Raw genomic sequence first — 55,711 nt, forward strand, 5'->3', positions numbered from 1 at the left:
TTGTTTTTTCCGATATGGATGGAACACTGTTGACGAGTGACAAGCAGATGAGCGACGCCACCTGGACGATGCTCGACGAGCTCGCACGTCGCGGCATTGAGTTTGTACCGTGCACGGGGCGTCCGCTGTCGGGCGTCTTTGAGGCCATCCTCGCCCATCCTGCCGTGCACTACGCAGTCTGCGCCAATGGCGCTAGCGTCTGGCAGCTCGACGAGGATGTGCCCACCGATGCCTCACGCGCCACGCGCATATTGAGCCGACCGCTCGACCGCGCCATCGCCCACCGCGTCCATAGCATTGCCGCCGGCCACGATGTGACCTTCGATATCTTCGCGGACGGGCGGTGCTTCCTCCCCCGCTCGCTCTACACGCGCCTGGACGAATTCTGCGGCGGAGATCCTCACATCGCGGCTTCGCTCAAGCGCACGCGAACGCCGATCGACATGGATATCGACAGCAAAATCGACGAGGTCGAGGTGCTCGAACGCATCGCCATGTACTGGCACGACTCAGCCGACCGCGATGCTATCGTGGCGGCGCTCGACACACTCGAAGGCATTGAGGTCACGCGTTCGTACGCCATGAATATCGAGGTCATGGGCGGGGGCGCCACCAAGGGAACGGCATTGGCTTGGCTATGTGGACATCTGGGCGAGCCTCTCGCCGACGCCTGGGCGTTCGGCGACAACATCAACGACATCCCCATGCTGCAGGCAGCGGGCCACGGTACGGCGATGATCAATGCCGAGCCCGAGGACCGCGAAGCCGCCGGCGCCATCACCGAATACGACAACGACCACGACGGCGTCGCCCGCGCCGTCATGGCCGCCCTCGCCTAGCAGCAGCAACCCGGCAGGGTAGCTAATTTGGGACGGGGCTTTTTTAGCTACCCTGGTCACAGTAGTCGTTGGGGGCACTCTTCGCGGGGCGCTGCAAGGACTGTCCCCATCTGCCGAATTAGGCGAGACTCTCCAGCACGCGACGGAGCTCCTGCTGGACGGCGTGGTCGCGGTTGCACCCCACCACGCGATCGGCGACTGCCTTGAGCGCGGGGCGCGCGTTTTCCATCGCGCAGCCCGTGCCGACAAAGCGAATGATCTCGTAGTCGTTCATCGAGTCGCCAAATGCCATGATCTCATCGCGCCCAATGCCGTAATGCTCCGCGAGCTGCGCGATGCCAGAGGCCTTCGACACGCCGGGCTGCATGGCATCGATCCACGCGTTGCCCGAAGGCGCAAAGGTAAAGAACTGGCCGAGCTCGCGCTGCAGTACGTAAGCGCTGTCCATAACGGCACCATCATCGCAAAAGATACTCGCCTTGATGATATTTACGCTGGGATCGGGCAGCTCCCAAATGCGCTCGGCATTGGGAAGGTCCTTATCCACCTCGCGCACGAACTTACTCTCGTCATCGAGCAAGAAGGACTTGGTTCGGTCAAAGAGTGCAAGATGCAGATTGGGAAACGTCGCGACGGCCTGGGCTAGCTTTCGAATCGCCAGGTGCGAATACACCTCACGGCCTACCATTTTGCCGTCGGCGTAGACCTGGGCACCGTTAGCTGCGACAAAGTCCATTTTGTCGCGAACGGGCGCAAAGAACTCGCACAGGCGATCGTAGCGGCGGCCTGACGACGCGGCAAAATGCACGCCATGCTCGCGTAGTGCCAGGATCAGTTCGTAGGTCTCGGGAGGCACCTGGCCATTTTCGTCAAGCAGTGTGCCGTCCATATCGGATGCAATCAGCTTAAACATAGAAAAGCTCCCTTCGGGCTTGCTGGAATCGAACGTGTATCCGATTCCAACGTACCCAAAGGGAGCTCAAATAAGACCCCGCAGTCATAAACGTTACATAGACCTGGCAAATAGCTCACGCGCACCAGAGAGCCCACGGTCGCGGCGTCAGGCGACACGCCAAAGAGTGTCCCCAGCGACTAGTCGTTTAAGAACGTCCCGATGATTAGTCGGCGTAGGTGAAGGTCGTGACGTCGAACATGCCCTCGGGGCGGATGCGGAGCGTCGGGATGACCGGCAGGGGCAGGAAGATGATGCCCATGATGGGGTCGAGCGGCGGCTCAATACCCATGGCGCGCGCCTTGACCATAAAGTCGTCGTGCTGCGCTGCGACATCCTCGGCCGTGCCCTCGCTCATCAGGCCACCGAGCGCCAGCGGAATGCGCGCCACGACCTCGCCGTTGCGCACCAGCACGTGACCGCCCTGGCCCACGGCCTCAACAGCAGCCATCATATCGGCGGCGTTGTCGCCCACCACGCACACGTTGTGCGAGTCGTGGCCGATCGTGGAGGCAATGGCACCACCGGTGATGGTGAAACCGCGCACCCAGCCGCGACCGATATGCTTGCCGACCAGGCCCAGGCCAGCGGGGCCGTCGCCGTCGACGCCCTCGGCTTGCAGCGACACGCCGCGGCCATGGCGCTCAATCAGCATAATGCGGCGCAGGCCCTCGGCGCTCTCGGGGCGAGCCATACCCGTGGTGGCCTTACCCGGCACCACGTCAATCACAGCCTCGCCCGGCTTAAAGGCATAGTCGAACACGTCGAGCGAAAGCTTCGGCAGCTTAACAGAGGCGCGCAGCTCGTCGGCAAGGGCTGCAACCTCAGCCATCTCGGGTGCGATCTCGCCCACAAAGGTGCCATCCTGCGCCACCAGAGCACCGGCGGCATATACGCGATGCGGGGCCGTGGCAAACGTCAGATCGTTGAGCACCAGCAGGTCGGCACGCTTGCCCGGAGCGATGGCGCCGCGGAGCTCATGCGGATCGCGGCAACCGTGGTCCAGGCCAAAGGCCTCGGCCGTGGAAAGGGACGCCATGGAGATGGCGACCACCGGGTCGATGCCGGCCTCGATGGCCACGCGGCAGGCGTTGTCGATCATGCCGGTCGAAAGCGCGTCGGAGGGAGCGCGGTCGTCGGTCGCAAAGCAGCAGCGGCGAGCACGGGCGGGGTTTTCCAGCAGCATAGGCGACAGGTTGGCAAGGTCATGGCTGCAGGTGCCCTCGCGCAGCATGACATACATGCCGCGGGATAGCTTGTCGAGCGCTTCCTCGGGAATCGTCGACTCGTGGTCGGCGATAATACCCGCCGCGGCATAGGCGTTGAGATCCTTGCCGGCAACAAGCGGAGCATGACCGTCAACCTGCTTGGACGGCGTCTGGTTGGCAGCATCGATGCGAGCGCAGGTCTCGGGGTCGGCCATAAAGACACCCGGCAGGTTCATCATTTCGCCCAAACCAAAGACGTCGCCCGGATGCTCGGCAAAAAACGCCTGCATATCGGCAGCAGTGATGACGGCACCGGCCTGTTCGTCGGGCAGTGCGGGCACGCACGAAGGCATCATGTACTTGATGGAGATGGGCGCGCGACAACCGTCCTCAATCATAAAGCGCAGGCCGTCTAGGCCGGAAACGTTAGCGATCTCGTGGCTGTCGGCAATAGCGGTGGTGGTGCCACGCGTCGCCGCCATGCGCGCATACTCGGCAGGGCGGATGTTCGAAGACTCGATATGCAAGTGTCCGTCAATAAAACCGGGTGCGAGATAGCGACCCTGACAGTCGATGACCTCAGCTGCCTCGTACGTACCAGCAGCGTCATCTCGACCATCGTAGAGAACACCGACGATCACGCCGTCCTTGACGGCGACGCTACCGGGCGCCACGCGCTGACCGTACACATCGACGATCTGTGCGTTGGCAAACAGCGTGTCGACGGGCACGCGGCCCTCGGCGGCATCGATCACAGACCTCATGACCTCAACGGACATACATACTCCTTTAACCGTAGAAAAAAAGCTGCGGAGCGGACAGACCTTCACCGCAGCAAGCCAATAGCCATTGTATGCCCAAACGATGGGCCAGCAATACGCCCCTCTGCTTAACGGCACACACCACTTGGCGCAATGGGGACAGGCTGCTTTGCACCAAAAAGAAACGTCCCTAAGTGCCGACCGGGACAACGCCGTAGGTGGAGGACGGACAGCGAGCGGACTCCAGAGCGAACAAATTGACATGAAAAGAGGACGGCATAGACCTTCTGGTCATGCCGTCCTCTTTGAATGACAAGTTGTCGCTCTGGTGCCCGCGCAGCGTCGACCGGTCCGCCGTTCGTTAGAACGGCGGAACTGAGGGCAGCGTCGAGCTGTTACGCGGTTTGGTAAAACCGCGTAACTAAATCAACTTAAAGCCCTTGCGCTTGCCCACGGAGAGGGTGTCGCCCAGCTTGAGGGCACTGGGGTCGATGTTGTAGCTCTTGGGAGCCACGGCCTTACCGTTGATCTTGACACCGCCGCCATCGATGTCGCGACGAGCCTGGCCGGCGCTGGCCGAAAGACCCAGGTCCTTGAGCAGGCCGGCAAGGTAAATCTGGCCCTCGTCGTTTACAGTCAGTTCAACATGCTTCTCGGGGAAGTCGGCGAGCTGGCCCTCCTTGAACACGCGGTCGAACTCGGCCTGAGCCTCGTCGCCGGCACCGGCGCCGTGGTAGGTGTCGCACAGGTCGCGGCCCAGAGCGCGCTTGAGCTCATAGGGATCGGCAGAGCCATCGGCCAGGGCAGCGTCGATCTTGTCGACCTCGGCCGGGGTGAGCGAGCTCGCCAGGCGGTAGTACTTGCCGATCATCTCGTCGGGGATGGACATGGTCTTGCCGAACATATCCTTGGGCGCGTCGGTCAGACCGATGTAGTTGCCATAGGACTTGGACATCTTACGGACGCCATCGGTGCCCTCGAGCAGCGGCATGGTGAGCGCGATCTGCGGCTCCATGCCCATCTTCTCCATGAGCTCACGGCCGGCGAGCAGGTTGAAAAGCTGGTCGGTGCCGCCCATCTCCACGTCAGCCTTGATCATGACCGAATCGTATGCCTGCATCACGGGATACAGGAACTCGTGCAGGGCGATCGGCGTCTGGGACTGATAGCGCTTGGTAAAGTCATCGCGCTCAAGAATGCGGGCGACGGTGAACTTGGAGCACACCTGCAGCAGACCGGCCAGGTCCATCGACAAGATCCAGTCGCCGTTGTGCACGATGGTGGTCTTCTCGGGGTCCAAGATCTTCATGGCCTGGCTCACGTAAGTCTCGGCGTTGGCCTCGATCTGCTCCTGAGAAAGCTGCGGGCGGGTGGAGTTCTTGCCCGAAGGATCGCCGATCAGCGCGGTACCGTTGCCGATGATCAGGGTGACGTTATGGCCCAGGTCCTGGAACTGGCGCATCTTGCGCAGGGGCACGGCGTGGCCCAGGTGCAGGTCGGGGCTGGTGGGATCGACGCCGAGCTTGATGTTGAGGGGCTCACCCTTCTCAAGCTTCTTACGAAGGTCGGCCTCGGGGACGATCTTCGCGGCGCCCGAGGTGATGATACGCATTTGCTCGTCAACAGACAGCATTGGGTATCCTCCTTTTGCTATAGCACCCTCGCCGAAAACGGCGGTGCTGGAAGTCCATAAACTCTCATATGATAACAAACTGACGCGACGCGGCACCTACGACAGGAAAATCCTCGTCCTGCCGCATGCGTCGATGGCAACTGGCAGACGTGTACCGTCACGATCGACCAGATAGCGCGTCTGCCGGCGACGCAAGCAGTCGCGGCAACAGGCCTGTCCCGTCGCATCGGTGGCACAGATGCCCTCGGCGGTCAGCAGGCAGTGCTCGCACACCATGAGCTCGGGACGATCGGTATCGACGGGGCCCAGGACGCCAGGACAGGCGGCAAGCTCGGCAACGCGTTTCGCATCGTGAGCGACAAGTTCGGCAGGCAAAAACACGCGCTGCGCCCCAAGCCCCCGCAACCAGGCGAGCGTTGCCCGGTTCGCACAGAACACCGGCGCTGCCACGTCAAAGACGACGCGCAGTTCGCGAGCTATCGCCACTTGTCCCAGATTACGACAGACGATGCGGCCGGCGCGCTGCATGAGCGACCGAGTACGCTCGATATCGCCCACACGGCAGACCTCGTCGAGCACAACAGTCGCATCGGACAAGTCGAGCTCTTCGTTCGGGTCCTGGTCCATCAGCTGCCAGGCAAAGACCAAGCGAGCGGCGACAGACTCTGCAGGTTCTTCCGGCTGCGTTCCGCTATCCATCAGAACGCCCGCAAACGGCAGCGTCTCGACAGCGCGTTTCGCAAGCACGACCGCATCGGCCTCGGCCCGCATGCGCTCCAGTGCCGCCGCCGTTTGCTCAAGCACACCAGCGCTGCGAATCAGATACACTTCGCAGCCTGCGTCGACCTTGCGCTTGCAATGGACAACGATGCGCTCCCCCGCCTCGGCATCCACCGGGCAGGGAACTTGCGGCCAGCGTTTAGGTACATCGGGACGCGCGTCGGCGCCCGGGTAAAACCTGATCTCGAGCGTATCGCCCGCCGCCACGGCGGCATCGAGCTCGACGGTCACTTCCTCGTGTCCCACGGCAACCAAACGGCCCACACGCACGCCCTGGTTGATCGCGCGTTCAAAACTCATAAGCTCCGCGCCCGAGCGGCCTCGCAGATACGCGTCGGTAAACCCGCGGTTAAACGACCTTCCCAGCTCACGTTCGAGCGCCCGCACGGCATCGGGATCCCACGCGCCATCACGCAGCATATCGAGCGCCCGGCGCCACGCCCGCACCACGTTGTAGACGTAGTCGGGGTTCTTCATACGCCCCTCGATCTTGAGCGACGCCACCCCGGCAGCAACAAGCTCGGGTAAATGAGCAATGCCCAGATAGTCACGCGGGCAGAGCAGACGATCGCCTTCGACGGCAACGACGCTCTCCCCAGCCTCATCCACCAAATCGTATGCCAGGCGGCACGGCTGCGTGCAGTCGCCACGCATCGCCGACCGTCCGCGCCGCAGGGCCGAAAACTCGCACGCGCCCGAATAGCCAATGCATATGGCGCCATGGCAGAACACCTCGATGGGCACACCGGTAGCGCAGAGCGTCGCAATCTCTGCCACGGTCAGCTCGCGCGCCGTCGTCACGCGCTCGACCCCCAGCTCGTCAGCCGCCAAACGCACGGCCCCCTTGCTATGGACGCCCGCTTGGGTGGACAGATGAATCTCGACCCCCGGAATTGCCGCATGCAGCGCGCGGGCTAGGCCCGCATCTGCCACGATCAGTGCATCGGCGCCCAGCGCATGCGCATGTGCCCCCAGTGCCACGGCTTCGGACAGCTCGTCGTCGAACACGAATACGTTGAGCGTCACGTACACGCGCACACCATGGGCGTGCGCCACGGCACACCCGCGCGCAAATTCGTCATCACTAAACCCGTGCGCACTCACGCGGGCGTTAAATCCGCTCAACCCGGCATAAATGGCATCGGCACCTGCCGCGATCGCGGCGAGCATCTGATTGAGCCCGCCAGCCGGAGCCAACAGCTCGGGCAGTGCCAGACCCGATGTTGGCGTCCCATTCCCGCATTGTCTGCTAGGCTCAGTCGCCCAAATCGCCATCGGCAAACTCCTTACCAAGGTATGCAATCGCTCTGTTAATTGCCGTCAACCAGCATACACGAGGCTTCGCGCGGCTCGATTGGTTTATCGTGTAATAACTTATGTCCATCCTGCCCGACGCACACCCGCCGCCTGGCACGACATACTTGGAGGTCAACATATGGGTCCTCGCCAACGACAGGGACACGGTCGCTCTAAGACGCACGCTCTGCCCGTCATCCTGCTTTCGCTTTTGGGCTTTTTGCTCATCGCGGGCATAGCATTTGGCATCGGTATGATCGGCAACGTCAACCGCTGGCTGTCCGACCTGCCCGACTACACCGACGCCAACGCCTATCTGGTCAGCGAGCCCACCGAGATTGTTGACTGCAACGGCAACAAGATCGCCAGCTTCTATACCCAAAACCGCAAGTCCATCACCAAGGACCAGGTCTCTCCGTACGTCCTGCAGGGCACGATCGACGTCGAGGACGAGCGTTTCTACGAGCACGGCGGCATCGACCTCTTGGGCATCGCGCGTGCCTCGGTGGCAACCCTTGCCGGCGGCCACGAAGGAGCCTCGACCATCACCCAGCAGCTGGTGCGCAACACCATCCTGCAGGAGGAGCAGTTCGACTCGACCATCGAGCGTAAGGTGCGCGAGGCCTATATCGCCATCAAGATGGAGGACATGTACTCCAAAGACGAGATCCTCATGATGTACCTCAACACCATTTACTATGGCCACGGCGCCTATGGCATCGAGGCCGCCGCCGAGACCTACCTCTCCAAGAGTGCTTCCGACCTCACCCTGAGCGAGGCCGCGCTGCTCATCGGTCTGCCCAACTCGCCCTCACAGTACGACCCCACGGTCAATCCCGACCTGGCGCTTTCCCGCCGCAATAAGGTGCTCGACAACATGCTGCGCCTGGGCCACATCACGCAGGAAGAGCACGATGCCGCGCAGGCTGAGCCCATCACCCTCAACGTGACCGAGATCTCGGGCAGCGGTGTCGACGTATACTCACAGCCCTACTTTGTCTCCTACGTTAAGCAGCTGCTCGAGCAGGAGTTCTCCACCGACGTGCTCTTTAAGGGTGGCCTGACTGTTAAGACCACCATCGACCCCACCATGCAGCAGGTGGCCGAGGAGGCTGTGCGCGCCCAGCTCGACACGCTTTCGCTCGATGGCCTGGACATGGGCATGGTTGTCGTTGACCCCAAGACCGGCTACATCAAGTGCATGGTGGGCGGCTACGACTACAACGCCGACGAGAATCACGTGAACCACGCTACGGCAAAGCGCCCCGTGGGCTCCACGTTTAAGGCCTTTACGCTGGCAACTGCCATCCAAAACGGCATGAACCCCAACGTCATTCTCAACTGCAACTCGCCACTCAAGGCCAAGGGCACCACGACCGAGGTGCAAAACTATGGCAACCAGAGCTATGGCAACATCACGCTTAAGCAGGCAACGGCATACTCATCCAACACCGGCTATATTCAGGTGGCCGAAGCCATCGGCAATGACAAGATCATGTCGCTCGTCAAAAAGCTCGGCATCGATCCCGCCAAGGACAATATCGAGGACGTTCCCGTCATGACGCTCGGCACCGGGTCCATCTCACCGCTCGAGATGGCATCGGCCTACGCCGCTTTTGCCAACGGCGGCTATTATCGCCAGCCGATCGCCATCACCGAGATCGACTCGCGTACCGGCTCGGTTCTGTACCAGCACACCGACAATCCCACGCGGGTGCTCACCGAAGGTGAGGCTGCCGCGGTTACCGACGTTCTATCCGGCGTCATGCAGGGCAGCGGCACGGGTGCCGCCGGCGCGCTGAGCGTCAACCAGCCCTATGCCGGCAAGACGGGCACCACTGACAACACCACCAACCTGTGGTTCTGCGGCTACACGCCGCAACTGGCATGCGCCCTGTGGACCGGTTATTCCGCAGGCGAGATTCCCATCCAAAAGTACGGTTCGGACCTGCTGGGCGACAGCACCAACCTGCCCGTCTTTAAGAAGTTCATGAACACCGTTCTTGCGGGCGCCGAGCGCGAGGAGTTCCCGACCGGAACGGCTCCCACGTACAAGAACAATAACGTCTGGAAGTTCTACGGCACAAACAACAAGAAGAAGGAAGAGGACGAGGATAAGGACGAAGACGAGGAAGAAGAGACGGAGACCACCGGCGGGAGCGGCAACGAGGGCGGCAACACCGGCGGCGAAGGCGATGGCGGCAGTACCACCCCTACTCCCGACCCCAGCCCCAGCCCCGATCCCAGCCCCAGCCCCGACCCTGGCCCGACCCCCGATCCCAGCCCTAGCCCGACCCCCGATCCCTCCACAGGTCAGTAGATAGCAAAGCGCCCGAGCAGCTCAAATGCTCGGGCGCTTTTTGCTGGGACATACATGGCATATCGCGCGCAATCGAGATGCCACGATAGCACCGTCACAAATAGGGCGTCGGCTCAAAACCGACGCCCCTGTATTTCCACCGTCTTAGCTGGCGTTGTATACGCGCGTAAAGCTATTTACGCGCGGCGCTGAGCTTGTTAATCAGCGCTTCGAGGCGTTCGCCATCCTCGGCAGTCTGAGCGATAACCAAAATCGTGTCATTGCCGGCAAGCGATCCGAGCACATCGGGCAGCTCGGCCGCATCGACAGCCGCGGCAATGCCCGAGGCGGTGCCGGGCTGAGCCTTAATCATAACCAGGTTGTCGGTGCGCAACACACCGGTAACCAGCTCGGAGACCATGCGCTGCAGGTGCAGGTCCTCAGCCAGAACATAGATGCCCTCGGGCAGTTTGCGCAGCCCCATATCGGCGATGTCACGCGAAACCGTCGCCTGCGTGCAATCAAAGCCCATGGCGCGGAGTTCGTCCACCAGCACGCGCTGCGTACGCACGTCTTTATTGCGCACGATATCTCTGATGGCATCCTGGCGCCCGTTGCGTTTTTTAGCCATATAAAACCTCACTCCATAGATGGCGAAGACAATCTATCAGTGATTGAATAGTTTAGCGCTATTTGAGGCTATTTGTGAATAAGAACGCATTTCGAAACAATTCTATGCAAATTATTTGCGAATATGACACAGCTAGGCTATCCTTGCGCCCGTTCTGTTCAAAAAAGCAGCCAGATGCGCATACATAACGCAGCGCATAGGCTTAACGTTGGCAATCGGCCCAAACAAAAGCCCAAGGCCTCGGCGCTCTCCCTTAAGGGCCACCGCCATCTGGCGGGTCCGCACGTCGTTGAGCATATCACGCAATCGTGCCGTGCGCTCAATTGAAGACACCCCATGGGGGCTCAGGCACAAATTCTCGATACAAGCAACCAAGCGGCCATAGTAAAACCGTTGGCAGGCCAGCTTTAGATGGTTATCGTCATCTATTGCGTCAAATGGCACGCAAAGCTCTTCAAGCGCCTTGGCGTCGTCGGAAAGTCGCGAGAACATGGTGGGGTCGAATGAATCCGCAACCGATGGCGCGGCCGTATGGAAACAAGCTTCGGCGCACCCAAATACGCGTTCCGCATGCGAAAGGGCAGGCGCCAAAAAGGCGATCGCACGATACGACTCGGCATGCTGCAGAGACAACTCAAACAGGGAGCGTTCATACATCACGCCGGAATGTTGACAAACCAGACCGCTCTCGACCAGCTTGGCCAGGCCTAAAGCCCGGTTTCCATCGTCGGCAAGGGCAATGGATTGCGCGTCCAACATACGAGAATGGCGTTCCCGATGCGTATCGTAGCGATCGAGCGACACCGAGGGAAATACGATATCTGCCGAGGTCTCACAAGCGACATCGAGCATTGCCAAAAACGCGTGCGGCGCAAACCACTCATCGGCGCTCATTGCGATAATGTGGGCCCCGCGCGAAGCGGCAAAACCCTCGCGAAGGCAAGCTCCGCTCGACGGATCGTCAACGTCTATCAAATCGATGTGAATATCTCTGCCCGCGGCAACATCGAGCGAATGACGAACGCCCGGCGCAGCGTTGCGACATGCAACGACAATCTGCATATCGTAGAGGTCTTGGTTTTGGACGCTTTCGAGTGCGCGCATCGCGTAGCTGGGCGAACCCTCCACAACAAGGATCACCGAAAGTCGCGGAAGCGAGCCACGTCGAAGCAAGTTATCCATCCTCTCGACAGCAATAATCAACTGCCGTTCATGGTACACCCCGGCAATAAACGCAATGAGTCGCCTGATGCGCTGCACGCCAAGAACAGATGTTGCACACGGCTCGCCCACACGAGCAGCATACTTAGATGGCTCTCGCTTCTCCCCTATTCGAGCGCGACGAGCTCGCCGGGGTCATAATCTACGCCCATAAAGGTAAGGCCGCACGCCGGCGCCGTGGGACCCGCAGCAGTACGATCGCAAGCGTCAATCACCTCGCGCATCCACTCGGGATCGCGGCGATGCATGCCGATCTCGACGAGCGTTCCCACGATGGTGCGCACCATCGAATGCAAAAACGCATTGCCCTCGATGGTAAACGTGAGGATATCCTCGCCAAAGGCGACCTCGTGGCCAAACTCGGCACGCATCACGCAACGATGCGTTGGCTTGCCCACGGCAGAAGCGACCTTACAAAAGCTCTTAAAGTCCTGTTCGCCCAAAAGCGCTGGGCAGGCGGCAGCCATCGCATCCACGTCCAAAGGATAACGATGCCACCATACCGCACCACGCGATAGCACCGGACGCGCATCGCGATCGGCAATGCGGTAGGTATAGGTCCGAGAACGTGCGTCAAAACGCGCAGAAAAGCCCTTACGGGCCTTGTAGACCTCATTAACGGCGATATCTTTGGGCAGCAGCGCATCCATAGCTCGCAGCCACCTGCGGCGCGTTAAAGCGAGCTCTGCGTCCGTAACGGGCACGCTGATGTATTGGGCCACCGCATGCACCCCTGCATCGGTGCGCCCGGCACACGTCAAATCGACTGAGCGGCGCAAGAGCGTCTCTATGGCAAGACGCAGCTCTCCGGCAACCGTCGTCTGCCCTGGCTGCTCGGCAAATCCGCTATAGGACGAGCCGTCATAGGCAACACGAAACACCAACGTGGCATCGAGCTCTGGAGTCAAATTGAAATCAGACGGCGCGGTCATGGGCGCTCCCAACAAACAAACAACGATATCGCGACAAAAAAAGAGGGGTACGCGAACGTACCCCTCGAATATAGCCTATGCAGACGAATTGTCTACTCAGCGGTCTCCTCAGCAGGAGCCTCCTCGGCAGCGGTCTCCTCGACAGCCTCGACCTTCTTGGGAGCAGCGGCCTTCTTGGGGGCCGGAGCAGCCTTCTTGGCCTTGGGCGTGCAAGGCTCGGTGACGAGCTCCATGATAACGATGGGAGCGTTGTCGCCCTTACGGGTACCGAGCTTCATGATGCGGGTGTAACCGCCGTTGCGATCCTGCCACATGCCCTGAGCAGCCTTGTCGAAGATCTCGGCAACGAGCTGCTTATCGCCGAGCTTGGCGATAGCCAGACGACGAGAGTGCAGGTCGCCCTTCTTGGCCCAGGTGATGATCGGCTCGACAACCGAACGCAGCGCCTTAGCGCGGGTCTCGGTGGTCTTGATGCGGTCGTTCTCGAAGAGGGCCTTGGCCAGGCTCTTCTTCATGGCCTTGGTGTGGCTCGCATCGGTGCCGAGCTTCAGGCCCTTCTTAACGTTGTGACGCATGGTCTAGTTTCTCCTCAAATATGCGAAGCATTAAGCCTTCAGGCTCAGGCCCATGGACTCAAGCTTGTCCTTCACTTCCTCGATCGACTTAACACCGAAGTTGCGGATGTTCAGAAGATCGTTCTCCGAGAACTCAACGAGCTGACGGACCGAGTGAATGCTGGCACGCTTAAGGCAGTTGTAGGAACGGACAGAAAGGTCCAGATCCTCGATCTGCTTGTCCAGCTCGGCGTTGTCGTTGGTGACCTCGGGAGCGAAGATCGAAACCTCCTCCTCGACCTCGGGGGTCTCGGCAAGGTTCATAAAGGCAGCCATATGCTGGTTGATGATATTGGCAGCCTGGACCACGGCGTCGCGCGGGGCGATGGAGCCGTTGGTCTCGATCTCGAGGACAAGGCGGTCGTAGTCGGTGTGCTGACCGACACGGCAAGCCTCAACGAGCTTGGCGCAACGGGATACCGGCGAGTACAGCGAGTCGACGTGGATCACACCGATGGGATCGTTGTCGCGCTTGTTGGCCTCGCCAGAGACATAGCCGCGGCCATAGCCGATGCGCATGCTCATGGTGAGATGGCCACCCTCGGTGAGCGTAGCGATGTGCTGCTCGGGGTTGACCAACTCAAACTCGGACGGAATAAAGAAGTCCGCACCGGTGACCTCGCAGGGGCCGTCAACCGAGATGGTGGCGGTCGCCTCGTCGGTCGTGCCGAGAGCCCTGAAGACAAGACCCTTGACATTCAGGACGATGTCAGTGACATCCTCGACCATGTTAGGGATGGTCATGAACTCGTGCTGCGCACCATCGATCTGAATAGCCTCGACGGCGGCACCCTCGAGCGAGGACAGAAGAACGCGACGCAGGGAGTTGCCCAGCGTATCACCGTAACCGCGCTCGAGCGGCTCGACGGAGACACGAGCAGACGTCTCGTTGATCTCTTCGACCTGAACCTGAGGCCTAATGAATTCTGACATGTATTACCTCCAGCCTCAGCAGCCCGGATGGACTACTTAGAGTAGAGCTCGACGATGAGCTGCTCGTTGATATCACCGCTGATCTGCTCACGCGTCGGCAGAGCGAGCACGTTACCAGACAGCTTCTCGATATCGACCTCAAGCCAGCCAGGGACCTCAAAGCGCTCGGAGGAAATCAGAGCCTCCTTGATGGGGAGGAGGTCACGGAACTTCTCGCCGACAGCGACGACGTCGCCGGCCTTGACGCGGTAGGACGGGATGTCCACGCGCTTGCCGTTCACGGTGAAGTGACCGTGGCGGACGGACTGACGAGCCTCTTTACGGGTGCGAGCGAAGCCAAGACGGAAAACAACGTTGTCGAGGCGAGACTCAAGGATGATCATGAGGTTCTCACCGGTGACGCCGTTCATCTTACGGGCCTTGTTGAAGTAGCCGTGGAACTGCTTCTCCAGAACGCCATAGATGAACTTGACCTTCTGCTTCTCGCGCAGCTGCATGCCGTACTCAGATTCCTTGCGACGGCGCTTGGGCTGACGGATAGATTCCTTCTTGCTGCTGTAACCGAGCTCAGCGGGATCGATCCCGAGCTGACGGCAGCGCTTAAGAACAGGAGTCCTGTCGATTGCCATATTGATACGATCCTTTCAGTTACACGCGGCGACGCTTCTTGGGGCGGCAGCCGTTGTGCGGGATGGGGGTCTTGTCCTGAATGCTCGAGACCTCGAGGCCAGCAGCCTGGAGGGAGCGGATGGCGGTCTCACGACCGGAGCCGGGGCCCTTGACGAAGACGGAAACCTTCTTCATACCGTGCTCCATGGCCTGCTTGGCAGCAGCCTCGGCAGCCATCTGGGCAGCGAACGGCGTGGACTTACGGGAGCCCTTGAAGCCCACCTGGCCAGCCGACTTCCAGGAAATGACGTTGCCCTGGGGATCGGTGATCGAAACGATCGTGTTATTGAACGTAGAACGGATGTGAGCCTGGCCCACGGAAATGTTCTTACGGTCCGCGCGCTTCAGACGGGCAGCGCGAACGTTCTTCTTAGCAGTAGCCATCTATCTAGCGCTCCTTATTTCTTCTTCTTAGCACCGATCTGACGCTTCGGGCCCTTGCGGGTACGAGCGTTAGTGTGGGTGCGCTGGCCGCGGACCGGGAGGCCCTTGCGGTGACGAAGGCCGCGGTTGCAGCCGATGTCCATAAGGCGCTTGACGTTCTGGTTGCGCTCACGGCGGAGGTCGCCCTCAACCATGATCTGGTTCTTGTCGATATACTCGCGGATGGCGTTAACCTCATCCTCGGTGAGGTCCTTAACGCGCGTATCCACGTTAACGTTGCACTCGACGCAAATCTTCGTCGCAGTGGTGCGGCCGATGCCGTAAATGTAGGTCAGACCGATCTCAACGCGCTTCTCACGCGGGAGGTCGACACCATTAATACGGGCCAACGTAGTCTCCTCTCTTAACCCTGACGCTGCTTATGACGGGGGTTCTCGCAAATGACGAGGACCTTGCCATGGCGCCTAATGATTTTGCACTTATCGCACATCTTCTTGACCGAAGGACGTACCTTCATCGTTCTTCCTTTCGGTAGCGCTCAAACTACTTCCCTACTATCTACTCGCCCAGCCGCAGGCGTTTAAAACTATGGCTGGTCTTCACACACAATCCGACCGTAGGTTGAGCTAAGCCTGCAGTCGGAAATAGAGTGCGTGTATGCGTGCCGCTATTTGTAGCGATAGGTGATGCGGCCGCGGGTCAGGTCGTACGGGGAAAGCTCCACGACAACCCTGTCACCGGGGAGAATACGGATGTAATTCATTCGAATCTTGCCAGAAATGTTGCACAGAACCGAATGACCGTTCTCGAGCTCGACCTTAAACATGGCATTAGGCAACGGTTCCTTTACCGTACCCTCGAGCTCAATTGCGTCTTCCTTCTTCACAAGCAATCATCTTTCTCTAGAAAACGACAGCGATTGAGTATTCTACAACACGTATACACGCATCGTAATAACTTCGTAATGGCTCCACAACTACGTGGAACTTGTTACATTTGAAATGTAAAACAAAGCCGTTCCCTGATGCCCAAGATCGCCTTGAAATGAGAAGGCATAGACCTTGGGGTCATGCCTTCGAAATTGAAAGGCGAGGTTGGGCATCAGGGGGCGGCGACTTTTACATTTCTCCGCCTTGGAGCGAACACCAGGATCCTTGCGCATCCGTGGTGAGAATCACCGGACCGTCATTGGTGATGGCGACGGTGTTCTCGTAGTGCGCGGCGGGCAGGTGGTCGTTGGTGGTGACGATCCAACCGTCGGAGCCCGTGCTCACATGGTTGGAACCCATCGTTACCATCGGCTCGATGGCAATGACCATACCGGCCTGGAGGCGAACGCCCCTCCCCTTCTTTCCATAGTTAGGAACGTTGGGGTCCTCGTGCATCACGCGGCCAATGCCATGACCCACATAGTCACGAAGCACGCCATAACCGTGAGACTCGGCGAGGGACTGGACGGCATAACCAACATCCCCGATATGGTTACCGGGAACAGCCTGCTCAATGGCAGCCTTAAGGCAATCGCGCGTAACCTCGCACAGGGCCTTGGCCTCGGGCGTAGGGGTGCCGACGAAAAACGTCCATGCGTTATCGCCAACCCAACCGTCGACAACGGCTCCCGTATCGATGGAGATGATATCGCCATCGCGCAGGATCATATCGGGGTTGGGAATACCGTGGACCACGGCATCGTTGATCGATGCGCAAATGGTCCCCGGGAACCCGCCGTAACCCTTAAAGGCCGGGGTGCCGCCATGCATGCGGATAATCTGCTCCGCGAGCTGATCGAGCTCAAAAGTCGAAACGCCGGGGCGCACCATGGCTCCAACGTGGCGGAGCGCCATCTTAGATAGCGCTCCTGCCTTCTTCATCTGCTCGATTTGCGTTGCAGACTTAATCTTAATCATAGACCGAGGGCCTCTTTGACATCCCCGTATACGGTCTCGCGAGCCTGGTCACCGTTGACCGACTTGAGCAGACCCTGGCCACGATAGTAATCGACAAGCGGGCTCGTGGACTTCTCGTAGACGTCGAGACGGTTCTTGATGGTCTCGGGCTTATCGTCGTCGCGCTGATACATCTCGCCGCCGCATTTGGGGCAGGTAACATCGGCAGCAGTGCCGGTGTAACCGCAGGCGCGGCAGGTGCGACGCGAAGACAGACGATCGATGATGACCTCGGGGGCCACGTCGACCAGAAGGGCACAGTCGATCTCGCGACCCATGGCGGAGAGCTCGGAATCGAGCGTCACAGCCTGGGCGGTGTTGCGCGGGAAGCCGTCGAGGATGAAGCCCTGCTGGGCGTCATCGGCGGCAAGGCGCTCCTTGACAAGGTCGATCACGAGCTGGTCGGGAACGAGCTCGCCAGCGTCCATGTACTTCTTAGCCTGAATACCAAGCTCGGTGCCACCCTTGACGGCAGCACGCAGCAGGTCGCCCGTGGAGATGTGGGCGACGCCAAACTCGGCGACGAGCTCCTGTGCAACGGTGCCCTTACCGGCACCCGGAGCTCCGAGCAATACGAGGTTCATGAGCAATCCTCCTCTAGCCTATTTAAAGAATCCATCGTAATCATACATCTTGATCTGGCCTTCGAGCTTGTCGACCGTGTCGAGCACGACGCCGACCATGATGAGGATGGACGTGCCGCCAAATGCCTGGATCAGCTGATTGCCCGTGAAGGAGAAGATGATCGAAGGCACGATGGCGATGAGCGCCAAAAAGACAGCGCTGGGAAGCGTAATCTTGTTGAGCGCGTTCTTGATGTAGGCCGCGGTAGCCCTACCCGGACGAACGCCCGGAATAAAGCCGCCCTGCTTCTTAAGGTTGTCGGCCGTGTCATCGGGATTGAACACCATGGAGGTGTAGAAGTACGCGAAGAACACGATGAGGACAACGTTAAGCACCCAGTTGAGCCAACCGGTCGAAAGCGCAGAGGCAACTGCCTGAATCCAGCCGATGCCGGGGAAGAACACGGCAACCTGAGCCGGGAAGTACAGCAGCGCCGAAGCGAAGATGATCGGCACGACACCCGCGGTGTTGACCTTGATGGGCAGGTAGGTGGTCTGGCCACCCATCATGCGACGGCCCACGACGCGCTTAGCGTAGGAGACCGGAATGCGGCGCTGGCCGCGCTCAAGGAAAACGATCAGCGGGATAACCAGCAGGATGATGGCGCAGATGATCACCATAGTGATGATGCCACCGCCATTGCCCTCGGTGCTGGAGAAGATCGCCTGCGGCAGACCGGCCATAATGTTCGCAAAGATGATCAGCGACATGCCATTGCCGATACCGCGCTGGGTAATGAGCTCACCAATCCACATGATCAGCATGGCGCCCGCGGTGAGCGTGCCGACAATCATGAGGTCGAAGATGATCTCGGGAGCGGCGGCGCCATTAAAGCTGATGCCGAAGCTCTTAAAGAGGAAGAGGTAGCCCACGGAGTTGAGGATTGCCAGAGCCAGGGTGAGGTAACGCGAATACTGCGTAATCTTGGTCTGACCGACCTCGCCCTCGCGGGCAAGCTCATGCAGGGAAGGCACAACGGCCTGGAGCATCTGGAGGATGATCGAGCTGGTGATGTAAGGCATGATGCCCAGCGAAAACACCGACACATAGCTCAACGCGCCGCCAGAGAAAAGATTCAGGAGGGCCATAGCACCTGCGGCGACCGAATTGTTATCGGTCGAGAAAAGGCCCAGCATCCCCTGGAAGGGAATGCCGGGCACAGGAACGTGCGCACCAATGCGGTACACGACGAGCATAGCTATGGTAAAAAGAATCTTTTCGCGCAGTTCTTTGATGCGGAAAGCATTCTTAAGACCATTTAGCACGGCAGCTCGACCTTTCCGCCGGCGGCCTCGATCTTGGCCTGCGCAGAAGCGCTGACCTTGTCGACCTTGACCGTGAACTTCTTGGTAAGCTCACCATTGCCGAGCACCTTGACGGGCTCGAACTCGCTCTTGGTGATGCGAGCGGCCTTAAGAGCGGCACCGTCGATCACAGCGCCATCCTCGAACTTACGCTCGAGACGCTCAACGTTAACAGCGGTGTACTCGATACGACGGGGGTTGCGGAAGCCCGGAAGCTTGGGCAGGCGCATAGCCAACGGAGTCTGGCCACCCTCGAAGCCGGCACCCTTGGTGCCGCCAGAGCGAGAGCCCTGGCCCTTCTGGCCGCGGCCAGAAGTGGTGCCGTGACCCGAAGAATTGCCACGGCCAACGCGCTTGCGGTTCTTGGTGGAACCGGGCGCGGGAGTAAGATCGTGAAGCTGCATTTGCTACTCCTCTACAATCTCGACAAGGTGCTTGACCTTGAAGATCATGCCGCGGACGGACTCGTTGTCAGTAATCTCGCGAACCTCGCGGATCCTGTGGAGACCGAGGGCACGGACAGTACGGACCTGGTCCTGCTTGCAACCGTTGGTGCTGCGGACCTGCTTGATCTTGATGGTGTCAGCCATGCTTAGTTCTCCTTACCGACGAACATCTCGGAGACCGTCAGGCCACGGCGAGCCGCGACGTCCTCAGGGCTGGAGAGCTCCTTGAGGCCCTCGACGGCAGCCTTGATGATGTTGAGGCCGTTGTCGGTACCGAGGGACTTGGACAGGACGTTCTTGATGCCAGCAAGCTCAAAGAGGGGACGCACAGCGCCGCCGGCGATAACGCCGGTACCCTCGACAGCGGGCTTGATGATGATGCGACCGGCACCAAAGTGGCCGATAACCTCGTGCGGAATGGTGCCCTCTTCGGTCACCGGCACGTGGAACATGTTCTTCTTGGCATCGAGAGACGCCTTGGAGATGGCCATGGGCACCTCAGCGGACTTGCCCATGCCAACGCCGACGTTGCCCTTGCCATCGCCAACGACGACGAGAGCGACGAGGCTCATGCGACGACCGCCCTTGACGGTCTTCGACACGCGGTTGATGTAAACGACGCGCTCCTCGAACTCGGAGGCCTCGCGCTGCTGCTTCTGATTACGAGCCATGTGCTACATACCTCCTAGAACTCGAGACCGGCGGCACGAGCACCGTCGGCGAGGGCCTTGACGCGGCCATGGTAGATACGGCCACCGCGATCGAAGGCGACCTTGGTGATGCCGGCCTCGATGGCACGCTTGCCAACGAGCTGACCGACCTTCTCCGCAGCCTCCTTGTTCGAGGTGTGGGTGCCCTTGAACTCGGCCTCGAGGGTCGAGGCAGAGACGAGCGTCAGGCTGGAGCCCTTGCTGTCGTCGATGATCTGGGCATAGATGTTGGCGTTGGTACGGGTCACACGAAGACGCGGACGCTCGGCGGTACCCGAGATCTTGCCGCGAACACGACGCTGACGACGCTTGAGGCCTTCCAGCTTCGCCTTATGCTTGTTCATACGTAAACTCCTAAAAAGGTTGATCTTGCCAGCACCTAACGGGGTGCTGGTCTTATGCGAGTGAGTCGGTTACGACTACTTGGCGGCCTTACCCAGCTTGCGGCGGATGTGCTCGCCAACGTAGTGGATACCCTTGCCCTTGTAAGGCTCGGGAGGACGATGGCCGCGGATCTCAGCGGCGATCTGACCGACCTGCTGCTTGTTGATACCCTTGACGTTCACGTGGGTGTTGTCGGGAACCTCGAAGGTGATACCCTCGGGAGCCTCGACGATCACGGGGTGCGAGAAGCCCAGGGAGAACTCGAGGTTCTTGCCCTTCTGCTGCACGCGGTAACCGACGCCGGCGAGCTCGAGCTTCTTCTCGAAGCCCTCGGAAACGCCAACAACCATGTTGTGGATGAGGGCGCGGGTGAGGCCGTGGCGGGCACGGGTCTCACGCTCGTCGTCGGGACGGGAAACGGTGAGGACGTTGTCCTCGATATTGATAGCGAGCTTCTCATAGACATCGAGCTCGAGCTGGCCCTTGGGGCCCTTGACGACAACGTTGTTGCCGTTGACTGCCACTTCGACTCCGGCGGGAATCTGGACAGGCTTATTACCGATACGAGACACGGTGATCTCCTTTCCTTCTACCTACCGAGCGAATTACCAGACGTAAGCGATGATCTCGCCGCCGACGTTGTGCTTGCGAGCATCGCGGTCGGTCATGACGCCATGGCTGGTGGAAATAATGGCGGTACCAAGGCCACCGCGGACACGGGGCATGTCGGCAACGCCGGTGTACTTACGCAGGCCCGGCTTGGAAATGCGGCGGATGCCGTTGATGACCTTAGCCTTCTTGGGACCATACTTAAGCGTGATGTGCAGAGTCTTCTGGGGAACGGTGTCCTCGACATCGTAGCCCTCGATGTAGCCCTCCTCGTGCAGAACACGAGCGATCTCGACGAGCTTCTTGCTGCTCGGCATGGAGACCGTGGCCTTGTTCACAGAGTTAGCGTTACGAATGCGCGTAAGCATATCTGCGATCGGGTCTGTAAGGTTCATACAGATTCTCCTTCGTTCTTGATGAACACGTGCTCTTGGTTCTTCGCCGCCCTTAACGGCAAAGCCTAACTAGCACGTTTTCCCTGTTCCAAACGGATGCTTGAAACGCTGGTAGTGACTTACCAGCTGGCCTTCTTAACGCCGGGAAGCTCGCCCTTGAGTGCAAGCTCGCGGAAGCAGACACGGCACAGGCCGAACTTGCGGTACACAGAGTGCGGACGGCCGCAGCGCTGGCAGCGCGTGTACTCACGAGTAGAGAACTTCTGCTTGCGATTGCACTTGACGATCATCGATGTCTTAGCCACTTATATCCTCCTCACATAGAGTATTGTTCGCCCCAAGCGCCGCCCCCTTGTGGGAACGGCGCTTATAGGGCAGGTGAACCTATTTCTTGAACGGGAAACCAAAGGCGTCCAGAAGGGCCTTGGCCTCCTCATCGGTGTTGGCGGTGGTCACGAAAGTGATGTCCATACCACGCTGGTGATCGACGGAGTCAAAGTCGATCTCGGGGAAGATGAGCTGCTCGGTGACGCCCATGGAGAAGTTACCACGGCCGTCGAAGCTCTTGGCGGAGATGCCGCGGAAGTCGCGGATACGGGGGATAGCGACGGAGGTCAGACGATCGAAGAACTCCCACATACGGTCGCCACGCAGGGTAACCTTGCAGCCGATCGGCATACCAGCGCGCAGGCGGAAGGTAGCGATGGACTTGCGGGCACGGGTGATCATCGGCTGCTGGCCGGTGATGGCGCGCAGGTCGCGCACGGCACCGTCGATGGCCTTGGAATCGGTAGCGGCCTCGCCGACACCCATGTTCACGACGATCTTCTCAAACTTGGGGATCATCATGACGTTCTCGTACTGGAACTTGTCCTGAAGCTGCTGCTTGACCTCGTTGTTGTACTTGGCCTTCAGACGCGGCACATACTTCTCTTCTGCCATTGTTCACTCCTTCTTGGGGTTTTAAGCACGGGGCGTGGCCACGGTGGGTTGTCCTCGTGCCTCCTGACTGCATCCGCGCCGCTCATGGCATTTCGCGGTTTGGACTCGACGCAGCAGGAGCCGACAAAACAATCGGTACTATACGCGCATTGGGTGCGTATTTCCAGAAAAACATCGTCTGCCTGCACAACTCCACAACTCCCCCGCACAAATGGGTCCCAAAAAACAGTTGCGGTGAAATAGGGACTGTTTGACGGCTTAACCGGCTTAAACAATCCGTATTTCACCGCAACTCATCGGCTTCCTCTTGAGGCGTGAAGCCGCAGACCGACGCGATGATGATAGCGGGCGTGACGATACCCGCGAATGCCGCCAGTACATGCTGCAGTGCATGGGGCAATACCTGCACAAACGAAACTTTTCCCGTACGTTCGAACAGGGCGTCCCCTGCCACCGACTCTGCCATTTGCGCCTCCCATACCCTAGGCAGCGGCCCTATGCCGCCCAACGGGCGGACATTATAGGGCATATGGCACAAGTAGCATTTTGACCCGCATGCGGCAGAGGGCTGGGGTAGCTAATTTGGGACGGGGCTCTTTTAGCTACCCAACAGCGAGCGAAAATCATCGAGCAGGCAGGGTAGCTAAAAGAGCCCCGTCCCAAATTAGCTACCCCTGGGATGCGACTAGCGCTTGCGGGGGACGAGCTTGGTGCGACGCAGATGGATCATCTCGGCGGCGATGGAGATGGCGATCTCTTCGGGGTCCTCGGCCTGAATGGCAACGCCGATCGGCAGGTGCAGCTCGTCGATCTGGTCCTGCGTAAAGCCCTCCTGCTCCAAGCGAGCCCGCACAAAGGCCGTCTTGCGGCGCGAACCCAGGCAACCCAAATAGGCGGGCTTGGCGCGCAAGGCCTGAATCACCACATCGATATCGGACTTGTGGCCCGCCGTGGCGACGACTACCAGATCGCGCGGACCGATGGAGCATTGCTCGTCCAGGTTCTTGTAGTCGACCAGACGACGGTCGTAGACGCCGGGCACCCATTCGGGCGTCAACGTGCCGGGGCGGTCATCGCACGCCACGACGGCAAAGCCCGCCGCCGTGAGCACGCGCGCCGTCGCGGCGCCCACGTGGCCGCAGCCAAAGATGTAGGTCAGGCCCTCGGGGCAGAGCGTCTCGATGTGCGCCGGGGGAATCTCGGAGGCGGCGTTGGTGTAGGTGACCTTACTCTCCTCTTCCGTCAGCGAAAGCCCGGGGCAGCCCACAATGGTGCGGCGCGACTCCTCGCCATGGTATTCGGCAGCGTCGCTTTCGAGCGCGCTTGCGATAAACGGTTCAAAGTCGATGACGAAGTCGCCGATGCGTCGATACGCCAAGACGTCGGCAACCGACTGGAACAACGGCGCCTGCGATACATCCAGGTGCAGATAACACAGGCAGATGGCTCCGCCGCAGATCATGCCGGTATCGGAGTTCTCGCCGCCCATGGTGTAGCGGACCAGGCGCGATTGCCCTGCTGCCAACAGCTCGCGCGCCTCGTCCAGCGCAAGGAGCTCAATCTTACCGCCGCCGATGGTGCCCGCTTGGCTGCCATCGGCAAAGACGGCCATCCAGGCGCCCACGCCGCGCGGCGATGACCCTGCCGTACCGGCCACGACCACGAGTTCGCACGTCTCGCCAGCACGCAGAGCGCCAAGCGCAGCATTCACCACATCGAGCTTTTCCATCGTCGCTTCCTATCCCCTAAAAACGTCGGTGAACATGGCGAGTGCCTCGAGTACGCCGCCGCCGACCGACGTCGCCTTGTCCGAAATATAGTTGATATAGCTGGCATCGCCGCGCGGATCGACATCGGCACATTTAAAGCCCTCGGTCACCAGAACGCCGTCGGCCAAAAGCCCGCGCAAGCAGCCGTCAATCTGCGTGACCATGGGAGTGTCGCCCGCATACCCGATCACATCGCCGGCACTCACGATGTCGCCAATCGCGCGGTGGGACCTAAACACACCGGCGGCGGGGCTGTGGATAACGCGCTCCTTGCCATAGCCGGCGATGACACCCGGCACGCCCGTATTGGGCTGGGGCGAGCCCTGGGTGATGACACGGCCGAGAAAATGCCCGCGCATGGTCTCGACCACGGCATCGCAATCGACCGGCGCGGTAAAGCCCGGCCCCACGGCGATGACGACAGGCGCCATATCGCGCGTGGTGCCCAAGTTGCGCTTAGCCAGGATCGCGTCGACCACGGCAGCGGGCTTAAGTTCGCCGAGCATCTTGGCCTGGGGATCCACCACAACGGCAACATCTCCGGCCTGGGTAATTGCAAGCGCCTCTGCCGGCGTCTGCGCCAAGCGGGCGCGAATGCCCTCGACCTCGACCTCGCCCAGGCGAATGGCCTCGCAAAAACTGATCGTGCGACGGATACACGTGGGAACCGCGATATCGGCCATGACAACCGACACGCCGGCGCGCACCAAACGGGCGGCGACGCCCGTGGCGATATCGCCGGCGCCGCGAACATAAACGAGCATTTCCGGGGCACCTCCCTGTGCTACGGTTTGAGCAGAGCAAAAGCGGTTCGACCGCTACTCTGATGATTATTTATTATCACAGTATTATACGGCGGTGAACAGATGGAAACGGTTAGCGGCAATCTCGCCTCGGCGCTCAGGATCGAGCCGGGCATTACCGCGATTATCGGCAGCGGTGGCAAGTCGACCTTGCTAAAGGCGCTCGGCCTTGAGCTTATGCGCGCGGGCGGCCGCGTGCTCCTCTGCACCACCACGCATATGTTTCCCGTCGCCGGCGTGCCATGGGACGGGACGGGTCGTCGCCTGGACGCCGCACCTTGGAAGCCGGGCGCCTCGCATGCCCCCGGCTGCACCTGCGAGGCCTGCGCGGGCCTTGCGCGCGGAAGCATCTGCCAAGCAGGTATCTTGGACCCCGAGACGGGCAAGCTCTCCGCCCCCGCCGAGCCGCTCGGCGATCTGGCACAGCGCTTTAACCACGTCTTGGCCGAGGCGGACGGCAGCAAGCGGCTCCCGCTCAAGGCCCACGCCGCCTGGGAGCCGGTGATTCCCTCTGGCACGGCCAACATCGTCTGGATCGTTGGCGCCTCGGGGCTCGGCAAGCCCATCAACGAAGCCGTCCACCGCCCCGAGCTCTTTTGCGAGCGTTGCGGCTGCGAGCTCACCGATACCGCCACGCCCGAGCGCGTCGCCCAGGTGCTCAATGCCGAGATGCAGGCGCTGAGGCTCGACGCCGCGCACGTCATACTCAACCAAGTCGACGCGCTCAGCGACCCCACGATGGCCGACCGCTTCGAGGCTGCCCTCGGCCGCCCCGTCGTCGCTACCAGCCTCCAGGGGTAGCTAATTTGGGACGGGGCTCTTTTAGCTACCCCATGTTGAGAGAAAAATCATCAGGTAGGCAGGGTAGCTAAAAGAGCCCCGTCCCAAATTAGCTACCCTGGCGGCACCCCCTGCTAGCGGGGCACGTAGCAGGCCGCAACGTGTTCTGAGACGCGGCGCTGGCCCTTGGCGGTGTCGACATCCCACAGCTCGTAGGCACGTGCCTCGACCAACTGGATATCGGCACGGCCGCGCAGCAGCGACGATCCGCCGTCCTTGCCCTTAAGCCCCATAAGGTTAGGAAAGAAGCTCGCGGGGAACAGCACCGGAGAGGCCGGCTCGCCGTTCAGGGCAAGACGCACGGGCGCGACACCGCCGTTGGCCTTAAAAGCACCGGCGAGTGCCTCAAAGGAATCCGAACTCACGAGCGGCTGGTCGCCCGGCAAAAAGAGGCAGCCCCTCCAATCGCGATCGGCTCCCCAAGTAAGGCCGGCGCGCACGCTCTCGCTCCTGAGCGCGCCATCATGCAGCACGCACGGGCAATGCTTGTCCTCGCAAATCTGAGCAACCTCGGGCCAACGCGTCGAAACCACAACGTCAAAGCCCCGGGGAACCGAATCGATGGTCCGGGCAATCAGCGGCTTTCCACAGATGTCGGCAAGCATCTTGTTAGAGCCAAACCGCTTGCCCTCGCCCGAAGCCATAATGACGCAACCAAGTTTCATGGCGATACCTCCCCTGAAGCCATCGTACCCATAACGCGCGTCGCGGGGCATCTACATCGAAAGCGCTTATCCCGCGCGCCCACGATGCAAAAAGAGGGCACCCCGCCGTTTGGCAGAGCGCCCCCTTTACATGGTTTACCTCAGCCCAGCTTTAGGCCTGAAACCAACGGACGGCGTTGCGCTCATAACGCAGCAACGCTTTCGTTATTTGCGAACAAGTGGGGTTTATGGCAAAGTGTGCCCAAACTAATTTTTAGGAAGGCACCGATGACCCCCGCACAGATTGAGTTTTATAAGCGCCTTGCACACGGCCTGGCGCTCCAGTTTGGCCCCAACTGCGAAGTCGTCGTCCACGATCTGGAGACTGAGGACGTGGACCACTCCATCGTAGTGATCGAAAACGGCCATGTAAGCGGACGCAAACTGGGTGACGGTCCCAGCCATATTGTGTTTGAGTCCATGCACGAGGACACCACCGACGTGCACGACCGCGAGCCATACCTCACCAAAACCGCCGATGGCAAGTTGCTTAAGTCCTCGACCATCTTTATCCGCAACGACGAGGGCAAGCCTGTCGGCATTTTGGGCATTAACTTTGACATTACGCTCATGAAAGCTTTTGAGCGCTCGCTCGATGCCTTTACCGGCACCGACGGCACGGGCTACACCGAGCCCGAGCCCATTACCAAAACCATCGGCGACTTGCTCGAAGATCTACTGCGCGAGTGCGAGCAATACGTGGGCAAGCCCGCAGCCCTTATGACCAAGGATGAGCGCATTCGCGCCATTGGCTACCTCGACCGTCGCGGCGCCTTCCTCATTTCCAAGTCGAGCGAGCGTGCCTGCGAGTTCTTTGGCATCTCTAAGTACAGCTTCTATAGCTACCTCAACGAGGCAAAGGCTGCCGCCGGCGACAAATAGTCAGTGCGCCTGCGCCCCTCCCCTTTTGGGCGCGAGTTCTGGAATGCACGAATCCAAGACTCGGCCGCAAGGCAAGTTCCATATAATCGAAGGACTAGACAGTTCGAAAGGATGGAACAAGATGGGGTCGAGCAACGCATCGCGCAACGACCGCGGAGGCTTCGCTTCTGCCGCCAGGCATGCGAAACGCGCGTTTGACGAGGGCGAAGACGATCTGTTTGCGTTGAGCCTCGACGACGTGATGAGCGACCGCCCCGGGACCGCCGACGAGCCCATGGGCGACGGAACCCATTCGGCAGGCGATCCTTCCGAGACGGCATCGTTTATCGCCGCCGCGCAGCATCTTGCGCCCGAACCGCCCGTTGCAGATCTCGACGACTTTGCGACCCGTCAGTTTGCCTTCGATTCCTGGGCTGATGCCGATCTGGACGAAACATCTGCCGGCGCGCCGACGCTCGGCGAGCCGGTAAACCCGCTTGTCGCCGCGTCCGCTTCCGAATACGAGCCGGACGACCATGCGCAAGCTATGCCCACATCCTCATACACCGATAGCCACACTGACAACGGCGATTATTATGGCGACTACTACGCCGCGGAAGAGGCGCCGCGCTTTTTGGATTTCAATCCAGTAGCAAAGATTATCTTTATAGCGATTGTCGTGGTGCTACTTGGCGTCATTGCGTTTGAGGGATTCCAGCTGTTCCGCAGCCCCGTCGAGTCCGAATCGGCAACGCAGCAAAAAGAGGACGACAACGACTACCTCGACGTCAACAACCTCAAGGGCGACCCCAACGACGGGGACGAGTAGCGAGGGCTGAGGGCGGCTGAAACGTCCATATGTAGCACCAGCTTCTACGTGCTGTTTTGTTATCCGGTTACACTTTTCCGAATGTTGAGACCGTCAGATTCGACACTTTTCCGTACTTTTGAGGTGCCGATTCCGACACTTTTCCGTACTTTCTTACGGCTGATTTCGACACTTTTCCGGATGTTGGCCGAATAATTGCCGCGTAATCAAGCGCCGTCTGCACATCATTTCGCACGCGGCGCTTGATTTCTGTCCGCGCGCGCTGATAGACTCCATCGTGCCCGCAAGGAACGGGCGCGTTTTATCCAGAGTCGGGGTAGAGAGTTGGCTCCACGATCCCGACGCCAACCGGCCAAGAGGCACGGTGGCCCTGCCAACATCGATGAAAGGAGTCCGTATGGACAATTTCTCCGTGCGCAGTGAGCGCAACTTCCACAACCTGGCAGCCAAGCCAAAACGAATGCATCTTCTGGACGCACCGAGCGGCTATGCCTCGGCCATGGTTAAGAGCAGCCTCTCCCACCAGATGCGCTTTACGGTACAGAAGCTCGAGGAAGAGCTCTGCGCTGCCGACAATCCGCATGTGTTGCAGATCAAGCTGCTCGGAAACGACTCGCGCGAGCCGTCGAGTTGGAAGTTGTTTGCAGACGGCATGTGCGTTGCGGACGGCTCGGGTGACTTTGCCCGTGAGTGCTTCTGCGAGGGTGCAGAGGTGTTTTTGGACCTGTGTCGCGATGCCGTGCGCGCGGCCGAACTGCACCAGTGGAGCCAGAGGGAGTACGAGCTGCTGAGCGCCGCGCGTGGGATCGCGGGGATGTAGACAGGCGGATGAGCCATCGATGATTTTGAGCTGGCAAGGGTCGGGAATTAGATTCCCGACCTTCAACCTAGCATTGCTTTATGAGATCGAGCACCGCGGGGATATCGTCAGCGCTACGGAGTGCAACATAGGTCGGCATACCCGGCCCAAATCCGCCCTGCGTGCGTTTGTCCTGGCACATATCCTCCGGGTCAATCAGCTCGTCCACACTCTTTGCCAAGCCAACGGCAATCCAGCCGCCGTTGCTAGTCCTGCCTTCTAACACGGCATGCAGTTTTCGCTTGCCCGACCTGAAGCCTACATAGTACTTGGCTATATAGGACTCCCACGAAGGGTTGCCACCCAGAACGGACTCGCGTATCTCATCGAAAAGTTTCTGGTTGAGTCCGCCTTCAGCAAAGGTGGGGTGATTCTCCTGCAAAGTCCAGACAGGAGCCTCGTCAGACTCCCCACGAGAGGGGCGATACTTGTCGACGACATCTGCCGGAAGATCGGGGTACTTCCATATCTCGCACGCTTCTTTCGCCAGCTCGTCCGCGCGCTGCCCAATCTCTTCCTCACCCCATTTTTCATGCGAGACAATCGATTTGTTTAGGTAGAGCGGGCTGCACTTAAATCCGACGTCAGGCAGATTGATCTTGTCCGAGAACGACCGGTTTGAGTACTCCTGGTTGTAGCCCGTCAGCGTAAGATTTCCCAAGTTGTTGCACAGCCTGTCGTGGACGTCTTCCCAGTTCTCACCGAGCGATTCCTTCCAGCCGTGCTCATCATCGATCGTCTGGGGCATGATGTGCTCGATCTGGTATTCGTCGGCTGAGATGGGCTCCTTCGGGTGGTGCCAGTTCTCCATGCGTTCCAGGTAATAGCGCTTTTTGGAGAAGCGGTTGTAGCAGTCACGCGTCTTAAACTCCTCGACAAAATGCTCGTCTGTCGGAAAGTATGCGGTCATACCGCTGCTGTGGATAAGGAGCATCGCCGTAACGTACTCCTCGATATCGTCCTGCTGCTCGAGATTGCGATACATGCCGGCAAAGAAATTATTTAGGCCCGTGGTAAGTCTGCCGCAAACCGCTCGCCTGAACAGAAACGACTCGATAGTCTCGCAGATACGCAAAAACGCATTGCGGCTTAGCCCATTCCCCTCGTAAACCGAGTAAAGCAACATTAAGAGGGGCCTTATCTGCTTCACGTCGAGGCTTACGATTCTGCCGAACACTCGGCGCAGTCCGTCGTCCTTCTCCTTACCAAGGAACAGGCTGGCGTATCTATGTGCATACCCGCGCAGCTCCTTAAGCAGGCCCTCGGTGTCACCATCGTAGTCGTCGGCGAAATAGCGCTTAAACTCGTAGTAGGCCTCGTTCTCCTTCGGCATCCTATTGGGAACTTTAAGCCACAGCCAGTACCAGATAAATGCATTGAACTCGTCCTCGCCGCCTTTTCCGAACAAGCGCTCGAGTGGATGCCAGTAACCCTCGTAAAGCTTGGTCTGTTCGTCGTTGGGAAGCGACATTAGAACGTAGTTACGGATGAGGTCAATGGGCGTGAGAGGCTTGCCCTTGGAGTTCATGGACTCAAATATGAGCTGGGCATTGTCAACGCCAGCGGTGAGCTTAGTGTCGATGACCTGCACGCGGTTTAGCCCCGCCCAAAGCCTTGCCGGATCAAATGATTTACCACGCATCTTCTCGCGGAAGAACGCATGGTTCTCGACGATCCGATCCGATTTTTCATCCGGCACGGGAGACCCGGATACGATGGAGAACAGCGTCTCCTTATCGTCCTGCGAGAGCACCAGCTTGTAGCGCGCCAAGCCGTTGTAGTCATCATCGTTAAAGAGATAGTTCTTCCGAAGCGCTGAGATCTTGAGGTCGCCAAGGAAGCCGGCCTTGTCGGGGTTGTTCTCCAAATAGTCAGCCAAAGCTGCAATCATCAACGAAAACGTCGTCATGCGCTGCTGTCCGTCGATCAGAAGCACGCGCGAAATACTCGTGGCAGAGCTCTCGGACTCGGGGATATAAAGCATTGACCCCACGAAATGCGATACGCCATCACGACCCGCTCGCATGACGTCATCCCAAAGCACCTCGCACTCTTTTACACTCCACGAGTAAACTCGCTGGTACACGGGAATGACGAACTGCATCTTCGCCACGCCCATAAGGTCGAGTAGATTTGCCTCGGTTGCTTTCATTTACGCTTGCTCCCTTTTCTTGTTTACGCCGCTTGCAGTCAGTCCTCCACTGAGCGGAGGGCGCTAAAGACGAGAGCATCGAAGCACTGAAGCAACAGGGATGCTCATATCGTTAGATTTTACAACGTAGGCAAACGCTGACGCCGTCATGCCGGCGCGCAATCGTTGCACGCCACTCCCCAAAATCATCCGATGTCAAAAGACCGACACTTGTGTATGTCTTTTGACATTGCCACAGTCTTACGGGCTTCTTGCCTCATATGCCAAGAGCGGACTTCTGGATCGCTGCCTCTCCCGCCTAAAGGAGCTTGACAAGAACTGATCGAAGGGCAAATAAGACATCGAGCAAGTCGCCGTCACGCTCATCGCGCCTCACAAAAAGATGGGTAAGCACGGCGTCATCTTGATCGATGGCGATACTGGCAGGGAATTGTAGCCAGATCGCCCGGACCTATTCGCCGCCCGATGCTAACAAGCTGCTGAGCGACTCGCGCTCAGCAGCGGCGCCAACACGCTTCTGCATCTTCTCGATCTGTTCAAGTGTTGAGGACAAATACTTGAGACCCTTCTTCAGTTGCTTAAGCAACCTGTCATCCCTGCGGTTCCCCTTTCCATTCTCCTTCTCGACATCTTCCTCAACACCAGTGATGCTACGCTGCACGGCCTCGGCTGCCTTCCACACCAAAATGGCCCCTTCATGCGGGCAGCGGTCAGTTGCCACATCAAGAAAAGCAAGGAGCCTCGAACATTCGACGAGCACGAACTGCGCGTAGTTCTCCCCCATCGATGCCGCCAAGGCAACGCCGCCGGAACCCAATAGACCAAGCGCGGCGCCGCCGCCCGTAATCAAAGCAGTGCCACCGGCCATGCCCATGCCGCCGGCGGCCAAGGCCCCACCGCCAGCTGCAGCAAGGCTCGCATTGACAAGCGCAGCCCCGTGAAGGCCGACAAACGAGCCTCCAAAGATACCGACAGCAATATCCGGAGCGAGTACCGCGGCCGCCCCTCCTGCGCCTACGGCCGCCGCCACGACAATGACGCCGCCCACCAATAGCTTTGGCAATGTACCTGAAAGCTCGCGGAAGCGTGTCCCGCAACGTTTCTCTAGGGAACGTACGGCGTCCAAATCAACTGCGTCTTGTCTCCTGGGAAATTCATCTTTAACCCAAGACCCACTCTCCTTCAAACCTTTGTATTCCTTCTTCTCTTCATCTCCCAACTGCGAATAGGGACAAAACTCGACTAACTCCTGCGCAACCAGCAAGGCGCGTACCTTACCGCCTCGCTGCCGTGAAATAGCCTCAAGGGCTCCGTACGCGTCCTCCTCGCTCAAAAAGTAGCCGTCTTCATCAATGCCTAGGCCATCCGCGACCGAATCCTGCCACGCGCGGGCCCAGCTCCTCTTTTGCCCTTTGCGCACTTCGTTCTTCTCGTTCCCGCAGTCGTAGTTGATGGCGGCAAGCTTCAGCGAGAAGGCAATCCTCGTCGTTTCTCTATCTAGGCTATAAAAGTGGAATCCATCGAAGATATCCTGGCGGCGCCTGGCGCGCTCGGCCCAAGCCTCGGACATTTCCTCCGCCATATAGCCCCAGTCGGCATGGAGGGCAAACGCAAGGCGTCCAACTCCAATGTAGTTTATTCGCAAGAAGAACTTCTGGGCGAAACCGACCTTGTTCCCCTCGCATTCGATACCCGCCCTGACCGCCGCCGTCGCCAGATTTGCCAGAACGAACGAAGTGCTCGAAACCGTGACCATGCGAGTGAGGGCCCTACTGTTATAGGGCATAAAATGCGAAGCCTTGAGCTTGCGCAAGCCGGAGGCATCACTCACTTCGCAACGTTCTAGCTCGGCCTTGAGCCTTGAAAGCATGTAGAGACAACGAACGATAACCTCGTTGGCCACGACTGCTGGCACCTGGCTTAAAGCCTGATCGAGAAGACCGACTTCTGTCCGAAGGTCGAAGCGAATGGGCTTGCCGTCCTCGGTTTTGAACGCCGTTCCGTTAAACAGCTTTGAGATCCATTGCTGAATGCGAATATCCTCGCCCTTATAGGCAATCTGCATGTCTTGAAAAACAGGCAGGGAGGAGAGCTCCTTTAGCAGGGACAGCACGACGCCGGGAATGCCCGTCCCCTTACCGGGGTTTGAACTAGACCCCGCCATGTCGCTCACGAGATGCATCGCCCAGAACAGAGTGCCAAACGCGATCTTCTCTGGAACGTTCCTGCCTACAAGAGGGCAGTCGGGATCGAAGGCGGCGGCAGGCAGGTCAAAGGCGACAAACCGGCCGGCCGTATCGGTACCATAGCCTTTGCACGTGAATTGCGAGAGGATCGAACACGCAAGGCCAACCAAGCTCGGGTGGTGCGAGAAATCCCGCAGATGATGTTGGAGCCCGCCGCCAAACTCGGCAGTCAGCTTGTCCGTGGCAAGAGGAAACTCTTTCTCTAGAAAGCGAATAGCGTCTTCTAGAGTTGCATCCGCCTTTGTCATACCCGCAGACTTGGCAATCGTAAGAACGAATTTGCCAACCTTCTCGTCGCCCCACTCTTTGGCACCCTCTAGGTTGAAGTCTTTCTGCCAAAGGATATTCAACGCGCCCGTGAGGAGCCCGCTAACGGCCGCAAGTTCATAGTCGAGCTTCGTAGCCTTTTCAGCCTGAGGGTCAAAATCAAAGAGGACCTCCTCCCCATCGGGAGCGTCCTTAAAACCAACCAGCACAGCGCTACCGTTCAGCGGCACAGATGTAACTTTGGGCAGTTGAGGCATGGCGTAAACTATCTCGCCACCACTAAAAACAAGTTCGTCTGCCATACCGATTTCCTCCTGCAAACGCGTAAAATCAGATTACTCTACGCCGCCAAATCCCTCTTCGTAGAAGTATTCGAAAATCTCGGTGATGCAGTTGCTCAGAACCTCGTCGGGATAGTTCGCCACTGGCAGCCTGTACATCTCATTGTGCACGATAACGCACACAGCGTCACGGGTCTCTGCCTATCCGTCCTGCGAATCATGTTAGCAAGCCGCTCTTCGATAATGGAAGCCATCTCGATGTCCACGCTCATGACCTGCTTGGTCCCAGCGTGTGTCAGCACGTCCTTGAGCAGGATCCCAAACGCAGTCATCTGCTGCTGATCCTAGAATCCTTCGCGCAACCATTCCGTCCGCTTGTCGCCAAATGAGCCCCCTACCTCCCCTCCGCCTTCAGCTTCAGCAGCAGGTCGCCCAGCTCGGGGCACTTGCTAGAGAGGCACGTCTGGACTCGCTCGCCCATCCCCCACCGCTGGCGGACTTCCTGGGCGCGCGGGCTCACGTGGTAGTCCCCGTCCATCACCTGCTTGAGCAGCTTGGCGGTCACGCGCGCATCGGCTAGGGCGCTGTGAGCGTGGCCCGTCGACTCGTCGAACTCAATGCCAAACCACATCGCCGCGTCGCCCAACGAAACGCGCCCATGGCTGCCCACATCCATGATCGAGGTGTAAAACGCCTGCAGGTCGGCCCAGTCCGTAGGAAATGCGGAAAGGTCGATGTGCTTTGCCTGGCACTCGGTCAAAAGCTGTCGACGGTCCGTCCCGCTCCAGCAAACCACCTGGGCGGAGTATCGACCGATCCAATCGCTGAGCCTTTTGATCACCATGTAGAGCGGATCGGCCATCGCGGTGTCCACGGCCGATATCCCCGTGAGCTCGCGGACGGGATACGCAACGCCTTCGGTAAATTCCGTCTGCACAAACTGCGAGAACTCGCCCATAACGTTGCCGTGGTAATCGAGCTTGACGGCGCCGACCTCGATAATCTCGTTGCGCAGCCCACGGCGCTGGCGCTGCTTTGGCACCGGCGCAAACTCAAAGTCCAGCACGATCTGGCGCGCAAAGTTCGTCGTATCGATAGCCGAGATACCCGGCGTCTTTTCAGCTGACACGGTTATGGCCTCTCTCCGTTGCCTGCCGCTTGCTACATAGGCGGCTACATTGCCGTAAGGATAGACGCCCGTGCGGACATGAAAGCGCCCAGCGCGGCCACCCGGCACCTTTGCGTAAAGCCGCGCTTTGAGATGGTCAGATCGCTGTTATTATCGAACATATATTCGTATTTATGGCTGCAGTTTGATAGACTGGTTATTGTTGACGGCAGTTCCATGTGCCGGGCAGCGCCCTCCATGCGACGGGAGGTGATGCCCATGACCGATCTGATTGATTTCGTGAAGCTCCTGACCTCTTTGGTCTCGCTCCTCACGGCGCTTATCGGACTTACCGAGGCACTCAAGCAGTGTTCGAAGCACAAAAAGAGGGGTCGACGCCGTTAAGGCATTGACCCCTTGATCAAAGCAACGGCGCTGCCCAGCTATCACCCTTGGGCTGCCGTCGACTTCATTCTACCCACGGTTGCCAGGTTTAACAAATGAATTTTCAGTAACGAGGCCTCGGCGCCCGCTCCTGCGTTCGCTCAACTCGTCGCTCTACTCCAGCCACCACTCAACATCCACGGAGCACTCAACCGCAAATGCTAAAGACCACGCGATCGGGCAAAGCCCCGTCACCAACAACACGGGGCGGACCCTCAGCTTCCTTTACGTTATAGCTAGCTATATTATACTTTCCGATAATATAGCTAGCTATAACGTAATTCGACAAGCGGCGCACGCAAAAGGGGCGGTACACCACCGCACACGGACCGTTCCGGAAGCTCCTGACCGCTCTGGTCTCGCTCCTCACAGCGCTCATCGGACTTTCCGAGGCACTCAAGCAGCGTCCGAAGCATAAAAAGAGGGGTCGACGCCGTTAAGGCATCGACCCCTTAATCTAAACAACGACACTGCCCAGCTCTTCACCACTTGGGCTGCCGTCAGCCTTATTTTACCCACGGGACAAGCCCTTTGAAGTGCGGCTTGGCGCCGCATGACGTCGGCGGACGAGGCGATGCGTCCGCCGACGAATAGCACCGAATTGGTTACTTCTTGCTCTCGGGCAAGACCAGATCCACGGCAGCGTCCTTGGCGGCATCGATGTGCTGAGCCATGACCGGCGTCTGCGGAAGGATCAGGTTGAGCACGATGGCCATGATGGCGGTGGGGGTTACGGCATTGGAGCCGATGACGGTGGACACCCAGGTGGGCATGCCCTCGCCGGCAAGGCAACCGCTGGCCATCCAGATACCCAGGCCAAAGACGACGGAGGTGCCGACGATGGTGGTAGTGCGCTGCGTAAGGCCCTCGCGGGTGAACATGCGCACGCCGTTCATGGTGATGGTGCCAAAGACGCCGACGGTCGCGCCGCCGATGACAGGCTGCGGGATAGCGGAAAGGACGGCAGAAAGCTGCGGGAACAGGCCGGCGATGGCAAAGACGGACGCGATGATCACAAAGACCCACTTGTTGACGACCTTGTTGGAGCAGATGATGCCCACGTTCTGGCCAAGGGCGCTGGTGGGAAGACCGCCCAGCAGGCCGCCGCCGATGCGGCGGAAGGGAGCGAAGGCCTGAAGGGCCGTGTCGATTGCCGAAAGAATGAGCGCCACCTGAATGATGTCGGTGCTCTTTCTCATTCTCAATAATAATTTTTTGTTATCAGACTATTTTTCAGCTGAGACAACGCATTTCCGCAGGTCAGGAAAGTGTCTGGTCAAAATAACATCTAACTTTTCTTTTGGTCGACCGCTTACCGCCAAAATCCTACCGTTCGTCTGTATTACGCAATGTACCTGCGAATATACGAGTCAATAGACACCGTGTTACCATGAGAAAAAATTGTTATGAAACTTCCGATTTCATCCAAAGGAGTTGCCCGTGAACGAGACTGTACGTCGCTTTTTGCCGATGGTCGATTTCCTGGAGCAGATACTCGGCAAAAACAGCGAAATCGTGCTGCACGATTTCTCGGATCCCGACCACGCCATCGTCGATATCCGCAACGGCATCGTGAGCAGCCGCAAGGTCGGCGGTCCCGCCACCGATCTTGCACTCAAGATCATGCACGATCCCAAGTATCGCGACCTGCCGTTTATTACGGGCTACGAGGGGCGCGGTGCCGGTGGCAAGGCGTTGGAATCCGCAACGTACTTTATTCGCGAGGATAACGAGATCGTCGGCATGCTCTGCGTCAACACCGATCTTTCCACGGTACGCTCCATCAACGCCATGGCTCAGCAGCTCATGGCCTGCTTCGACGCTGCGCCAAGGCAGGCGGAGCCCGCGTCTATCGAGGTCGAAATTCTTTCGGAGTCTACACAGGAGCTCATCGACCGCAGCATTTCCGAGTTGCTCGAAAGCCGCGGCCAGGATGTCGCCTCGCTTGGGCAGGCCGATCGCGTGGACGTTATTCGCCACCTTAACGGCAACGGCGTATTTATGCTCAAGGGCGCTGTTGCCTGCGCTGCCACCGCGCTGGGCATCTCGGAGCCCAGCGTCTACCGCTACCTGCAAAAAGTTCGCAAGGAGGGCTAACGAGCAAAATGGAGCGCGGGCAGTCTTTTTGGGACGGGGCTATTTTAGCTACCCTCCCTCTGCCCACGATTTCGATGAGCCGCAAGTAAAATCAATCCTGCATATAGGGGTAGCTAAAATGGCCCCGTCCCAAAAAGACTGCCCTTGGTGGCTCCGCAAGCGATCCGTCACGTGACAAAAGACCCTGCAGCTCACACGCGCTGCAGGGTCTTTTTGCATGTCATGTTTAGTTGTTGCCAACGCCTTAGAGAGCGGCGACGACCTCGATCTCGACCAGACCGCCAGCCGGAAGAGCGGCAACCTGGAAAGCGCTGCGCGCGGGGAACGGGGCCTCAAACTTGGAGGCATAAATCTCGTTCACGGCGGCAAAGTCGGCGATGTCAGCCAGGTAGACCGTGGTCTTGACGACATCGGCAAACGTAGCGCCGGCAGCGGTCAGCAGGGCTTCGACGTTGGCGAGGGACTGCTTGGCCTGGGCCTCGATGCCCTCGGGCAGCTTGCCGGTCGCGGGATCGATGCCCAGCTGGCCGGACAGGAACACCATGTTGCCGGTCTGGATACCGGGAGAATACGGGCCGATGGCTGCGGGCGCGTTATCGGAAGACACGACGGTCTTGCTCATGTTTTTCTCCTTACGATCAAATAGAGAGCGTGAGCGCGGCGTTCGCACCGGGAGGCACAGTTCGGTCTGAACACCGCGCTTGATTGGGATAGTAGGGGATGATTTCGCCAGCTGCAAGATAATTATCAGAATTCGAGAATATTTTATCGCCCAACGGTTTCCCCGAACCGCTGAACGGTTCTCCACGGGGTCAGCCAGCCCAGGCTGCTGAAGACTTTGTCCTGCTTAGGCTGCGGGCATCGCCCTTCGCGCCGCCGCCACTATACTTTTGAATATCTGAGCATTTTGAAAGGCAGGATATGACCGCAACCGCCAGCCGAACCACCAACCGCAGGCCCGAGCTTCTGGCCCCCGCCGGAGGCCCGGAGCCCTTTGCCGCCGCGCTCGCCGCCGGGGCAGACGCCATCTACTGTGGCATGGGCAGCTTCAACGCCCGCCGCAAGGCCACCAACTTTACCGATGAGGCTTTTGAGCAGGCCTGCCGCGCTGCGCACCTGGCCGGCTCGCGCGTCTACGTCACGGTCAACATCGTCATCAAGCAGTCCGAGATGAACGATGCACTGCAGCTCATCCACCGCTGCTCCACGCTGGGCGCCGACGCTTTTATCATCCAGGACTGGGGCCTGTTCTTTGAGGTCAAGCGCACCATGCCCGGCATCGAGACCCATATCTCGACCCAGGCGAACATCCACGATGACCGCGGAACCATCTGGTGCCGCGAGCAGGGCGCCGACCGCGTGACCCTCTCGCGCGAGCTTTCCATCGACGAGATCGCCGCCATCCACGACGCCGCGCCCGACGTTGACCTGGAGGTCTTTAGCCACGGCGCCATCTGCTTTTGCTACTCGGGCCTGTGCCTGCTGTCGAGCTTTGCCATGGCGGGCCGCTCGGCCAACCGCGGCATGTGCGCTCAGCCCTGCCGTCTGCCCTACGAGCTGATCGACGAGAACGGCCGCACGCTCTCCCCTACCGGTCGCGAGCGCGCGCTATGCCCGCGCGACACCAACACTTCACAGCTTGTTCGCCGCCTGTATGACGCCGGCGCCGCATCGCTCAAGCTCGAGGGCCGTATGAAGGCGCCCGATTACGTGTACTCCATCGTCGATGTGTATCGTCATCAGATCGATGACATGCTGGCCGGGGCCGTCGTAGATAAGGACGAGGACGCCGCTCGCCAGCGCCAACTCAAGCGCTGCTTTAACCGCGACTTTACGCACGCCTATCAGGACGGCACCTCGGGCGACGAGATGATGAGCTACGAGCGCTCCAACAACCGCGGTCAGATCGTGGGCACGGTGCTGGGCAGCCGTCTGGCCAACCGCGACGTGCGCGGGCTCAAACCCGACGACCGTCGTCGCCGCGCCGCCATCGCCCGCATTGAGCTGTTTGAGCCCGTGGGCAAGGGCGACCTGTTGGAGCTTCGTCACGACGATGAGTTCGACCAGTTCCTGACTACCATCGCCGCCTATGATGCCGCCGCCGGCGACATCATCGAGTGCCGCGTGCCCCGTAGTATGCCCGAGGGCTGCCGCGTGCGTGTGATTCGCAGCCAGCGCGCCATTGACGCTGCCGGCGCCGCGCTCAAGCGCGACGTGCTGCGCCGCCGCGCCGTAGACGTGTCCGTCGCGGCGCGTCTGGGCGAGCCGTTTACCGTCACGCTCACCTGCTGCGACGACCCCACGCTCACCGCCACCGCCACCGGCTTTACCGTCGAGGCCGCCAAGACCCGCGCGGTTGAGGCGTCCGATCTGGTGGAGCACGTCGGGCGTATGGGCTCCTCTCCCTTTGAGGCCGCGAGCTTTGATGTGGCGCTCGATGAGGGCTGTGGCATGGGTTTCTCCGCTGTGCACAAGGTGCGCGCCGCCGCTTGCAAGGCGCTCGAGGAGGCCATTCTGGCGCCTTACGAGGAGCGCGCCCACACGCTCGAGCTGCCGGCGATTGTCACCAGTGATTCCCGCCCCGCGCCCGAGCACTACCGCGATGAGCCACAGATCTGCGCCACCGTCACCTCGCTCGAGGCCGCCGAGGCAGCGCGCGCGGAGGGAGCCGCGCGCATCTACATGACCACCGACGCGCTCGATGCGGCCGAGCTCTCCCCCGCCGATGCGTTTGAGCAGGGTATTGTTCCCGTGCTCGATGAGGTCTGCCACGCCGTCGACCACGCGCGCGTCGACCCGTGGGTCGTTGCCGGTGCCACGGTCGCTATTGGTAACATCTCTGAGCTTGCCCTGGCCGCCCAGGTTGGTGCCACGGCCGAGATTCGCTCTTGCCTGCCCGTGCACAACACGCCTTGCATGGAGGCACTCGCCGAGCGCGGAGCCGGGGCGTTTTGGCTCTCGCCCGAGATCACGCTCGACGAGATTATCTCGCTTGGTACCTCCGCGCCCGCGGCCCTGGGCATCACCGTTTTCGGCCGCCCGCGCGTTATGACGAGCGAGCACTGTATCCTGCAGGTGGCCAATGGCTGCATCCACGATTGCGCCCACTGCCGCCTGCGCGCCCGCAAGCTGTCGCTCAAGAATATCGACGGCAAGGTCATGCCGGTGCGTACCGACATCCACGGCCGCTCGCGCCTGTACGACGCCTACCCCATCGACCTCACACCGCAGGTTCCACAGCTGCTCGACGCCGGCGTGCGCCGTCTCATGGTCGACGGAACCCTGCTCGAAGCCGATGAGATTGGCCGCGCCGTCGCACGCGTCCGTCGCGCCGTCGAGGCCGCGCAGGCCGGCCGTAAGCCCGCCGCCCGCCTGCGCGGCGCCACTTCGGGCTGCATGTTTGTGGGAATTAGCTAACCGAAAGGCTTACACGTGAACGAAGAACCCCAAGTCCTCTACTGCGACGCCTGGCTCATGGCCATCGATAAGCCCGCCGGCATGATCGTCCACGGCGACGGCACCGGCGAGCGCACGCTTACCGACTATGCCAGCGACCTTTTGCTGGCGATGGGCGACGGCTTTGCCGCGACCGACATGCAGCCGCTCAACCGCTTGGACCGCGACACTACCGGCGTGGTGTTGTTCTCGCTCGACAAGCAGACGCAGCCCGCCTTTGACCAGATGGTCATCGACCACGCCTTCGAAAAGCACTATCTGGCGCTCGCCGAGGGCAAGATCGACTGGAAAGAAAAGCTCATCGACAAGCCCATCGCCCGCGATCGCCACGATAGCCGCAAGATGCGCGTCGGCGCCAGCGGCAAGCCGTCGCAGACGCGCGTGAAGGTGCTCAAGCGCCTTAAGAGCCGTCGAGGCCTGCCCACCCGTTCGTATATCGATGTTGAGCTGCTCACGGGCCGCAAACACCAGATCCGCGTGCACCTGGCAAGCGAGCATCATCCCCTGGTTGGCGACGACCTGTACGGAACGCCGCGCCCCTGTGGCCTCATGCTCCACGCCCACAGCGTATCCTTTACCCATCCCGTAACCGGCGAGCACATCTACATCGAAGCCCCCTGCCCCTGGGAGCCCTAAAACCTGCCAAAAAGGGACAGGTTTATTTTGGCAGGTTTTATCTGGGCAAACGTCAAGCAGCCACGATGGCTCAGCCGCGGCCCCAAAAACATCTCGATCTGTAACAGTTAGAACCCATTTTCCGGTCTATCTGTTACAGATCGAGACATTCAAATCCCCCTCAAGGGAAAATCTCGATCTGTAACAATAACTCGGCAAAATCGGTCCCAGATGTTACAGATTGAGACAAAGGGATGGTGCGGTTCGGAAGTATCTCAATCTGTAACATCTAACTCACTTTTAACGGTCCAGTTGTTACAGGCTTAGACAAACCGGCGGACAACGAAAGCGGCAACGCCTGTGATGGACGTTGCCGCTTTTCTATTGAGAAAACTACTCGGTTTTCGTTACTAACCACCACAATGGGGACAGGCACCTTTGTGATGGTTTTGGCTTTGTCCCGTCGCTAGACCGTGATGACGTTGTCCATTGCCCGGTACTTGGCGGGCACCTCGCCTGCGGTAATTATCGTTGCGTCGCGAAAGTCCGCGAACTTGACGGGCGCCACCATGCCAAATTTACTGGCGTCCGAGATTACAAAGCGCTTGGCCGTATGGCGCATCGAGATGCGCTTTACTTGCGCCTCCTCGATATCGGGCGCCGTGAAGCCCTGCTCGGCGGCAATGCCGTTAGAACCCCAAAAGCCACAGTTGAAGTTGTAGCGGTCTAAGGTTGCCAAGGCATCGGGGCCAACGAGTGCTTCGGTCTCGGGCTTGAGCTCGCCGCCCAGCACCACGGTACGCATGCCGCGCAAAGCGAGGTGCTGAGCATGGAGCACGGAATCGGTCACATAGGTGACATCTTCAAGGTGTGGAAGATGCTCGATGAGCTTGAGCGTCGTCGAGCCCGAGTCGATGTATACAAAGCTCTCGGGCTCCACCAGCGCCGCGGCGCGGGCGCAGATACGCTCCTTATCGTCGTTATGGAGGTCGCTGCGCTCATTGAGCGTTAGGTCGCGCGTCACGTGTGCGCGCTCAAGACTCGTCGCTCCGCCGTGGACCTTGGCGATACGGTGTGCTCGATCGAGCGTCTGCAGGTCGCGCCGAATGGTAGACGCCGTTACGCCCAAGGTATCGACAAGCTCTTGCACAGTAACCGAGCCAGTCTGCTGGACCATTGACACGATCGCGTTGAGCCTATCCTCCGCAAGCATCGCTTACTCCTCCTCGGGGTACACGACTCCCCAGTCGGCGCGGAGCTTGGTCATAAGCTCCATAACATCAGAAGCATAATCCAGAAGCTCGCGCTTCGAATCATCGCCGGCAACGGCCTTCTCCAGGTCGGCCATCTCGTAGCACAGGGCGTAAGCCTCGGTGCCGGTGTGGACCTCCTCACGGCGCCCGTCCGCAGTCCACACGATGGTCGCGTGATCGGCGCGAGGATACTCGTTGACCTCGATATAGCACTTGTCAAAGCTGATGACCGAGCGCTTGGGTTGCTTGGAGTGGAGCGTAAGGCTCACCACGCCCAGCTGCTGCTCGGCATTACGGCAGACGATGCCGCCCGCAACGTCAACGCCGGTCTCACAGGTGTTGCCGAGCGAAACGACCTCAACAGGCTGGCTTGCCATAAAGAGACGCATGACGGACAGGGCATAGACGCCAATATCGAGCATGGCACCGCCGGCGAGACTACGGTTGTAGAACCGGTTGGTCAGGTCGCCGTATTCCTTGTAGCTGCCAAAGTTGAGCTGAGCGAGGTTCATGCGGCCAAACTCGCCGGCATCCATGCGGCGGCGCAGCTCCCGATACAAGGGCATGTGGAGCACCGTGGTGGCGTCCATAAGGACCACGTTATGCTCGTCGGCAATGGCACGTGCTTCGTCGAGCTCGGCGGAGTTAAGGGTGATGGCCTTCTCGCAGAGCACGTGCTTGCCAGCTGCCAGAGCGGCGCGCAGGTAGGTGATATGCGTGTTATGCGGCGTGGTGATATAAACGGCGTCGATGTCAGGATCGACGTAGAGGTCCTCAACCGTCTCGTACACCTTCTCGACGCCATACTGCTCGGCAAAAGCCTGGGCCTTGGACAGCGTGCGGTTGGCGACGCCCGCAAGCTTGCGGCCGGCAAGGGCGAGAGACTGGGCCATCTGATTGGCGATAACGCCGCACCCGATCACAGCCCAACGAAGCTCGGGAGCCGTAAAGATGTCGTTAGGGAACGGCTGATCTTGGACCGAGGCAAACGCCGCCTTAGCGGCTGCTTCGGCGTCGAGCGGAGCCTGTTTGGAATCTGTCATCATGTACCTCCTGAGTTATCGGAAGTTCTTCATTTCCAACAGCCTTATATTCGCACAAATTTGCGCGCATTTGCTTGTATTTGCGTGTTTATTTGTTTATCGGTTATTATTAAACCATAATTAGCAGATATTTGCGCGGCTATGCGCATTATCGCGCAAGACTCTGTGCGTAAATACGCATGCATCGATCGTTATGATGCAGAAAAAGGCGGAACACCAAAACCCCTAAAGGCAAAGCAGGCTGTCTTACTCTGCCCCCTAGGGGCATCAGACATCAAAAGACCATCCCTAACTGCCGGCACATAGGGACTGTCCCAGGCTGCCGAAACCTGGGGGCGTTCCCCGTACGACGCTTTCGTGGCAAGACTGTCTCCATCAACTAGCCGTTAAAGAACGTCCCCAACGACTAGTCATTTATGTCTGTCCCCAATGAGTATGGCCACTCATTTAAGTCTGTCCCCAATGAGTATAGCCACTCATTTATGTCTGTCCCCAATGAGTAGGGATAGAAAAAGGCCCGGGTGCCGTGGCATCCGGGCCTTTGCTAGCAACTTAGATGTTGCGGGCAGCTTAGAACTTGTGGCCGCACTTCTTGCAGACGCGCAGCTTGTTCTTGCCGTCCTTCTCGTGACCGACGCGGGTAACCTTACCGCACTCGGGGCAAACGAGATTGACGTTGGAGGCATCGATAGGAGCCTCCTGCGAAACGATGCCGCCCTGCTGGTTGGCAGCGTTGGGCTTGACGGCCTTCTTGACGACCGAAACGCCCTCGACAACGACCTTGTTCTCGGCAGGGAGAGCACGCAGGACAACGCCCTGCTTGCCGCGATCCTTACCAGAGAGAACCTGGACCTTATCGCCCTTCTTGATATACATATATCTCCCCTAACTACAGGGTCTCGGGAGCGAGCGAGACGATCTTCATGTACTTCTTGTCACGAAGCTCGCGAGCGACGGGCCCGAAGATACGGGTGCCGACGGGCGAACCATCGTTGTTGATGACAACGCAGGCGTTATCATCAAAGCGAATGTAGGAGCCATCCTTGCGGCGGATCTCCTTAACGGTGCGAACGACGACGCAACGGACAACGTCCTTCTTCTTGACGTTGGCGCCAGGAGTAGCCTCCTGGACAGCACCGATGAACACATCGCCGATGCCTGCATAACGACGCTTGGAACCGCCAAGCACCTTGATGCAGCGAATCTTGCGAGCGCCGGAGTTGTCGGCGACGTTCAGCATGGTTTGCATCTGAATCATGGTAGATGTTCCTCCGAACTAAGAACCGAAGAGAGGTGCGCAGCCTTTATGCGGCCCGTGGTATGCAAGCCAGGCATACGCACATCTTCGGAAACGTACAAGTCGTAAGAGCGACTGCTTATTTAGCGCGCTCGACGACCTCGATGAGGCGCCAACGCTTCATCTTGGACATAGGACGGGTCTCCATAACGCGGACGGTATCGCCCACGCCAGCCGTGCACTCCTCGTCGTGAGCGTGCAGCTTCTTGGAGCTGGTCATCATCTTGCCGTACTTGGGGTGACGCTTGCGCTCGGTGATGGTGACAACGATGGTCTTGGCACCGGAGACGGAGGTAACGACACCCGTACGGACCTTACGCGAGTTACGCGAATCAGTCATGTTCTCTCCTTAGGTCCTACTCGGCGACAGCGGACTTCTCCGCTGCGATCTCGCGGGCGCGCTGCTCCGTGAGGACGCGAGCGATGTCCTTCTTCACGGTGTTGACGCGAGCGGTGTTGTCCAGCTGGCTGGTGGCCATCTGGAAACGAAGGTTAAAGAGCTCGGCGCGCATTTCCTTCAGCTTCTCAACGAGCTGAGCGTCCGAGAGCTCACGAATCTCTGCGGGCTTCATTAGTTCTCCTCCTCGGCCGTCTCTGTAGCGGCAGGCTTAGCGACGATCTTGGTCTTGATGGGGAGCTTGTGCTGCGCCAGACGCAGAGCCTCGCGAGCGACCTCCTCGGGCACGCCCTTGACCTCGAACATGATGCGGCCGGGCTTGACGACGGCCACCCACTCCTCGGGGTTACCCTTACCAGAACCCATGCGAGTCTCGGCAGGCTTCTTAGTGATGGGCTTATCGGGGAAGATCGTGATGTAGACACGACCACCACGCTTCATGTAGCGGGTCATGGCAACACGAGCGGCCTCGATCTGACGGTTGGTGATCCAATGGGCCTCGAGAGCCTGGATACCAAACTCGCCGAAATGCAGCTCGGTATTACCCTTGGCCTGGCCCTTCATGGAGCCACGCTGCACCTTGCGGTGAAGAATACGCTTAGGGGCAAGCACTACTGACCCCTCCTCTCGGAGTTACGACGACGAGGACGGGAAGAGCCCTCGAGTGCAGGGTTGGGAACAGGCTGGCCCGGGAGCTTCTCGCCCAGGTAGATCCAGACCTTCACGCCGCAGGCACCCATGGTGGTGCTGGCGACAGCCGTGCCGTAGTCGATCTTGGCACGGAGGGTGTGCAGAGGCACGCGACCCTCACGGTACCACTCACGACGGCCCATCTCGGCACCGCCGAGACGACCGGAGCACTGGATACGGATGCCCTTAGCGCCGGCCTTGCGGGCGGACTGGACAGCCTTGCGCATAGCGCGACGGAAGGCAACGCGGCCCTCGAGCTGCTCAGCGATAGACTGAGCAACGAGGTTGGCGTCGAGCTCGGGGCGCTTGATCTCGACAACGTCGACGGAGAGCTGGCCCTTGGAGACGCCAGCGACCTTCTCGAGCTCGGTGCGAAGGGTATCGATCTCGGCACCCTTCTTACCGATGACAACGCCGGGGCGAGCGGTGAAGATAATGACCTTCACCTTGTCGCCAGCGCGCTCGATCTCGACGCGGGAGACAGCTGCGCGGGAGAGACGCTTCTCGAGGTACTTGCGGATCTCGAGATCGTTACCGAGGGTCTTAGCGTAATCCTTCTCTGCGAACCAGCGGGAGCGCCAGTTCTCGGTGATGCCAAGACGGAAGCCGGTGGGGTAGACTTTCTGACCCATACAGCTTTACGCCTCCTTTCGAGGAGCAACGACGACGGTGATGTGGGAAGTACGCTTCAGAATGCGAGAAGCGGAACCCTTGGCGCGGGGACGGATGCGCTTAAGCGTCGGACCCTCGTCAACATAGGCAGCAGCGACAACCAGGTTGTCGGCACGCAGACCGTTGTTGTTCTCGGCGTTCGCAACGGCGGAACGGAGAACCTTCTCGACATCCACGGCGACGGCGCGGTCGCAGAAGTGGAGGATGTCGAAGGCCTGAGCGACAGGCTTGCGGCGGATCAGATCGACCACCAGGCGGGCCTTGCTGGGGGAAACACGCACGTACTTAGCGACGGCGCGAACCTCGGTGGCCTCAGTTTCAATAGACTTAGTTGCCATTTACGGTTAACCCCCTATTTGGCCTTGTGGCCACGGAACGTACGAGTCGGCGCAAACTCGCCGAGCTTGTGACCAACCATGGACTCGGTAACATACACGGGCACATGCTTGCGGCCGTCGTGGACGGCGATGGTGTGACCAACCATCTCGGGGAAGATGGTGGACGCGCGGGACCAAGTCTTCACGACGTCCTTCTTGCCAGCCTCGTTCATCGCGGTGATACGCGAGAGAAGGCGAGTCTCCACGAACGGGCCCTTTTTGAGACTTCTGCTCATAAGTGCTTTCTCCTAAAACTCGGTATCCGAAATTACTTCTTACGGCGACGAATGATGTGCTGGTTCGAGACCTTCTTCTTCTTGCGCGTACGAAGGCCCTTCGTCGGCTTACCCCAGGGGGTAACAGAGGGACGACCAGAGGTGTGGTTCTTGCCCTCGCCACCGCCGTGCGGGTGGTCGACAGGGTTCATAACGGTACCGCGGACGGTCGGGCGCACGTTCATGTGACGCTTACGGCCGGCCTTGCCGATGACGATGTTGGCGTGATCAGCGTTGCCGACCTCACCGACGGTGGCGCGGCAGGTAACGAGGATGCGGCGCATCTCAGAGGAAGGCATACGGACGATGGCGTACTTGCCCTCCTTACCCATCAGCTGGCAGGAGTTACCGGCGGAACGGGCGATAGCGGCGCCCTTGCCCGGCTGGAACTCGACGGCGTGGATGAGCGTACCGACGGGGATGTCGGCGAGGGGCAGAGCGTTGCCCGGCTTGATGTCGGCGTCAGAACCGGACATGACGGTCTGACCGACCTCGAGGCCCTTGGGGGCCAGGATGTAGCGCTTCTCACCGTCAGCATAGTGCAGCAGAGCGATGCGAGCGGAACGGTTCGGATCGTACTCGATCGTGGCAACCTTGGCGGGCACGCCGTCCTTGTTGCGCTTGAAGTCGATCACGCGGTAACGACGCTTCACGCCGCCGCCCTGGTGGCGGGTGGTGATGCGGCCGTTGTTGTTACGACCGGCCTTCTTGGGCAGGGGCTCGAGAAGAGACTTCTCGGGCTTGGTGCAGGTGATCTCGGAGAAGTCGGAGATCGTCTGCCAACGCCTGCCAGCGGAGGTCGGCTTAAGGTGCTTTACAGCCATTACAATCCCTTTCAATAGGTATCCGTTAGCCATCGCAGACAGGGATTCGAGGTTCTGCCTCGGGTGCGATGACACCGGACGTATACACGGTTCCGGGCGTGTCCATTTTATACGCCCAAAACCTTGAGCTCTCGCCTCCCCTATTTGGGAGGCATGAGCTCACTCAACAGCAGCGAGTCTTAGGCCTGGTTGCCAAAGACCTCGATGGTGTCGCCCTCGGCCAGCGTAACGATGGCCTTCTTCCAAGAACGGGTCTTGCCGGCGACATAGCGCACGCGCTTGGTCTTGGGCTTGACCGTCAGGGTGTTCACGCGAACGACCTTGACGCCGAAGATCTCCTCGACAGCGTCCTTGATCTGATACTTGTTAGCATCCTTGGCGACCTCGAACGTGTACTTGTTCTGCTCCATGCCGGAGAAGGAACGCTCGGACACGATCGGACGGATGATGATCTCGTGGGCGGTCATTTATGCAAGCACCTCCCCGAAGTGAGCGGCGATGTCGGCGGGCATCAGCACAGCGTTGTTGTTGACGAGATCATAGGTGTTGGCCTCGTCGGCAGTGATGATGAACGTCTTGGGAATGTTGCGGAACGACAGGTAGGCGTTGACGTCCTCATCGCGAACGATGATGGTCAGACGCTTGCCCTCAAGGCCAAGAGCCTTGAGCATGGCAACGGCAGCCTTGGTGGAAGGCTTCTCGAAGCCGTAGTCGTCGACGAGCACGAGCTCGCCATCGGCCAGCTTGGCGGACAGCGCAGAGCGCATAGCCAGCTTGACCTCCTTGTTGTTCATACGCTTAGCGTAGGAACGGGGCTTGGGGGCGAAGACAACGCCACCGTGACGCCACTGGGCAGCACGGATGGAACCCTGGCGGGCACGACCGGTGCCCTTCTGACGCCAAGGCTTCTTGCCGCCACCGGAAACCTCAGAGCGGCCCTTAGCGGACTGGGTGCCCTGACGCCAAGAGGCCATCTGGCACTTGACGATGTGGTGCATAACGTGGATGTTCGGCTCGATGCCGTACACCTCAGCGGCGAGCTCGGCCTCGGCGACCTTCTTGCCCTCGCTGTTCTTTACTTCAAACTTTGCCATTTAAGTGTTCTCCTTGGTATGACGCTGGGCTAAATGGGCTGGGCCCTTAGGCCATACGGATGGCGACGAGACCATTCTTGGCACCCGGGACAGCGCCCTTGACCAAGATGAGGTTCTGCTCGGCATCGATGCGGACAACGGAAAGGTTCTTGACGGTAACGCGCTCGTTACCCATGTGGCCGGCCATCTTGACGCCCTTGAGGACGCGCGCAGGATAGGCGCACTGACCGATAGAACCGGGGTGACGCTGGAAGTGAGAACCATGCGTCATAGGACCGCGGCGCTGACCCCAGCGCTTGATGCGACCCTGGAAGCCCTTACCCTTGGAGGTACCGATGACGTCGACCTTCTCGACATCAGCGAAATCAGCGACGGTGACGACCTCGCCGACCTTGTGCTCCTCGCCGTTCTCGACGCGGACCTCACGAAGGAAGCGGACAGGCTCGACGCCAGCCTTGGCGAAGTGACCAGCCATGGGCTTGTTCACGTTCTTGGCCTTGATGTCGCCGAAACCGATCTGGACGGCGTCATAGCCGTCGGTTGCCTGAGTTTTAACCTGCGAGACAGCGCAGGGGCCAGCCTGGATGACCGTGACGGGAACGACGTTGTCGTCCTCGTCCCAAACCTGGGTCATGCCAATCTTGCGGCCGAGAATCATGCTGATCAAGATATGATCCCAACTCTCGCGTGGTCTTGGGACAATGCGTACACCACCGAGCGTACGCCCCTAGAGGACCACTACTTACACGACGTGCTCCCCAGCCTTGTATTGCGTCCGAACTACCTGACAACCCTATTAAGCAGGCATTTTGTCCAGCCAGAATACTCCCCTGGTTACACACAGCTGTTTAGTATACACGGCTGCGGGCGTATCCATCGAGATTCATATTTCACTCACATTGTTTACGCAGGTAAAGTGCGTGGAGTCGCCTGGGCTTGGCAGAGGGGCGGCGAAATATATTAAGTTTGCTGCTCTACAGTCCTGCGCAAGACGGAAAGCACATTAAGTGCTTTCCTTTGCGTGCGGAACTCGCGACAAACTTAATATATTTCGCCGCCCCTCTGCAAGCTCGGGAGACGACACGTTGATGTCTGCTTAACCCTGCTCGCTCAGGCTAATGACATTGTTGGGGACCCACAATTTGCTGCAAGGTGAACTTGCATTGGGGCGTATCGTCCTCTTCTCGCGCATCGTCGAAATCGAAGATCATAATGGCGCAGTTGGGGAGTTTTGCTGGGAGCTCGAAGCCCTCTGGAGCTGCAGCCTTGATGAATTGGCGGCTGGCGCTGCCGTGGCTTACTGCTAGAAGGGTTTCGATGCCCTCGGCGCCCATGAGATTGGTGAGGGTGTCTACCATGCGTTCTTGCAGCGCGCGGCTTCCTTCTCCTCCGAAGGGGACCAAATCCTCGCCCGGATCCCAAACGTCGGTAGGCAATGCGTCGTGCGGGCCTTCCTCGAAGGTCCCATAGCCGCGCTCGATGATGCCTTCGCAGGGCTCGACAGTAGCATCCGGACCGAGGATCTCGCATGCGACGAGACTTGCCGTGTCCATGGCTCGGCCTAAAGGCGATGAGACCACTTTGTCGGGAACGACGCCGTGGGCTTTGAGCCATTCGGCTGCCGCTTGGGCCTGTTGACGGCCCAAATCGGTAAGCGGTGAATCACAGCGACCCTGGACGAGCTTTTTTACGTTGAATTCCGTCTGGCCGTGGCGGAGCAGATACAGCCTCTTCATATTCTCCCCTTCTGTATAACGTGCTTTGCCGGCGCAGACCTACTCGTGGGTATGCCCTACGTAGTCATCGTCGATCGTAATCTTGGCAATCGACTTGGGATATTCCGATTCGACCCTCTGGGCCAACGCGTGCTTGAGCTCATCGGCCCCCATGCCCAAATCCGAGGGACGCACACAGTCAAAGATCACGTTGGTGTGCGTAGGACCCGGCACACAGCGCAGGTCATGAATCGAAAGGCGGCTATCGATCTGTTGGGCCATGGCGTGAATGCGCAAGCGCATGCTCGCCACCTTGGGGTCATCGGTCACGATGGGATCGTAGTGAAGCGTGACAATCATGTCGTCTTCGTCCCTAAATGCCTGTTCAATGTTATCGAGCGTGTCATGACTTTCCAGCGGGCTGGCCTCGGCCGCCATCTCGGCGTGAGCGCTTGCGAACTTCCTGCCCGGACCGTAGTCGTGAACCATTAGGTCATGAACGCCCAAAACGCCAGGGTAGCTCAAGATCTTGCCGCGAATATGTTCGACCAGCTTGGGATCGGGCGCCTGACCCAAAAGCGGGCTCACCGTATCCTGGATGAGCTCAAAACCGCTCCAGCCAATATAGGCGCCAACGGCAAGGCCGACCCAAGCATCAAGATTGATATGCGTCACCTGCGAAACAATTGCGCACGCTAACACGGCGCCTGTGGCAAGGACATCGTTCTTGGAATCTTGCGCGGTCGCATGCAGCGTCTCAGACTCAATACGGTCACCGAGCTTTTGGTTGAGGGCCGCCATCCACAGTTTAACAACCATCGAAAGCGCCAAGACTGCCACCAGGGCAAGCGAGAACTCGACGGGTTCGGGGTGGACGATGCGCTCAAACGAGGTCTTCACCAGTTCGAGGCCGATGAGCAGCACGAGCGCCGCCACGACCAGACCCGAGAGATACTCGTAGCGGCCATGGCCGTAAGGGTGCTCGGGGTCTGCCGGCTTGCCCGCCAGCTTAAAGCCAAGCACGCTCACGATGTTTGAGCTGGCATCGGACAGGTTGTTCATGGCGTCCGCCACAATCGAAACCGATCCCGACAGCACGCCAATTGCACCCTTCGCAGCGCATAGCGCCACATTGGCGAGAATACACACCACGCCCGCCAACGTGCCCACGCGCGCACGGTCGCCCTGCGCACGACGAACGATCCACTCGACCATCTATATCTGCCCCCAACAGTTTTACTCATACACCCGTTTGTCGAATAGCTCAGTAGTGTAGACCCTTTACCCCATCGATACAAAAAAGGCCGCAACCCTTAGGGCTGCGGCCTTACAAATCGCACTATCGAGCAAAAAGCTTAGAGCTTGATGTCGATGTCGACGCCAGCGGGGAGATCGAGACGCATGAGCGAATCAACGGTGCCCGAGGTGGGGTCGAGGATGTCGATGAGGCGCTTGTGGGTGCGCATCTCGAACTGCTCACGGGAGTCCTTGTCCTTGTGCGGCGAGCGGATAACCGTGTACAGGTTGCGCTCGGTGGGCAGGGGGACAGGACCGGAAACGCGAGCGCCGGTCTTCTGAGCGGTCTCGACAATGAGCTTCGCGGACTGATCGACGACCTCGTGATCATAGCCCTTGAGGCGAATGCGGATCTTCTGGGTAGCCAACTTAAACCTCCAAAGAGTGCGAGAGATGTTCTCGCGGATTACGTAACAGGGAGCTCGAACTTAGGCGTTCTTGCTCATGACCTCGTCCACGATGGACTTGGGCGCAGGCTCATAAGAGTCGAACTGCATCGTGTAGGATGCACGGCCCTGGGTCTGGGAGCGAAGGTCGGTAGCGTAACCGAACATCTCGCCCAGCGGCACCTTGGCACGGATGAGCTTGGTGTTCTTGCGATCCTCCATGCCCTCGATCTTGCCGCGGCGACCGGAGAGGTTGCCCATAACGTCGCCCATGTACTGCTCGGGGGTCTCGACCTCGACAGCCATGATCGGCTCGAGCAGCTGCGGATCGGACTTCTTGAGGGCGTCCTTGATAGCCATGGAACCGGCGATCTTGAAGGCGGCCTCGGAGGAGTCGACCTCGTGGTAAGAACCGTCGAACAGGGTGACCTTAACGTCGAGGACCGGGAAGCCGGCGATAACACCGGTGTTCAGGGCCTCCTGGATGCCCTTGTCGATGGACGGGATGTACTCCTTGGGCACGACGCCGCCGACGATAGCGTTGACGAACTCGTAGCCGAAGCCCTCCTCCATCTTCTCGAGCTTGATGACGGCGTGGCCGTACTGACCGCGACCGCCGGACTGACGGACGAACTTGCCCTCAGCCCTCTCGACGTCGTGACCAGCGGTCTCGCGGTAGGCAACCTGGGGCTTACCGACGTTAGCGTCAACCTTGAACTCACGGAGCAGACGGTCAACGATGATCTCGAGGTGCAGCTCGCCCATGCCGGCGATGATGGTCTGGCCGGTCTCGTGGTTGGTGGACACCGTGAAGGTCGGGTCCTCCTCGGCGAGCTTGGTCAGAGCCAGGGACATCTTGTCCTGCTCGGCCTTGGTCTTGGGCTCGATGGCAACGTCGATAACGGGCTTGGCGAACTCGATCTTCTCGAGGACGATCTCCTTGCCCTCGGCGCACAGGGTGTCACCGGTGGTGGAGTTCTTGAAGCCGACGCAGGCGACGATGTCACCGGCGCAAGCGTCGTCACGGTCGATACGCTCGGCGGCGTTCATCTCGAGGATGCGGCCGAGGCGCTCGCGCTGACCGTTGGAGGCGTTGACCACGTAGGAGCCGGACTCGGCGCGACCGGAGTAAACGCGGACGTAGGTGAGCTTACCGACGAACGGGTCGGTCATGATCTTGAAGACCAGGCCGGAGAAGGGCTCGTCGAAGGAGGGATGACGCACGATCTCCTCGCCGGTTTCCGGATCGGTACCGGTGACGGCCTCAACGTCGAGCGGGCTGGGCAGGTAGTCGACGACAGCGTCGAGCAGCTCCTGAACGCCCTTGTTCTTGTAGGCGGAGCCCACAAAGACGAGGTTGAGCTCGTTGGCCAGAACGCCCTTGCGAAGAGCAGCCTTGAGCTCCTCGACGGTGAAGTCCTCCTCCATGAGGATCTTCTCCATGAGCTCGTCGTCAAAGCTGGCAGCGGCGTCGAGGAGCTCCTCGCGCTTGGTGGCAGCGATGTCGGCGAACTCAGCCGGGATCTCGTCCATCGGCTCGGGGTAGGTCATGCCCTTCTCGTCGGCCTTGAAGTCCCATGCAGTCATGGTGACCAGGTCGATGACGCCCCAGAAGTTGTCCTCGGCGCCCATCGGGACCTGAGCGGCCACGGCGTTGGCGTCGAGACGATCCTTCATGGTCTCGATAGCGTTGAAGAAGTCAGCGCCCACGCGGTCATACTTGTTGATGAAGGCGATGCGGGGAACGTTGAAGGTAGAAGCCTGACGCCAAACGGTCTCAGACTGGGGCTGGACGCCGGCAACGGCGTCGAAGACGGCGACAGCGCCATCGAGGACGCGCAGGCAGCGCTCGACCTCGGCGGTGAAGTCAACGTGGCCCGGGGTGTCGATGATCTGGATGCGGTAGTCCTTACCGTCCTTGTTCCAGAAGCACGTGGTAGCAGCGGAGGTAATGGTTACGCCGCGCTCCTGCTCCTGAACCATCCAGTCCATGGTGGCAGCGCCCTCATGGACCTCACCGATCTTGTGGGTCTTACCGGTGTAGTAAAGAATACGCTCGGTCGTGGTGGTCTTACCGGCATCGATGTGGGCCATGATGCCGATGTTACGGGTATCGGAAAGCTTGTGCTTAGCCTTAGCCATGTTAGTTCCTTACCTTAACTTACCAACGATAGTGAGAGAACGCGCGGTTGGCCTCGGCCATCTTGAAGACGTCCTCACGCTTCTTGACGGAAGCGCCCAGGCCGTTGGAAGCGTCCAGAATCTCGTTTGCGAGACGCTCAGCCATGGTCTTCTCCTTGCGAGCGCGGGAGAAGTTGACGATCCAGCGGATGCCCAGAGCGGTGGAACGACGGGAGTTGACCTCCATCGGGACCTGATAGGTAGCGCCACCGACACGCTTGGGCTTAACCTCGAGCGTGGGCTTGACGTTGTCCATAGCCTTCTTGAAGGTAGCGAGAGCGTCGCCACCCTCGGACTTCTCGGCAACGATCTCGAAAGCGGTGTAAACGATGCGCTCAGCGGTGGCCTTCTTGCCGTCAAGAAGGACC

At 59.5% G+C, this 55,711-nt stretch carries 63 protein-coding genes and 1 riboswitch (1 of these 64 cut by a window edge); of the genes, 10 read left to right on the forward strand and 53 right to left on the reverse strand.

The genetic code is table 11. The features are described 5' to 3' along the window. Positions 1 to 839 (forward strand): Cof-type HAD-IIB family hydrolase (locus tag ACQQ92_RS05675; protein ID WP_427796002.1); only part of this gene is annotated, 839 nt, incomplete at its 5' end. A 118-nt stretch (positions 840 to 957) separates the two neighbouring features. Here ACQQ92_RS05675 and ACQQ92_RS05680 read toward each other — a convergent pair. The 4 genes from ACQQ92_RS05680 to ACQQ92_RS05695 all read right to left on the reverse strand — a co-directional run bounded on the left by ACQQ92_RS05680 (position 958) and on the right by ACQQ92_RS05695 (position 7,448). Further along, the gene (locus ACQQ92_RS05680; RefSeq protein WP_118098921.1) at positions 958 to 1,752 is read right to left on the reverse strand and encodes a Cof-type HAD-IIB family hydrolase; all 795 of its coding nucleotides are present in this window, start codon (positions 1,750 to 1,752) and stop codon (positions 958 to 960) included. Positions 1,753 to 1,957: 205 nt separating this feature from the next. After that, entirely contained in the window at positions 1,958 to 3,778 is a 1,821-nt protein-coding gene (locus ACQQ92_RS05685) for an adenine deaminase (RefSeq protein ID WP_427796003.1), read from the reverse strand. A gap of 403 nt (positions 3,779 to 4,181) precedes the next feature. Next, a complete protein-coding gene (gene tyrS / locus ACQQ92_RS05690) occupies positions 4,182 to 5,393 on the reverse strand; it encodes a tyrosine--tRNA ligase (protein ID WP_117769435.1) in 1,212 nt (403 codons plus the stop codon). Between the two features lie 96 nt (positions 5,394 to 5,489). Beyond that, complete coding sequence (locus ACQQ92_RS05695) at positions 5,490 to 7,448, reverse strand: U32 family peptidase (protein WP_427796004.1); 1,959 nt, start codon at positions 7,446 to 7,448, stop codon at positions 5,490 to 5,492. A 160-nt stretch (positions 7,449 to 7,608) separates the two neighbouring features. Between ACQQ92_RS05695 and ACQQ92_RS05700 the strand changes: the two genes are divergently transcribed. After that, positions 7,609 to 9,789, forward strand: a complete 2,181-nt coding sequence (locus ACQQ92_RS05700; RefSeq protein WP_427793375.1) for a transglycosylase domain-containing protein — start codon at positions 7,609 to 7,611, stop codon at positions 9,787 to 9,789. Positions 9,790 to 9,961: 172 nt separating this feature from the next. On the opposite strand, the gene ACQQ92_RS05705 is transcribed toward ACQQ92_RS05700, so the two are convergent. The 24 genes from ACQQ92_RS05705 to yqeB form a co-directional block, all read right to left on the reverse strand. Further along, positions 9,962 to 10,399, reverse strand: a complete 438-nt coding sequence (locus ACQQ92_RS05705) for an arginine repressor (RefSeq protein WP_154516043.1) — start codon at positions 10,397 to 10,399, stop codon at positions 9,962 to 9,964. 132 nt (positions 10,400 to 10,531) lie between these two features. After that, entirely contained in the window at positions 10,532 to 11,692 is a 1,161-nt protein-coding gene (locus ACQQ92_RS05710; protein ID WP_427796005.1) for a glycosyltransferase, read from the reverse strand. 35 nt (positions 11,693 to 11,727) lie between these two features. Next, positions 11,728 to 12,552, reverse strand: a complete 825-nt coding sequence (truA, locus tag ACQQ92_RS05715; protein WP_427747848.1) for a tRNA pseudouridine(38-40) synthase TruA — start codon at positions 12,550 to 12,552, stop codon at positions 11,728 to 11,730. 92 nt (positions 12,553 to 12,644) lie between these two features. Then, positions 12,645 to 13,127, reverse strand: coding sequence for a 50S ribosomal protein L17 (gene rplQ, locus ACQQ92_RS05720; protein WP_427727167.1), 483 nt, complete (start codon positions 13,125 to 13,127; stop codon positions 12,645 to 12,647). A gap of 30 nt (positions 13,128 to 13,157) precedes the next feature. After that, positions 13,158 to 14,099, reverse strand: coding sequence for a DNA-directed RNA polymerase subunit alpha (locus ACQQ92_RS05725; RefSeq protein ID WP_154516055.1), 942 nt, complete (start codon positions 14,097 to 14,099; stop codon positions 13,158 to 13,160). A 32-nt stretch (positions 14,100 to 14,131) separates the two neighbouring features. Then, positions 14,132 to 14,728, reverse strand: coding sequence for a 30S ribosomal protein S4 (gene rpsD / locus ACQQ92_RS05730; protein ID WP_006235275.1), 597 nt, complete (start codon positions 14,726 to 14,728; stop codon positions 14,132 to 14,134). Between the two features lie 19 nt (positions 14,729 to 14,747). Further along, entirely contained in the window at positions 14,748 to 15,152 is a 405-nt protein-coding gene (gene rpsK, locus ACQQ92_RS05735; protein ID WP_006235274.1) for a 30S ribosomal protein S11, read from the reverse strand. Between the two features lie 14 nt (positions 15,153 to 15,166). Further along, on the reverse strand, positions 15,167 to 15,541 hold the full coding sequence (gene rpsM, locus ACQQ92_RS05740; RefSeq protein WP_154516058.1) for a 30S ribosomal protein S13: 375 nt from the start codon (positions 15,539 to 15,541) through the stop codon (positions 15,167 to 15,169). Between the two features lie 14 nt (positions 15,542 to 15,555). Beyond that, positions 15,556 to 15,669 carry a 50S ribosomal protein L36 gene (rpmJ, locus tag ACQQ92_RS05745; RefSeq protein ID WP_006363204.1) on the reverse strand — a complete coding sequence of 38 codons (114 nt, stop codon included), beginning with the start codon at positions 15,667 to 15,669 and terminating at the stop codon, positions 15,556 to 15,558. A gap of 150 nt (positions 15,670 to 15,819) precedes the next feature. After that, positions 15,820 to 16,038, reverse strand: coding sequence for a translation initiation factor IF-1 (gene infA / locus ACQQ92_RS05750; RefSeq protein ID WP_035137443.1), 219 nt, complete (start codon positions 16,036 to 16,038; stop codon positions 15,820 to 15,822). 232 nt (positions 16,039 to 16,270) lie between these two features. Next, a complete protein-coding gene (map, locus tag ACQQ92_RS05755; RefSeq protein WP_329738298.1) occupies positions 16,271 to 17,059 on the reverse strand; it encodes a type I methionyl aminopeptidase in 789 nt (262 codons plus the stop codon). Next, positions 17,056 to 17,682 (reverse strand): adenylate kinase, encoded by a 627-nt coding sequence (locus ACQQ92_RS05760; protein ID WP_347486596.1) that lies wholly within the window; start codon positions 17,680 to 17,682, stop codon positions 17,056 to 17,058. Before ACQQ92_RS05760 ends, map begins: the two co-directional genes overlap by 4 nt. Before the next feature lie 18 nt (positions 17,683 to 17,700). Continuing rightward, a complete protein-coding gene (gene secY, locus ACQQ92_RS05765; protein WP_370450586.1) occupies positions 17,701 to 18,987 on the reverse strand; it encodes a preprotein translocase subunit SecY in 1,287 nt (428 codons plus the stop codon). Continuing rightward, positions 18,981 to 19,430, reverse strand: a complete 450-nt coding sequence (gene rplO, locus ACQQ92_RS05770) for a 50S ribosomal protein L15 (RefSeq protein ID WP_006235267.1) — start codon at positions 19,428 to 19,430, stop codon at positions 18,981 to 18,983. The genes secY and rplO overlap by 7 nt, the downstream gene beginning before the upstream one ends. Before the next feature lie 3 nt (positions 19,431 to 19,433). Continuing rightward, positions 19,434 to 19,616 (reverse strand): 50S ribosomal protein L30, encoded by a 183-nt coding sequence (rpmD, locus tag ACQQ92_RS05775; protein WP_154516067.1) that lies wholly within the window; start codon positions 19,614 to 19,616, stop codon positions 19,434 to 19,436. A gap of 2 nt (positions 19,617 to 19,618) precedes the next feature. Continuing rightward, a complete protein-coding gene (gene rpsE, locus ACQQ92_RS05780; RefSeq protein WP_154516070.1) occupies positions 19,619 to 20,143 on the reverse strand; it encodes a 30S ribosomal protein S5 in 525 nt (174 codons plus the stop codon). Between the two features lie 14 nt (positions 20,144 to 20,157). Next, on the reverse strand, positions 20,158 to 20,526 hold the full coding sequence (gene rplR, locus ACQQ92_RS05785) for a 50S ribosomal protein L18 (protein WP_118270231.1): 369 nt from the start codon (positions 20,524 to 20,526) through the stop codon (positions 20,158 to 20,160). 75 nt (positions 20,527 to 20,601) lie between these two features. Then, a complete protein-coding gene (gene rplF, locus ACQQ92_RS05790; protein WP_370450587.1) occupies positions 20,602 to 21,138 on the reverse strand; it encodes a 50S ribosomal protein L6 in 537 nt (178 codons plus the stop codon). Between the two features lie 33 nt (positions 21,139 to 21,171). Beyond that, on the reverse strand, positions 21,172 to 21,570 hold the full coding sequence (rpsH, locus tag ACQQ92_RS05795; protein ID WP_006235262.1) for a 30S ribosomal protein S8: 399 nt from the start codon (positions 21,568 to 21,570) through the stop codon (positions 21,172 to 21,174). Between the two features lie 119 nt (positions 21,571 to 21,689). Then, positions 21,690 to 21,875 carry a type Z 30S ribosomal protein S14 gene (locus ACQQ92_RS05800; RefSeq protein ID WP_022094280.1) on the reverse strand — a complete coding sequence of 62 codons (186 nt, stop codon included), beginning with the start codon at positions 21,873 to 21,875 and terminating at the stop codon, positions 21,690 to 21,692. Positions 21,876 to 21,954: 79 nt separating this feature from the next. Then, positions 21,955 to 22,512, reverse strand: a complete 558-nt coding sequence (gene rplE, locus ACQQ92_RS05805) for a 50S ribosomal protein L5 (protein ID WP_154516073.1) — start codon at positions 22,510 to 22,512, stop codon at positions 21,955 to 21,957. Between the two features lie 283 nt (positions 22,513 to 22,795). Beyond that, complete coding sequence (locus tag ACQQ92_RS05810) at positions 22,796 to 22,978, reverse strand: hypothetical protein (protein WP_427717692.1); 183 nt, start codon at positions 22,976 to 22,978, stop codon at positions 22,796 to 22,798. A 219-nt stretch (positions 22,979 to 23,197) separates the two neighbouring features. After that, positions 23,198 to 24,241 carry an XdhC family protein gene (locus tag ACQQ92_RS05815; RefSeq protein ID WP_427796006.1) on the reverse strand — a complete coding sequence of 348 codons (1,044 nt, stop codon included), beginning with the start codon at positions 24,239 to 24,241 and terminating at the stop codon, positions 23,198 to 23,200. A gap of 9 nt (positions 24,242 to 24,250) precedes the next feature. Further along, positions 24,251 to 25,045: a selenium-dependent molybdenum cofactor biosynthesis protein YqeB gene (yqeB, locus tag ACQQ92_RS05820; RefSeq protein WP_427796007.1), complete on the reverse strand. Its 795-nt coding sequence runs from the start codon at positions 25,043 to 25,045 to the stop codon at positions 24,251 to 24,253. Between the two features lie 102 nt (positions 25,046 to 25,147). On the opposite strand from yqeB, the gene yqeC reads away from it, so the two are divergent. After that, complete coding sequence (gene yqeC, locus ACQQ92_RS05825) at positions 25,148 to 25,885, forward strand: selenium cofactor biosynthesis protein YqeC (protein WP_427796008.1); 738 nt, start codon at positions 25,148 to 25,150, stop codon at positions 25,883 to 25,885. 113 nt (positions 25,886 to 25,998) lie between these two features. On the opposite strand, the gene ACQQ92_RS05830 is transcribed toward yqeC, so the two are convergent. Then, positions 25,999 to 26,589 (reverse strand): nucleotidyltransferase family protein, encoded by a 591-nt coding sequence (locus ACQQ92_RS05830; RefSeq protein ID WP_427796009.1) that lies wholly within the window; start codon positions 26,587 to 26,589, stop codon positions 25,999 to 26,001. Between the two features lie 267 nt (positions 26,590 to 26,856). Between ACQQ92_RS05830 and ACQQ92_RS05835 the strand changes: the two genes are divergently transcribed. From ACQQ92_RS05835 to ACQQ92_RS05845, 3 genes are all read left to right on the forward strand, one after another. Beyond that, positions 26,857 to 27,510 (forward strand): helix-turn-helix transcriptional regulator, encoded by a 654-nt coding sequence (locus ACQQ92_RS05835; protein ID WP_427717686.1) that lies wholly within the window; start codon positions 26,857 to 26,859, stop codon positions 27,508 to 27,510. A 121-nt stretch (positions 27,511 to 27,631) separates the two neighbouring features. After that, complete coding sequence (locus ACQQ92_RS05840; RefSeq protein WP_427796010.1) at positions 27,632 to 28,318, forward strand: hypothetical protein; 687 nt, start codon at positions 27,632 to 27,634, stop codon at positions 28,316 to 28,318. Between the two features lie 298 nt (positions 28,319 to 28,616). After that, a riboswitch (SAM riboswitch) is annotated at positions 28,617 to 28,707 on the forward strand. An 8-nt stretch (positions 28,708 to 28,715) separates the two neighbouring features. Next, the gene (locus tag ACQQ92_RS05845; protein WP_427796011.1) at positions 28,716 to 29,138 is read left to right on the forward strand and encodes a hypothetical protein; all 423 of its coding nucleotides are present in this window, start codon (positions 28,716 to 28,718) and stop codon (positions 29,136 to 29,138) included. A 67-nt stretch (positions 29,139 to 29,205) separates the two neighbouring features. Here ACQQ92_RS05845 and ACQQ92_RS05850 read toward each other — a convergent pair whose 3' ends face one another. The 3 genes from ACQQ92_RS05850 to ACQQ92_RS05860 form a co-directional block, all read right to left on the reverse strand. Further along, on the reverse strand, positions 29,206 to 31,329 hold the full coding sequence (locus ACQQ92_RS05850) for a GmrSD restriction endonuclease domain-containing protein (RefSeq protein ID WP_427796012.1): 2,124 nt from the start codon (positions 31,327 to 31,329) through the stop codon (positions 29,206 to 29,208). 451 nt (positions 31,330 to 31,780) lie between these two features. Continuing rightward, positions 31,781 to 34,144 (reverse strand): hypothetical protein, encoded by a 2,364-nt coding sequence (locus ACQQ92_RS05855; protein WP_427796013.1) that lies wholly within the window; start codon positions 34,142 to 34,144, stop codon positions 31,781 to 31,783. 373 nt (positions 34,145 to 34,517) lie between these two features. After that, positions 34,518 to 35,252, reverse strand: a complete 735-nt coding sequence (locus ACQQ92_RS05860) for an exonuclease domain-containing protein (protein ID WP_427796014.1) — start codon at positions 35,250 to 35,252, stop codon at positions 34,518 to 34,520. Between the two features lie 258 nt (positions 35,253 to 35,510). Between ACQQ92_RS05860 and ACQQ92_RS05865 the strand changes: the two genes are divergently transcribed. Then, positions 35,511 to 35,636: a hypothetical protein gene (locus ACQQ92_RS05865; RefSeq protein ID WP_427796015.1), complete on the forward strand. Its 126-nt coding sequence runs from the start codon at positions 35,511 to 35,513 to the stop codon at positions 35,634 to 35,636. 644 nt (positions 35,637 to 36,280) lie between these two features. Here the strand turns inward: ACQQ92_RS05865 and ACQQ92_RS05870 are convergent. After that, entirely contained in the window at positions 36,281 to 36,874 is a 594-nt protein-coding gene (locus tag ACQQ92_RS05870; RefSeq protein WP_427796016.1) for a solute carrier family 23 protein, read from the reverse strand. 241 nt (positions 36,875 to 37,115) lie between these two features. Between ACQQ92_RS05870 and ACQQ92_RS05875 the strand changes: the two genes are divergently transcribed. Next, positions 37,116 to 37,772: a helix-turn-helix transcriptional regulator gene (locus ACQQ92_RS05875; protein WP_427796017.1), complete on the forward strand. Its 657-nt coding sequence runs from the start codon at positions 37,116 to 37,118 to the stop codon at positions 37,770 to 37,772. Positions 37,773 to 38,016: 244 nt separating this feature from the next. Here ACQQ92_RS05875 and ACQQ92_RS05880 read toward each other — a convergent pair whose 3' ends face one another. Beyond that, on the reverse strand, positions 38,017 to 38,394 hold the full coding sequence (locus tag ACQQ92_RS05880) for a RidA family protein (protein WP_152077077.1): 378 nt from the start codon (positions 38,392 to 38,394) through the stop codon (positions 38,017 to 38,019). 299 nt (positions 38,395 to 38,693) lie between these two features. Here ACQQ92_RS05880 and ACQQ92_RS05885 point away from each other — a divergent pair, with 299 nt between their 5' ends. Next, positions 38,694 to 41,189, forward strand: a complete 2,496-nt coding sequence (locus tag ACQQ92_RS05885; protein WP_427796018.1) for a DUF3656 domain-containing U32 family peptidase — start codon at positions 38,694 to 38,696, stop codon at positions 41,187 to 41,189. A 15-nt stretch (positions 41,190 to 41,204) separates the two neighbouring features. After that, positions 41,205 to 41,864 carry an RluA family pseudouridine synthase gene (locus ACQQ92_RS05890; RefSeq protein ID WP_427796019.1) on the forward strand — a complete coding sequence of 220 codons (660 nt, stop codon included), beginning with the start codon at positions 41,205 to 41,207 and terminating at the stop codon, positions 41,862 to 41,864. Positions 41,865 to 42,309: 445 nt separating this feature from the next. On the opposite strand, the gene ACQQ92_RS05895 is transcribed toward ACQQ92_RS05890, so the two are convergent. From ACQQ92_RS05895 to rpsG, 19 genes are all read right to left on the reverse strand, one after another. After that, positions 42,310 to 43,056: a DeoR/GlpR family DNA-binding transcription regulator gene (locus tag ACQQ92_RS05895; protein WP_427796020.1), complete on the reverse strand. Its 747-nt coding sequence runs from the start codon at positions 43,054 to 43,056 to the stop codon at positions 42,310 to 42,312. Between the two features lie 3 nt (positions 43,057 to 43,059). Further along, positions 43,060 to 44,139, reverse strand: coding sequence for a Gfo/Idh/MocA family protein (locus tag ACQQ92_RS05900; protein WP_427796021.1), 1,080 nt, complete (start codon positions 44,137 to 44,139; stop codon positions 43,060 to 43,062). A gap of 570 nt (positions 44,140 to 44,709) precedes the next feature. Further along, on the reverse strand, positions 44,710 to 45,015 hold the full coding sequence (gene rplX / locus ACQQ92_RS05905; RefSeq protein WP_006235043.1) for a 50S ribosomal protein L24: 306 nt from the start codon (positions 45,013 to 45,015) through the stop codon (positions 44,710 to 44,712). 13 nt (positions 45,016 to 45,028) lie between these two features. Beyond that, entirely contained in the window at positions 45,029 to 45,397 is a 369-nt protein-coding gene (gene rplN / locus ACQQ92_RS05910) for a 50S ribosomal protein L14 (RefSeq protein ID WP_117734331.1), read from the reverse strand. Positions 45,398 to 45,515: 118 nt separating this feature from the next. Further along, the gene (gene rpsQ, locus ACQQ92_RS05915) at positions 45,516 to 45,776 is read right to left on the reverse strand and encodes a 30S ribosomal protein S17 (RefSeq protein ID WP_006235040.1); all 261 of its coding nucleotides are present in this window, start codon (positions 45,774 to 45,776) and stop codon (positions 45,516 to 45,518) included. Positions 45,777 to 45,792: 16 nt separating this feature from the next. Beyond that, positions 45,793 to 46,008 (reverse strand): 50S ribosomal protein L29, encoded by a 216-nt coding sequence (gene rpmC / locus ACQQ92_RS05920; RefSeq protein ID WP_006235039.1) that lies wholly within the window; start codon positions 46,006 to 46,008, stop codon positions 45,793 to 45,795. Continuing rightward, a complete protein-coding gene (rplP, locus tag ACQQ92_RS05925) occupies positions 46,008 to 46,445 on the reverse strand; it encodes a 50S ribosomal protein L16 (RefSeq protein ID WP_427727118.1) in 438 nt (145 codons plus the stop codon). Before rplP ends, rpmC begins: the two co-directional genes overlap by 1 nt. After that, positions 46,445 to 47,155, reverse strand: coding sequence for a 30S ribosomal protein S3 (gene rpsC, locus ACQQ92_RS05930; RefSeq protein WP_154514689.1), 711 nt, complete (start codon positions 47,153 to 47,155; stop codon positions 46,445 to 46,447). The genes rplP and rpsC overlap by 1 nt, the downstream gene beginning before the upstream one ends. Positions 47,156 to 47,161: 6 nt before the next feature. Further along, a complete protein-coding gene (gene rplV / locus ACQQ92_RS05935; protein ID WP_006235036.1) occupies positions 47,162 to 47,533 on the reverse strand; it encodes a 50S ribosomal protein L22 in 372 nt (123 codons plus the stop codon). A gap of 14 nt (positions 47,534 to 47,547) precedes the next feature. Continuing rightward, entirely contained in the window at positions 47,548 to 47,808 is a 261-nt protein-coding gene (rpsS, locus tag ACQQ92_RS05940; protein ID WP_006235035.1) for a 30S ribosomal protein S19, read from the reverse strand. Positions 47,809 to 47,840: 32 nt separating this feature from the next. Next, a complete protein-coding gene (gene rplB, locus ACQQ92_RS05945) occupies positions 47,841 to 48,671 on the reverse strand; it encodes a 50S ribosomal protein L2 (protein ID WP_117583062.1) in 831 nt (276 codons plus the stop codon). A gap of 179 nt (positions 48,672 to 48,850) precedes the next feature. Next, complete coding sequence (rplW, locus tag ACQQ92_RS05950; RefSeq protein ID WP_006235033.1) at positions 48,851 to 49,138, reverse strand: 50S ribosomal protein L23; 288 nt, start codon at positions 49,136 to 49,138, stop codon at positions 48,851 to 48,853. Then, positions 49,139 to 49,765, reverse strand: a complete 627-nt coding sequence (rplD, locus tag ACQQ92_RS05955) for a 50S ribosomal protein L4 (protein WP_006235032.1) — start codon at positions 49,763 to 49,765, stop codon at positions 49,139 to 49,141. 46 nt (positions 49,766 to 49,811) lie between these two features. Then, positions 49,812 to 50,432, reverse strand: coding sequence for a 50S ribosomal protein L3 (rplC, locus tag ACQQ92_RS05960; RefSeq protein ID WP_035137484.1), 621 nt, complete (start codon positions 50,430 to 50,432; stop codon positions 49,812 to 49,814). Between the two features lie 448 nt (positions 50,433 to 50,880). Continuing rightward, the gene (locus ACQQ92_RS05965; RefSeq protein ID WP_427796022.1) at positions 50,881 to 51,501 is read right to left on the reverse strand and encodes a histidine phosphatase family protein; all 621 of its coding nucleotides are present in this window, start codon (positions 51,499 to 51,501) and stop codon (positions 50,881 to 50,883) included. A 39-nt stretch (positions 51,502 to 51,540) separates the two neighbouring features. Next, positions 51,541 to 52,695, reverse strand: a complete 1,155-nt coding sequence (locus ACQQ92_RS05970; protein ID WP_427796023.1) for a cation diffusion facilitator family transporter — start codon at positions 52,693 to 52,695, stop codon at positions 51,541 to 51,543. A gap of 140 nt (positions 52,696 to 52,835) precedes the next feature. After that, on the reverse strand, positions 52,836 to 53,144 hold the full coding sequence (gene rpsJ / locus ACQQ92_RS05975; RefSeq protein ID WP_427717612.1) for a 30S ribosomal protein S10: 309 nt from the start codon (positions 53,142 to 53,144) through the stop codon (positions 52,836 to 52,838). Between the two features lie 60 nt (positions 53,145 to 53,204). Beyond that, complete coding sequence (gene fusA, locus ACQQ92_RS05980; protein ID WP_154514697.1) at positions 53,205 to 55,304, reverse strand: elongation factor G; 2,100 nt, start codon at positions 55,302 to 55,304, stop codon at positions 53,205 to 53,207. Positions 55,305 to 55,323: 19 nt separating this feature from the next. Continuing rightward, on the reverse strand, positions 55,324 to 55,711 hold the 3' portion of the coding sequence (gene rpsG / locus ACQQ92_RS05985) for a 30S ribosomal protein S7 (protein ID WP_006235013.1). It continues 86 nt past the right edge of the window; only the last 388 of its 474 coding nucleotides appear in the window; its start codon lies beyond the right edge, outside the window; it ends in the stop codon at positions 55,324 to 55,326.

Origin of the sequence: Collinsella sp. SGI.241, assembly GCF_050312955.1 — a bacterium.
Lineage (GTDB): Bacteria > Actinomycetota > Coriobacteriia > Coriobacteriales > Coriobacteriaceae > Collinsella.

Bases quoted from the DNA above. Each gene is read 5' to 3' on its own strand.
- ACQQ92_RS05895 (WP_427796020.1), bottom strand. From the start codon at position 43,056: ATGCTTGCGGAGGATAGGCTCAACGCGATCGTGTCAATGGTCCAGCAG.
- ACQQ92_RS05865 (WP_427796015.1), top strand. From the start codon at position 35,511: ATGACCGATCTGATTGATTTCGTGAAGCTCCTGACCTCTTTGGTCTCG.
- ACQQ92_RS05815 (WP_427796006.1), bottom strand. From the start codon at position 24,241: ATGGAAAAGCTCGATGTGGTGAATGCTGCGCTTGGCGCTCTGCGTGCT.
- rpmJ (WP_006363204.1), bottom strand. From the start codon at position 15,669: ATGAAGGTACGTCCTTCGGTCAAGAAGATGTGCGATAAGTGCAAAATC.
- ACQQ92_RS05685 (WP_427796003.1), bottom strand. From the start codon at position 3,778: ATGTCCGTTGAGGTCATGAGGTCTGTGATCGATGCCGCCGAGGGCCGC.
- rplR (WP_118270231.1), bottom strand. From the start codon at position 20,526: ATGAACAAGCATAAGGCGAAGCTGGAAGGCCTCAAGCGTCGTCAGCGT.
- rpsQ (WP_006235040.1), bottom strand. From the start codon at position 45,776: ATGACTGATTCGCGTAACTCGCGTAAGGTCCGTACGGGTGTCGTTACC.
- yqeC (WP_427796008.1), top strand. From the start codon at position 25,148: ATGGAAACGGTTAGCGGCAATCTCGCCTCGGCGCTCAGGATCGAGCCG.
- ACQQ92_RS05705 (WP_154516043.1), bottom strand. From the start codon at position 10,399: ATGGCTAAAAAACGCAACGGGCGCCAGGATGCCATCAGAGATATCGTG.
- ACQQ92_RS05900 (WP_427796021.1), bottom strand. From the start codon at position 44,139: ATGACAGATTCCAAACAGGCTCCGCTCGACGCCGAAGCAGCCGCTAAG.
- rplW (WP_006235033.1), bottom strand. From the start codon at position 49,138: ATGACCGCCCACGAGATCATCATCCGTCCGATCGTGTCCGAGCGTTCC.
- ACQQ92_RS05870 (WP_427796016.1), bottom strand. From the start codon at position 36,874: ATGAGAAAGAGCACCGACATCATTCAGGTGGCGCTCATTCTTTCGGCA.
- rpsE (WP_154516070.1), bottom strand. From the start codon at position 20,143: ATGGCTCGTAATCAGAAGCAGCAGCGCGAGGCCTCCGAGTTCGAGGAG.
- map (WP_329738298.1), bottom strand. From the start codon at position 17,059: ATGATTAAGATTAAGTCTGCAACGCAAATCGAGCAGATGAAGAAGGCA.
- rplO (WP_006235267.1), bottom strand. From the start codon at position 19,430: ATGCAGCTTCACGATCTTACTCCCGCGCCCGGTTCCACCAAGAACCGC.
- tyrS (WP_117769435.1), bottom strand. From the start codon at position 5,393: ATGCTGTCTGTTGACGAGCAAATGCGTATCATCACCTCGGGCGCCGCG.
- ACQQ92_RS05725 (WP_154516055.1), bottom strand. From the start codon at position 14,099: ATGTCAGAATTCATTAGGCCTCAGGTTCAGGTCGAAGAGATCAACGAG.
- ACQQ92_RS05835 (WP_427717686.1), top strand. From the start codon at position 26,857: ATGACCCCCGCACAGATTGAGTTTTATAAGCGCCTTGCACACGGCCTG.
- ACQQ92_RS05700 (WP_427793375.1), top strand. From the start codon at position 7,609: ATGGGTCCTCGCCAACGACAGGGACACGGTCGCTCTAAGACGCACGCT.
- ACQQ92_RS05760 (WP_347486596.1), bottom strand. From the start codon at position 17,682: ATGAACCTCGTATTGCTCGGAGCTCCGGGTGCCGGTAAGGGCACCGTT.
- rplQ (WP_427727167.1), bottom strand. From the start codon at position 13,127: ATGCGTCACAACGTTAAGAAGGGCCTGAAGCTCGGCACCGATGCGAGC.
- ACQQ92_RS05680 (WP_118098921.1), bottom strand. From the start codon at position 1,752: ATGTTTAAGCTGATTGCATCCGATATGGACGGCACACTGCTTGACGAA.
- rpsS (WP_006235035.1), bottom strand. From the start codon at position 47,808: ATGAGCAGAAGTCTCAAAAAGGGCCCGTTCGTGGAGACTCGCCTTCTC.
- ACQQ92_RS05970 (WP_427796023.1), bottom strand. From the start codon at position 52,695: ATGGTCGAGTGGATCGTTCGTCGTGCGCAGGGCGACCGTGCGCGCGTG.
- ACQQ92_RS05965 (WP_427796022.1), bottom strand. From the start codon at position 51,501: ATGAAGAGGCTGTATCTGCTCCGCCACGGCCAGACGGAATTCAACGTA.
- ACQQ92_RS05880 (WP_152077077.1), bottom strand. From the start codon at position 38,394: ATGAGCAAGACCGTCGTGTCTTCCGATAACGCGCCCGCAGCCATCGGC.
- yqeB (WP_427796007.1), bottom strand. From the start codon at position 25,045: ATGCTCGTTTATGTTCGCGGCGCCGGCGATATCGCCACGGGCGTCGCC.
- ACQQ92_RS05695 (WP_427796004.1), bottom strand. From the start codon at position 7,448: ATGGCGATTTGGGCGACTGAGCCTAGCAGACAATGCGGGAATGGGACG.
- fusA (WP_154514697.1), bottom strand. From the start codon at position 55,304: ATGGCTAAGGCTAAGCACAAGCTTTCCGATACCCGTAACATCGGCATC.
- rplN (WP_117734331.1), bottom strand. From the start codon at position 45,397: ATGATTCAGATGCAAACCATGCTGAACGTCGCCGACAACTCCGGCGCT.
- truA (WP_427747848.1), bottom strand. From the start codon at position 12,552: ATGACCGCGCCGTCTGATTTCAATTTGACTCCAGAGCTCGATGCCACG.
- rpsD (WP_006235275.1), bottom strand. From the start codon at position 14,728: ATGGCAATCGACAGGACTCCTGTTCTTAAGCGCTGCCGTCAGCTCGGG.
- rpsC (WP_154514689.1), bottom strand. From the start codon at position 47,155: ATGGGTCAGAAAGTCTACCCCACCGGCTTCCGTCTTGGCATCACCGAG.
- rpmC (WP_006235039.1), bottom strand. From the start codon at position 46,008: ATGAAGCCCGCAGAGATTCGTGAGCTCTCGGACGCTCAGCTCGTTGAG.
- rpsK (WP_006235274.1), bottom strand. From the start codon at position 15,152: ATGGCTACTGCTAAGAAGAACGTTCGCGCTGCCCGTCTGAAGCGCGCG.
- rplE (WP_154516073.1), bottom strand. From the start codon at position 22,512: ATGGCAGAAGAGAAGTATGTGCCGCGTCTGAAGGCCAAGTACAACAAC.
- rpmD (WP_154516067.1), bottom strand. From the start codon at position 19,616: ATGGCTGACACCATCAAGATCAAGCAGGTCCGCAGCACCAACGGTTGC.
- ACQQ92_RS05850 (WP_427796012.1), bottom strand. From the start codon at position 31,329: ATGAAAGCAACCGAGGCAAATCTACTCGACCTTATGGGCGTGGCGAAG.
- ACQQ92_RS05845 (WP_427796011.1), top strand. From the start codon at position 28,716: ATGGACAATTTCTCCGTGCGCAGTGAGCGCAACTTCCACAACCTGGCA.
- rplB (WP_117583062.1), bottom strand. From the start codon at position 48,671: ATGGCTGTAAAGCACCTTAAGCCGACCTCCGCTGGCAGGCGTTGGCAG.
- ACQQ92_RS05810 (WP_427717692.1), bottom strand. From the start codon at position 22,978: ATGGCAGAGTCGGTGGCAGGGGACGCCCTGTTCGAACGTACGGGAAAA.
- rplD (WP_006235032.1), bottom strand. From the start codon at position 49,765: ATGGCAAAGTTTGAAGTAAAGAACAGCGAGGGCAAGAAGGTCGCCGAG.
- ACQQ92_RS05830 (WP_427796009.1), bottom strand. From the start codon at position 26,589: ATGAAACTTGGTTGCGTCATTATGGCTTCGGGCGAGGGCAAGCGGTTT.
- ACQQ92_RS05855 (WP_427796013.1), bottom strand. From the start codon at position 34,144: ATGGCAGACGAACTTGTTTTTAGTGGTGGCGAGATAGTTTACGCCATG.
- rplV (WP_006235036.1), bottom strand. From the start codon at position 47,533: ATGGCAACTAAGTCTATTGAAACTGAGGCCACCGAGGTTCGCGCCGTC.
- rpsH (WP_006235262.1), bottom strand. From the start codon at position 21,570: ATGAACCTTACAGACCCGATCGCAGATATGCTTACGCGCATTCGTAAC.
- rplX (WP_006235043.1), bottom strand. From the start codon at position 45,015: ATGTATATCAAGAAGGGCGATAAGGTCCAGGTTCTCTCTGGTAAGGAT.
- ACQQ92_RS05885 (WP_427796018.1), top strand. From the start codon at position 38,694: ATGACCGCAACCGCCAGCCGAACCACCAACCGCAGGCCCGAGCTTCTG.
- ACQQ92_RS05840 (WP_427796010.1), top strand. From the start codon at position 27,632: ATGGGGTCGAGCAACGCATCGCGCAACGACCGCGGAGGCTTCGCTTCT.